This window comes from Pseudomonas sp. MS15a(2019), assembly GCF_013277805.1.
Classification (GTDB): domain Bacteria; phylum Pseudomonadota; class Gammaproteobacteria; order Pseudomonadales; family Pseudomonadaceae; genus Chryseomonas; species Chryseomonas benzopyrenica.
Genome location: NZ_VBTN01000003.1, coordinates 400818 through 456742, shown reverse-complemented (window position 1 = coordinate 456742; position 55925 = coordinate 400818). Strand labels below are relative to the sequence as shown.

50 protein-coding genes (2 of these 50 cut by a window edge) are annotated in these 55925 nt (G+C 68.2%); 18 read left to right on the top strand and 32 right to left on the bottom strand.

The window, feature by feature from the left end; genetic code table 11:
• On the top strand, positions 1-672 hold the 3' portion of the coding sequence (locus tag FEZ61_RS05675; protein ID WP_242455112.1) for a D-alanyl-D-alanine carboxypeptidase family protein. The gene continues 489 nt to the left of window position 1, outside the view; 672 of the gene's 1161 nt are visible here — the last part of the coding sequence; its start codon lies off the left edge, out of view; its stop codon occupies positions 670-672.
• Between the two features lie 15 nt (positions 673-687).
• Here FEZ61_RS05675 and FEZ61_RS05670 read toward each other — a convergent pair whose 3' ends face one another.
• On the bottom strand, positions 688-1653 hold the full coding sequence (locus FEZ61_RS05670; protein WP_173147662.1) for an alpha/beta hydrolase: 966 nt from the start codon (positions 1651-1653) through the stop codon (positions 688-690).
• Between the two features lie 279 nt (positions 1654-1932).
• Between FEZ61_RS05670 and FEZ61_RS05665 the strand changes: the two genes are divergently transcribed.
• Together FEZ61_RS05665 and FEZ61_RS05660 are read left to right on the top strand one after the other, a co-directional pair.
• Positions 1933-2925 (top strand): helix-turn-helix transcriptional regulator, encoded by a 993-nt coding sequence (locus tag FEZ61_RS05665; protein ID WP_173147660.1) that lies wholly within the window; start codon positions 1933-1935, stop codon positions 2923-2925.
• Between the two features lie 107 nt (positions 2926-3032).
• Entirely contained in the window at positions 3033-3947 is a 915-nt protein-coding gene (locus tag FEZ61_RS05660; RefSeq protein ID WP_173148101.1) for a transporter, read from the top strand.
• Here FEZ61_RS05660 and FEZ61_RS05655 read toward each other — a convergent pair.
• The gene (locus tag FEZ61_RS05655) at positions 3944-6838 is read right to left on the bottom strand and encodes a PAS domain S-box protein (protein WP_173147658.1); all 2895 of its coding nucleotides are present in this window, start codon (positions 6836-6838) and stop codon (positions 3944-3946) included. The genes FEZ61_RS05660 and FEZ61_RS05655 overlap by 4 nt on opposite strands.
• Positions 6839-7231: 393 nt before the next feature.
• On the opposite strand from FEZ61_RS05655, the gene FEZ61_RS05650 reads away from it, so the two are divergent.
• Complete coding sequence (locus FEZ61_RS05650) at positions 7232-8548, top strand: APC family permease (protein WP_093251623.1); 1317 nt, start codon at positions 7232-7234, stop codon at positions 8546-8548.
• On the opposite strand, the gene FEZ61_RS05645 is transcribed toward FEZ61_RS05650, so the two are convergent.
• A complete protein-coding gene (locus FEZ61_RS05645) occupies positions 8545-11631 on the bottom strand; it encodes an ATP-binding protein (RefSeq protein WP_093251620.1) in 3087 nt (1028 codons plus the stop codon). The two genes, FEZ61_RS05650 and FEZ61_RS05645, sit on opposite strands and share 4 nt — an antisense overlap.
• 225 nt (positions 11632-11856) lie before the next feature.
• On the opposite strand from FEZ61_RS05645, the gene FEZ61_RS05640 reads away from it, so the two are divergent.
• Both FEZ61_RS05640 and FEZ61_RS05635 read left to right on the top strand, forming a co-directional pair.
• Positions 11857-13476, top strand: a complete 1620-nt coding sequence (locus tag FEZ61_RS05640; RefSeq protein WP_093251617.1) for a methyl-accepting chemotaxis protein — start codon at positions 11857-11859, stop codon at positions 13474-13476.
• 148 nt (positions 13477-13624) lie between these two features.
• Entirely contained in the window at positions 13625-13933 is a 309-nt protein-coding gene (locus FEZ61_RS05635; protein ID WP_017641205.1) for a hypothetical protein, read from the top strand.
• Here FEZ61_RS05635 and FEZ61_RS05630 read toward each other — a convergent pair.
• Positions 13930-14847, bottom strand: coding sequence for a GGDEF domain-containing protein (locus tag FEZ61_RS05630; protein ID WP_017641204.1), 918 nt, complete (start codon positions 14845-14847; stop codon positions 13930-13932). The genes FEZ61_RS05635 and FEZ61_RS05630 overlap by 4 nt on opposite strands.
• A 270-nt stretch (positions 14848-15117) precedes the next feature.
• Between FEZ61_RS05630 and FEZ61_RS05625 the strand changes: the two genes are divergently transcribed.
• The 3 genes from FEZ61_RS05625 (at position 15118) to FEZ61_RS05615 (ending at position 18265) form a co-directional block, all read left to right on the top strand.
• Positions 15118-16590: an iron-containing redox enzyme family protein gene (locus FEZ61_RS05625; RefSeq protein WP_173147656.1), complete on the top strand. Its 1473-nt coding sequence runs from the start codon at positions 15118-15120 to the stop codon at positions 16588-16590.
• Positions 16591-16659: 69 nt separating this feature from the next.
• A complete protein-coding gene (locus tag FEZ61_RS05620) occupies positions 16660-17622 on the top strand; it encodes a class I SAM-dependent methyltransferase (protein ID WP_173148099.1) in 963 nt (320 codons plus the stop codon).
• A 64-nt stretch (positions 17623-17686) separates the two neighbouring features.
• A complete protein-coding gene (locus FEZ61_RS05615; protein ID WP_017641201.1) occupies positions 17687-18265 on the top strand; it encodes a glutathione S-transferase N-terminal domain-containing protein in 579 nt (192 codons plus the stop codon).
• A gap of 48 nt (positions 18266-18313) precedes the next feature.
• Here the strand turns inward: FEZ61_RS05615 and FEZ61_RS05610 are convergent, their stop codons facing one another.
• Genes FEZ61_RS05610 through FEZ61_RS05590 form a run of 5 tightly spaced genes read right to left on the bottom strand, consistent with a single transcriptional unit; the run spans position 18314 to position 23582 of the window.
• Entirely contained in the window at positions 18314-19378 is a 1065-nt protein-coding gene (locus FEZ61_RS05610; RefSeq protein WP_173147654.1) for a 2,3-butanediol dehydrogenase, read from the bottom strand.
• Between the two features lie 12 nt (positions 19379-19390).
• Positions 19391-20512 (bottom strand): acetoin dehydrogenase dihydrolipoyllysine-residue acetyltransferase subunit, encoded by a 1122-nt coding sequence (locus FEZ61_RS05605; protein ID WP_173147652.1) that lies wholly within the window; start codon positions 20510-20512, stop codon positions 19391-19393.
• Positions 20509-21528, bottom strand: a complete 1020-nt coding sequence (locus tag FEZ61_RS05600; RefSeq protein WP_017641198.1) for an alpha-ketoacid dehydrogenase subunit beta — start codon at positions 21526-21528, stop codon at positions 20509-20511. Before FEZ61_RS05600 ends, FEZ61_RS05605 begins: the two co-directional genes overlap by 4 nt.
• Before the next feature lie 25 nt (positions 21529-21553).
• A complete protein-coding gene (locus FEZ61_RS05595; RefSeq protein ID WP_017641197.1) occupies positions 21554-22531 on the bottom strand; it encodes a thiamine pyrophosphate-dependent dehydrogenase E1 component subunit alpha in 978 nt (325 codons plus the stop codon).
• Between the two features lies 1 nt (position 22532).
• Positions 22533-23582 (bottom strand): NAD(+)/NADH kinase, encoded by a 1050-nt coding sequence (locus FEZ61_RS05590; RefSeq protein WP_173147650.1) that lies wholly within the window; start codon positions 23580-23582, stop codon positions 22533-22535.
• Positions 23583-23947: 365 nt separating this feature from the next.
• Here FEZ61_RS05590 and FEZ61_RS05585 point away from each other — a divergent pair, with 365 nt between their 5' ends.
• Both FEZ61_RS05585 and FEZ61_RS05580 read left to right on the top strand, forming a co-directional pair.
• On the top strand, positions 23948-25831 hold the full coding sequence (locus tag FEZ61_RS05585; protein WP_173147648.1) for a sigma-54-dependent Fis family transcriptional regulator: 1884 nt from the start codon (positions 23948-23950) through the stop codon (positions 25829-25831).
• Positions 25832-26001: 170 nt separating this feature from the next.
• Positions 26002-26973 (top strand): SDR family NAD(P)-dependent oxidoreductase, encoded by a 972-nt coding sequence (locus FEZ61_RS05580; RefSeq protein ID WP_173147646.1) that lies wholly within the window; start codon positions 26002-26004, stop codon positions 26971-26973.
• 15 nt (positions 26974-26988) lie between these two features.
• Here FEZ61_RS05580 and FEZ61_RS05575 read toward each other — a convergent pair whose 3' ends face one another.
• Entirely contained in the window at positions 26989-27447 is a 459-nt protein-coding gene (locus tag FEZ61_RS05575; protein WP_173147644.1) for a substrate-binding domain-containing protein, read from the bottom strand.
• A gap of 198 nt (positions 27448-27645) precedes the next feature.
• Between FEZ61_RS05575 and FEZ61_RS05570 the strand changes: the two genes are divergently transcribed.
• Positions 27646-27927, top strand: coding sequence for a hypothetical protein (locus FEZ61_RS05570; protein WP_064309489.1), 282 nt, complete (start codon positions 27646-27648; stop codon positions 27925-27927).
• A 7-nt stretch (positions 27928-27934) separates the two neighbouring features.
• Here FEZ61_RS05570 and FEZ61_RS05565 read toward each other — a convergent pair whose 3' ends face one another.
• The 3 genes from FEZ61_RS05565 to FEZ61_RS05555 are packed head-to-tail and all read right to left on the bottom strand — an operon-like array spanning position 27935 to position 30915.
• On the bottom strand, positions 27935-28255 hold the full coding sequence (locus FEZ61_RS05565; RefSeq protein ID WP_173147642.1) for a hypothetical protein: 321 nt from the start codon (positions 28253-28255) through the stop codon (positions 27935-27937).
• Positions 28252-29604, bottom strand: coding sequence for an acyclic terpene utilization AtuA family protein (locus FEZ61_RS05560; protein ID WP_173147640.1), 1353 nt, complete (start codon positions 29602-29604; stop codon positions 28252-28254). The genes FEZ61_RS05565 and FEZ61_RS05560 overlap by 4 nt, the downstream gene beginning before the upstream one ends.
• Entirely contained in the window at positions 29605-30915 is a 1311-nt protein-coding gene (locus FEZ61_RS05555; protein WP_173147638.1) for a citrate:proton symporter, read from the bottom strand.
• 128 nt (positions 30916-31043) lie between these two features.
• Between FEZ61_RS05555 and FEZ61_RS05550 the strand changes: the two genes are divergently transcribed.
• Positions 31044-31925: a LysR family transcriptional regulator gene (locus tag FEZ61_RS05550; RefSeq protein WP_173147636.1), complete on the top strand. Its 882-nt coding sequence runs from the start codon at positions 31044-31046 to the stop codon at positions 31923-31925.
• Here the strand turns inward: FEZ61_RS05550 and FEZ61_RS05545 are convergent.
• Positions 31922-32833, bottom strand: coding sequence for a LysR substrate-binding domain-containing protein (locus FEZ61_RS05545; RefSeq protein ID WP_173147634.1), 912 nt, complete (start codon positions 32831-32833; stop codon positions 31922-31924). The two genes, FEZ61_RS05550 and FEZ61_RS05545, sit on opposite strands and share 4 nt — an antisense overlap.
• A gap of 194 nt (positions 32834-33027) precedes the next feature.
• Here FEZ61_RS05545 and FEZ61_RS05540 point away from each other — a divergent pair, with 194 nt between their 5' ends.
• From FEZ61_RS05540 to FEZ61_RS05520, 5 genes are all read left to right on the top strand, one after another.
• The gene (locus tag FEZ61_RS05540) at positions 33028-33777 is read left to right on the top strand and encodes an SDR family NAD(P)-dependent oxidoreductase (protein WP_093252784.1); all 750 of its coding nucleotides are present in this window, start codon (positions 33028-33030) and stop codon (positions 33775-33777) included.
• A 78-nt stretch (positions 33778-33855) separates the two neighbouring features.
• On the top strand, positions 33856-35154 hold the full coding sequence (locus FEZ61_RS05535) for an MFS transporter (RefSeq protein WP_173147632.1): 1299 nt from the start codon (positions 33856-33858) through the stop codon (positions 35152-35154).
• A 14-nt stretch (positions 35155-35168) separates the two neighbouring features.
• Entirely contained in the window at positions 35169-36017 is an 849-nt protein-coding gene (locus tag FEZ61_RS05530) for a transketolase (protein ID WP_173147630.1), read from the top strand.
• Positions 36017-37015: a transketolase family protein gene (locus tag FEZ61_RS05525; protein ID WP_160922579.1), complete on the top strand. Its 999-nt coding sequence runs from the start codon at positions 36017-36019 to the stop codon at positions 37013-37015. Before FEZ61_RS05530 ends, FEZ61_RS05525 begins: the two co-directional genes overlap by 1 nt.
• A gap of 134 nt (positions 37016-37149) precedes the next feature.
• The gene (locus FEZ61_RS05520; protein WP_173147628.1) at positions 37150-38058 is read left to right on the top strand and encodes a LysR family transcriptional regulator; all 909 of its coding nucleotides are present in this window, start codon (positions 37150-37152) and stop codon (positions 38056-38058) included.
• Here the strand turns inward: FEZ61_RS05520 and madM are convergent.
• The 18 genes from madM to FEZ61_RS05430 form a co-directional block, all read right to left on the bottom strand.
• Positions 38055-38819 carry a malonate transporter subunit MadM gene (gene madM / locus FEZ61_RS05515; protein ID WP_160922577.1) on the bottom strand — a complete coding sequence of 255 codons (765 nt, stop codon included), beginning with the start codon at positions 38817-38819 and terminating at the stop codon, positions 38055-38057. The genes FEZ61_RS05520 and madM overlap by 4 nt on opposite strands.
• Before the next feature lies 1 nt (position 38820).
• Positions 38821-39255, bottom strand: coding sequence for a malonate transporter subunit MadL (madL, locus tag FEZ61_RS05510; RefSeq protein ID WP_017641180.1), 435 nt, complete (start codon positions 39253-39255; stop codon positions 38821-38823).
• 116 nt (positions 39256-39371) lie between these two features.
• Positions 39372-40307: a malonate decarboxylase subunit epsilon gene (gene mdcH, locus FEZ61_RS05505; RefSeq protein WP_173147626.1), complete on the bottom strand. Its 936-nt coding sequence runs from the start codon at positions 40305-40307 to the stop codon at positions 39372-39374.
• A complete protein-coding gene (locus FEZ61_RS05500) occupies positions 40304-40993 on the bottom strand; it encodes a malonate decarboxylase holo-ACP synthase (RefSeq protein WP_173147624.1) in 690 nt (229 codons plus the stop codon). Before FEZ61_RS05500 ends, mdcH begins: the two co-directional genes overlap by 4 nt.
• 11 nt (positions 40994-41004) lie before the next feature.
• Complete coding sequence (mdcE, locus tag FEZ61_RS05495; protein WP_173147622.1) at positions 41005-41820, bottom strand: biotin-independent malonate decarboxylase subunit gamma; 816 nt, start codon at positions 41818-41820, stop codon at positions 41005-41007.
• Positions 41817-42683 carry a biotin-independent malonate decarboxylase subunit beta gene (locus FEZ61_RS05490; protein WP_173147620.1) on the bottom strand — a complete coding sequence of 289 codons (867 nt, stop codon included), beginning with the start codon at positions 42681-42683 and terminating at the stop codon, positions 41817-41819. Before FEZ61_RS05490 ends, mdcE begins: the two co-directional genes overlap by 4 nt.
• Positions 42676-42990, bottom strand: a complete 315-nt coding sequence (locus tag FEZ61_RS05485) for a malonate decarboxylase subunit delta (protein ID WP_160922573.1) — start codon at positions 42988-42990, stop codon at positions 42676-42678. The genes FEZ61_RS05490 and FEZ61_RS05485 overlap by 8 nt, the downstream gene beginning before the upstream one ends.
• Positions 42990-43847, bottom strand: a complete 858-nt coding sequence (locus FEZ61_RS05480) for a triphosphoribosyl-dephospho-CoA synthase (RefSeq protein ID WP_173147618.1) — start codon at positions 43845-43847, stop codon at positions 42990-42992. The genes FEZ61_RS05485 and FEZ61_RS05480 overlap by 1 nt, the downstream gene beginning before the upstream one ends.
• On the bottom strand, positions 43847-45523 hold the full coding sequence (gene mdcA / locus FEZ61_RS05475) for a malonate decarboxylase subunit alpha (protein ID WP_173147616.1): 1677 nt from the start codon (positions 45521-45523) through the stop codon (positions 43847-43849). The genes FEZ61_RS05480 and mdcA overlap by 1 nt, the downstream gene beginning before the upstream one ends.
• 129 nt (positions 45524-45652) lie before the next feature.
• Positions 45653-46363 (bottom strand): YfdX family protein, encoded by a 711-nt coding sequence (locus FEZ61_RS05470; protein ID WP_173147614.1) that lies wholly within the window; start codon positions 46361-46363, stop codon positions 45653-45655.
• A gap of 204 nt (positions 46364-46567) precedes the next feature.
• Positions 46568-47926 carry a glucarate dehydratase gene (gene gudD / locus FEZ61_RS05465; RefSeq protein WP_017640445.1) on the bottom strand — a complete coding sequence of 453 codons (1359 nt, stop codon included), beginning with the start codon at positions 47924-47926 and terminating at the stop codon, positions 46568-46570.
• Between the two features lie 18 nt (positions 47927-47944).
• On the bottom strand, positions 47945-49300 hold the full coding sequence (locus FEZ61_RS05460) for an MFS transporter (RefSeq protein ID WP_173147612.1): 1356 nt from the start codon (positions 49298-49300) through the stop codon (positions 47945-47947).
• A 148-nt stretch (positions 49301-49448) separates the two neighbouring features.
• On the bottom strand, positions 49449-50483 hold the full coding sequence (locus FEZ61_RS05455; protein WP_173147610.1) for a LacI family DNA-binding transcriptional regulator: 1035 nt from the start codon (positions 50481-50483) through the stop codon (positions 49449-49451).
• Between the two features lie 79 nt (positions 50484-50562).
• Entirely contained in the window at positions 50563-51477 is a 915-nt protein-coding gene (locus FEZ61_RS05450; protein WP_173147608.1) for a hydroxymethylglutaryl-CoA lyase, read from the bottom strand.
• Entirely contained in the window at positions 51474-53408 is a 1935-nt protein-coding gene (locus FEZ61_RS05445; protein ID WP_173147606.1) for an acetyl/propionyl/methylcrotonyl-CoA carboxylase subunit alpha, read from the bottom strand. The genes FEZ61_RS05450 and FEZ61_RS05445 overlap by 4 nt, the downstream gene beginning before the upstream one ends.
• Positions 53405-54205, bottom strand: coding sequence for an enoyl-CoA hydratase-related protein (locus FEZ61_RS05440; protein WP_064308606.1), 801 nt, complete (start codon positions 54203-54205; stop codon positions 53405-53407). The genes FEZ61_RS05445 and FEZ61_RS05440 overlap by 4 nt, the downstream gene beginning before the upstream one ends.
• Before the next feature lie 3 nt (positions 54206-54208).
• Entirely contained in the window at positions 54209-55816 is a 1608-nt protein-coding gene (locus tag FEZ61_RS05435; RefSeq protein WP_173147604.1) for a carboxyl transferase domain-containing protein, read from the bottom strand.
• Between the two features lie 10 nt (positions 55817-55826).
• Positions 55827-55925 carry the 3' end of an isovaleryl-CoA dehydrogenase gene (locus FEZ61_RS05430; RefSeq protein WP_017640452.1) on the bottom strand. The gene runs 1065 nt beyond the window's last position, so the window shows 99 of its 1164 coding nt (coding positions 1066-1164); the start codon falls outside the window, past its right edge — the gene reads right to left on this strand; its stop codon occupies positions 55827-55829.

Here is a 55925-nt window from a genome sequence, read left to right as displayed (position 1 = left end):
ACCGGGCTACCCGACCCCGAACACTTTTCCTCGCCCTACGACATGGCGCTGCTGGCGCGGGCCATCATCCAGGACGAGTCGGCCTACTATGAGCTCTACGCCAAGAAGTACTTCACCTGGAACGGTATCCGCCAGCCCAATCGCAATCTGCTGCTCTGGCGCGATCACAGCGTGGATGGTCTCAAGACCGGCCATACCGAGGCGGCCGGCTATTGCATGGTGACCTCGGCACTGCGCGATGGGCGCCGGCTGATCACCGCGGTGTTCGGCTCCAACTCCATCAACAACCGCGCGGCGGATACCCAGAAGCTGCTGACCTACGGCTATCGCTTCTTCGAGAACCAGACCCTGGACCAGGCCGGCGTCGCCCTGGGTACCCCGGCGATCTGGGAAGGCGAGCAGTCGACCCTGCCGGTGGGGGTGACCCAGGACGTGGTGCTGACCCGCCCCAAGGGTCAGCAGCCGCCCGAGCGTCGGCTGGTGCTGGACGAGCCGCTGGTGGCGCCCATCGCCCAGGGCGCGGTGGTCGGCCGCCTGGAGCTGGTGGAGGGCGACCGCGTCCTGCAGACCCGCCCGCTGGTGGCCCTGGAGGCGGCGGAGCAGGGCGGCTGGTGGTCGCGCTGGCCGGAGCGCCTCTACCGACTGGTGCTGCACTGGTTCGGCCGGATCTGACCCGCACGGGCGGCCTCAGGCCTCCTGCTGCAGATGTTCGCGCAGAAAGGCGTTCATCCTTTCCAGGGTCCAGCGCACGCCTGGCAGCACCCCGAGCATCTCGATGAAGCCATGGATCATGCCCGGCAGCTCATGGTACTCCACGGCGTTGCCGGCGCCGATCAGCGCCTGGGCATAGAGCCGGGCATCGTCGCGTAGGGCATCGCATTCGGCGCCGAAGATCAGCGCGGGCGGCAGATTGGCGTGGGAGGAGGCGTAAAGGGGTGACACCCGTGGATCGCGGGTATCCACATCCTGCAGGTACATGCCGGAGAAGTAGTCCATCATCGGCCGGGTCAGCGGTGGAACCTGGGCGTTCTCGATCCGCGAGGGGTGATGCCAGGCCTCGGGGGTGTTGTCGACCCCGGGATAGATCAGCACCTGGGCCCTGAGCCTGAGCGGACCCTCGCGCAGGTGCAGCGCGGCCATGGCGGCCAGACCGCCGCCAGCGCTGTCGCCGGCCACGGCGACGCGGTCGAGATCGAGGTGCAAGGCGCTGCCGGCCTCGGCCAGCCAGCGCAAGACGGCCAGGACATCATCGGGACTGGCTGGCGCCGGATGTTCCGGGGCAAGGGCATAGTGCACCGCCAGCACCGCGCAGTCGGTGCCCAGGGCGATCTGGCGGCAGAGCGAATCATGGCTGTCCAGGTCGCCGATCACCCAGCCACCGCCGTGCAGATAGACTACCAGTGGGCGCGGTCGAGCGTCTTCCGCATAGGGCCGATAGAGACGCAACGGGATGGGGCCGAGGGGACCTGGCGCGGTGAGCGCCTCCACCCGCGTCACCGGCTCCGGCGGCAGGCCGAGGGCGCGATTCAGCTGCACATAGGCGGCGCGCGCCTGCTCCGGGGTGAGGCTGTCCAGCGGTGGCTGCGGGTGGGCGGCCAGCTGCGCCAGCAGGCCGGCCACCTCCGGGGTGAGGCGCGCGAAGACGTCGTGCATGGGGCTTCTCCTAGGTTTCCGGGCGCCAGGATGGAGGCCGGGTCGCCGCCAGCCTCGCCGGAGGTCACGGGCGGGTCTATCGATCAGATGAACGATGGCGACCGGCGTTGGACCCCGGTTCGCGCGCGGCCGTTGCGCGGACGCGCGGGTAGCAGAGGGCGGCCTATCCTGCATCTGAACGATAGGCGCGCCGCAGCGGTACGGTAGACTCGGACCCAAGCCAGGCCCCGTCAGGGGGCCGGCATCCTACCCAACGACAATCAAAACAATGGGGGTAGCATGGATCAGTCAGCCGTCGTTTCCTGCAGCGTGCCCAGTGCGGTGGTCGCTCGCTTCAGCCAGGTCGTCCTGGCGCTGCAGGCCCGCCTGCGTGGCGGGGCCATCACCGAGTTCCATGCCCAGGCGCTGGAGCAGCTGCAGCGCCTGGTCGCCTTCGACAAGGCCTGGTGGGGCAACTCCGCCTGGCGCGACGGCGTCCCCGTGGCGCACAGCACCTTCCTGTTGGGGCTGCCCGGCAGCTATACCCAGGAATGGGATGCCCTCAAGGCCGAGGACCACGCCCTCGGCGACCTGCATCAGGAGCAGGGCCGCTGTCAGCTGTTCGATTGCCGGGACCAGACGGCCGCGCCGGCCCTGGCCGCCCTGGGGCAGCGGTATGGCCTGGCCCATGGGCTGCGCATCGTGCTCACCGACGACCAGACCCGCCTGGGCGTGCACCTCACGCTGTTCCGCGAGGATCCCGCCACGCCTTTCACCGCGCTGGAATGCCAACTGGTGGAATGGCTGATGCCACACCTGCTGCATGCCGAGCGCGAGAGCTGCCTGCGCACCCTGGCGACCCTGAGAGACAGCCAGGGCAGCTTCGACGAAACGGCCCTGGCGGTGTGTGATCGCTATGGCGTGCTGCTGTCCATGGAGCCCGGCTTCGCCGCCCTGCTGGCGGGGGAGTGGGAGGGCTGGCAGGGTAATCGCCTGCCGCCCGCCTGCGATCCTCAGGGCACCTACCAGGGCCGCACCCTGCAGCTCGATGCCCAGCCGCTGGGCGATCTGCTGCTGCTCAAGGCGCGTCGGCGCAGTTCGGCGGAACGCCTCAGCGCCCGAGAACTGGAAGTGGCCCAGTGCTTCGCCCTGGGCCAGACCTACAAGGAAGTCGCCCGCAACCTGGGCATGGCGCCGGCCACGGTCCGCCATCACCTGAGGCGCATCTACGAGAAGCTCGGCGTCAACCGCAAGGCGCAGATCGCCCAACAGGTCGCCGCCGCACCGGACTGACCGCCCCCTGATCCCTACGCCAAGACTGGGCGCCGCTCGTGCCCGGTGAGGCCTCGCTCGCCCGCTCGAATGTCCTGAGGAATCCTGCCATGCCGTCTCTGCCCGGAATGCTGACTCGCGCCGCCGTCCTGTCGCTCGCCGCGCTGGCCACCACCACCCACGCCACCGAAAAGGGCATGCCGACCACCGCGGCCGGGGTGCAGGACTTCGGCGCCGGCTTCATGCCGCCGTCGACGCCCTTCGGTACGGTCGGCCTGCGCTTCAGCGACTACCAGGCACGGGTGATCAAGGACAGCCATGGCAAGGACGATGGCAACGATTTCAACATCAACGTCCTGGCCATCGGCCTGGCCTATCTACGCATGACCGACCAGCAGCTGTTCGGTGCGCGCTACGGCTTCGGCGCGGTCTCGGTGTTCTTTCGCATGGACGCCGATCTCGGCATCAACGCCGGCGGCCAGCGCGTGTTCAGCGACAGCGCCGAGCTGTTCCGCCCGGCGGATCTGCAGCTGATTCCGCTGATCCTCGCCTGGGAGCCGGCGCCCGGCGTCGGCATCAACACCCAGCTGTCGATCCAGGCGCCGACCGGCGACTACGATAGGGATCGCCTGGTCAGCCCCGGGACCAACCACTGGACGGTCTCGCCGATCCTCAACGCCAGCTACATCAGCCCGAGCGGACTGGAGCTGTCGTCCAGCTTCCAGGTCGACCTCAATGCGCGCAACGCCGCCACCGACTATCGCAGCGGGGTGGAGTATCGCCACGAATTCGCCGTCGGCCAGCATTTCGGCCCCTGGACCGCGGGCCTGGGCGGCTACTACTACCGCCAGCTCAGCGACGACGACGCCCCCGGCCTGACCCGCGGCAACCGTGCCCGGACGCTGGCACTGGGGCCGGCGCTCAGCTTCTTCGAGCCCACCTCGGGGCTACCGGCCATCTGGCTGCACGCCTACAAGGAATTCGAGGCGCGCAACCGGGCAGAGGGCTATACCGTGGCGCTGAAGCTCGGCGCCAGCTTCTAGACCGCACCCATCATCTCGCGCACCCGCGCCGCCAGGACATCGACGGCGAAGGGCTTGGTGAGGATCTCCATGCCGGGATCCAGATGGCCATTGCCGATGGCAGCGTTCTCGGCATAGCCGGTGATGAACAGCGTCTTGAGTCCGGGGCGTGACTGGCGCCCCGCATCGGCCATCTGCCGCCCGTTCATGCCGCCGGGCAGGCCGACGTCGGTGATCAACAGGTCGAGGTGCACGTCCGATTGCAGGATCTTCAGACCCGTCAGACTGTCGGCCGCTTCGAGCACCGCGTAGCCGAGGTCTTCGAGAATATCCATGACCAGCATCCGCACCGTCGGCTCGTCGTCGACGATCAGCACCGTTTCGCCCTGGCTGGTACCGGCCACGTCCAGGCGGGTGGCCAGCCCTTCGGCGGCCGGTGCTTCGCCCAGGTAGCGCGGCAGGTAGATGCACAGGGTGGTGCCCTGGCCGACCTCGGAGTAGAGCCGCACCTGGCCGCCTGACTGGCGAGCGAAGCCATAGATCATCGACAGGCCCAGGCCGGTGCCCTGGCCGATGGGCTTGGTGGTGAAGAAGGGTTCGAACACCCGGGCGGCGACCTCGGGCGGTATGCCCACCCCGGTATCGGTCACGCACAGCGACAGGTACTGGCCTTCCGGCAGGTCCTGGGCGCGGGCGATTTCACGATCCATCCAGCGATTGGCGGTTTCGATGGTGATGCGACCGCCCTTGGGCATCGCGTCGCGGGCATTGATGCAGAGATTGAGCAGTGAATTTTCCAGCTGGCTGGGGTCCACCAGGGCGGGCCAGAGGCCGGCGGCGCCGACGGTTTCCACTTGGATGCCAGGGCCGACGGTGCGCTGGATGAGTTCGGTGAGGCCATCGATCAGCTGGTTGACGTCCACTGGCCGCGGCGCCAGGGTCTGGCGCCGGGAGAAGGCCAGCAGTCGGTGGGTGAGAGCGGCGGCGCGCTTGGCGGCGCCCTGGGCGGCCACCAGGTAGCGATCGAGTTCGCGCAGCCGCCCCTGGGCGATGCGCGTCTCCATCAACTCCAAGGCACCGGAGATGCCGGCCAGCAGGTTGTTGAAGTCGTGGGCGAGGCCGCCGGTCAACTGGCCGACCGCCTCCATCTTCTGCGACTGGCGCAGCTTTTCCTCGGCCTGCATCAACTCGGCCGAGCGTTCGGCGACCCGGATCTCCAGGGTCTCGTTGAGGGTCCGCAGGGCGGCCAGGGCCTTGTCCCGCTCGGCTTCGATGGCTCGCCGCTCCTCGACGTCGATGAGCACCCCGGGAAAGTGCAGCGGGGTGCCGTCGGCGGCGTGATCGACCCGGCCATTGGCCTCGATCCAGTAGTAGCGGCCATCGCCGCGCCGTACCCGGTACTGGTGGGCGAAGGGACCGCCCTGGGCGATCACGACGTCGATGGCGTGGGCGAGACCGTCCTTGTCGTCGGGATGGACGTTGGTCACCACCTGGGCCAGGCTCAGACCTTCGCGACCCAGGCGCGGATCGAGGCCGAAGACCGTGGCGAAGGCTTCGTCCACGGTGAATCGGTCGGTGGGCAGGTCCCAGTGCCAGGTGCCGATGATGGCGCCGGCGGACAGTGCCAGCTGCACCCGCTCGATGTTTTCCCGCGCCAGCGCCTCGCTGATGCGCAGCCGTTCCTCGGCGTTGCGCCGCTCGGTCACGTCGCTGAAGAGGATGGCGATCTGGCGTTCGTCGGGATCGCCCACCCGCACGGCGCGGACATCGAACCAGCGCTCGAAGGTGTTGGCGTAGTTCTCGAAGGTCGCCGGCTCGCCGGTCTTGGCCACGTGGCCGTAGGTATCGAACCAGAACCGTTCCAGGTTGGGGGCGAATTCGGTCACCCACTTGCCGCGCAGGTTGACCCCGGCCTGGCGTTCGAAGGCCGGGTTGGCCTCCAGGAAGCGGTAGTCGATGGGCTTGTCGTCGGCGTCGAACTTGACCTGGACGATGGCGAAGGCCGAGCCGATGGTCTCGATGATGGCGCGAAAGCGTTCCTCGCTCTTGCGCAGGGCGGTTTCGGCGGTCTGCAGTTGGCTCATGTCCAGCATGGCGCCGATCATCCGCGTCGGGCGGCCGTAGCTGTCGCGGATCACCCGGCCGCGGTCGAACACCAGGGCGTAGGAGCCGTCGGCCCGCAGGAAGCGGTACTCGTCGGTCCAGACCACGCCGTCGCCGTCGATCACCCCGTGGATGGAGGCATCGATCCGTGCGCGGTCGTCCGGGTGGATCTGGCCGAGCCACCAGCTGCCAGTGGGTTCCACGGTTTCCGGCAGGTGACCATAGGCCGTGGTCAGGGCTTCGTTCCATAGGACCTGGCCACTGTTGAAGTCCCAATCCCAGATGGCGTCGTTGGTGGCTTCGGCCACCAGGCGATAGCGCTCCTGGGTTTCCTTGAGCGCCAGGCCCGCCAGGTGTTCGACGGTGCGATCGCGCAGGATCTTGACGAAGCCCAGGGGCTCCCCGTCTTCGTCGGTGAGGGCCATCATCTCCCCCGAGGCCCAGAAGCGCTGGCCGTCCTGGCGCAGGTGCCAGCGCTCGTCCAGGGCGCTGCCGTCCTTCAGGGCCTTGGCCATCTCGTATTCGGCGCGATGGTTGGCGCGGTCTTCGGGGGTGAAGAAACGCGAGGCTTGCTCGCCGATCATCTCCTGAGCGCTCCAGCCCATGACCTGCTCGGCACCCGGATTCCAATCGGTGATGCGCCCCTGACGGTCGCTGACCACGATGGCGAATTGGGTAGTGCTTTCCAGCACCGCGCGACTACGAGCCTTGCTGGAGCGGGGCGCGGCAGGCTGCAGGGCGGCACGCAGGCGCAGAACTTCGGCTTCGAGCTCTGCGCGGGTCAGCGTGGCCAGGGGTACCTCACTCATCTTGCTGGAAATCCTCGGCGAAAGCGGTCACGGGAGGGTTGGACCGCGAAAAACGCCAGAGTGTGGCGGGCGCGCTTCGGGCAGAAAAGCCTCTGCCGCTGATCGGCAAGCCGACTGGATGAGAGGACGCTCCAGCGCGAGAAAAGCACTGCGCCTTAGAGCGAGACGGCGACCTGGTCCAGTCGCCTGGCCTAGAGCAGGGCAAGCGAGGCGGGCAGGGCAGCGAAACCGGCACGTCCGAGCGACGGCCAGGCCTGCAAGGCGCCCGCAGGTTCGCTGGATGAACGGTCCGCGCCTGGAACCCGGTCGTCGCCCGCGCTCTCTACGGTTGCACGAGACGGACCCGGCAAGGGTTCGCCGCTTTCCCTTCGATCGCTCAAGGAGCACCACCGCATGGCCCAGGAATCCTCAGCCGCACCGGGCGCACTCAAACGCGCCATCACCCTGCCCATGCTGTTGTTCTTCATCCTGGGCGACGTTCTGGGCGCGGGCGTCTATGCCCTGGCGGGCACCATCGCCGGCCGGGTCGGCGGCGCCATCTGGGCACCCTTACTGATTGCCCTGCTGTTCGCCCTGCTGACCGCGGCCTCCTATGCCGAGCTGGTCACCAAGTACCCCAAGGCCGGTGGGGCGGCGGTGTTCGCCGAACGGGCCTTCGGGCGGCCCTGGCTATCCTTCCTGGTAGGCTTCTCGATGCTGGCCGCCGGGGTCACCAGCGCCGCGGGATTGGCCGTGGCCTTTACCGGTGGCTATCTGCAGGCGCTGGTGCCCTGGCCCGCCAGCTGGGTCTGCCTGGGCTTTCTGCTGTTGATAGGCCTGCTCAATGCGCGCGGCATCAAGGAGTCGCTGTCGGTCAATCTGGTGATGACCCTGATCGAGCTGTCAGGTCTGGTGATCGTCGTCGCGGCGGCGGCCTGGTTCGTCGCCCAGGGGCAGGGCGAGCCGGCGCGGCTACTGGAAGTGGATGCGCCCTCGGCCACCGTGGCCATTCTCAGTGCTTCGCTATTGGCCTTCTACTCCTTCGTCGGCTTCGAGACCTCGGCCAACCTGGCGGAAGAGGTACGGGACGTCAGCCGGGTCTATCCGCGGGCGTTGTTTGGCGCTCTGGTCATCGCCGGTATCGTCTACATGCTGGTAGGCGCCGGCGCCGCCCTGGTGCTGCCGGTGGCGCAGCTCAAGGCCTCGGGTGCGCCGCTGATGGACGTCCTCGGCGCCTCGGGCCTGGGCGTGCCGACCCGAGTGTTCGCCGTCATCGCGCTCATCGCGGTGGCCAATGGCGCGCTCCTGACCATGATCATGGCCAGCCGTCTGGCCTACGGCATGGCTCGTCAAGGCCTGCTGCCCGCGGTGCTCGGCCGGGTGCTGCCACGGCGGCAGACTCCCGGCATCGCCATCCTCGCCACCACCGCGGTGGCCATCGCCCTGACCTTCACCAGCACCCTGGATGTGCTGGCCGAAACCGTGGTGCTGCTGCTCCTGGTGGTGTTCATCAGCACCAACCTGGCGGTGCTGGTGCTCAAGCGCGACCGGGTCGAGCATCCGCATTTCCGCGTTCACTGGATCTTCCCGGTGCTGGCCCTGGCCTCCTGCGCGCTGCTGATCGCCCAGCAGGGCGCGGCGACCTGGTGGCGCGCCGGGCTGATGCTGCTGGTGGGCGTGGCGCTCTATGGGCTGACGCGGCTGGCCGGCGCGCGCCGGGTAACGGCCTAGGCGCCCACCAGGGCATAGAGGGTCTGCATGTCGGCCGGCTTGGTCAGGTGATGATCGAAGCCGGCCGCCAGGGCCTCGGCCTTGTCCTGGGCCTGGCCCCAGCCGGTCATGGCGATCAGCTTGACGGCCTGACCGGCCGGCGTCTCGCGGATCGCCCGCGCCAGTTGATGACCGGTCAGGCCCGGCATGCCGATATCCGAGATGACGATCTCGGGGCCGTAGCTCTGGAACAGGGTCAGGGCCTGCTGGCCATCGTAGGCGACACGCACCTCGTGGCCGTCCAGCTCAAGGAGTTCGGCGATGGTGTCGGCGATGTCGGAGTTGTCGTCTGCGACCAGGATCCGGCGGGTGGCGGGCGCCGCCGAGGTGGCCGCCACGGCCTCCTGCTCTGTGGCCGGGGGCGCCACCGTCAGCGGCAGGTTCACGGTGAAGCGGCTGCCCTGGCCCAGGCCGGCGCTGGTGGCGGCGATGTCGCCGCCCTGCAGCCGTGCCAGCTCGCGGGAAAGGGCCAGGCCGATACCCAGGCCAGGCGAACGCTCCGCCAGGCGTGGATCGATCTGGCCGAACATCTGGAACAGATCGCTCAGGCGTTCTGGGGCGATACCGATGCCGTTGTCGGCAATCTCCACCCGTACCTCTTCGTCACCCGTGGAGACGGCGAGCACGATCCGACCGCCCTCCGGGGTGTAGCGGGCGGCATTGCCCAGCAGGTTGACGAAGATCTGCTCCAGGCGCAGCGGGTCGGCGTACAGCCAGAGCGGCGCCTCGGGCAGGTGCAGGTCGAAGCGCTGGCGCTTGTCCTGCATCGGCGCCAGGGTCGCATCGGCCGCTGCCTCGAGTACCGACTGCAGGGTGACGAAGGTGTTGTGCAGGGTGATGCGGCCGAAGGTGATGCGCGAGATATCCAGCAGGTCGTTGAGCAGGGCGCCCATGCGCTCCACCTGCCGCTCGATGGTCTGGCAACTGCGCTGTTGCTGTTCGGGCGACGCCTGCGGCGCGGCGATCAGTGCCGCCGCGTGGCGAATGGGCGCCAGGGGATTGCGCAGTTCATGGGCCAGCACGGCGAGGAATTCGTCCTTTTGCCGATCGTTGTCGCGCAGCTGCTGCTCCTGGCGCTTGCGTTCGCTGATGTCCAGAAACCACACCGCGACGTTGCCGTCGAAGGGCGTGGCGCCGATCTGCAGCCAGCAACTGGCGCCCTGGGCATCCGGGCCCTGCAATTCGACGGACCAGGCGACTTCCTCGGCCTGGTGGTCCGCGCAGAGCTGCAGGATGCGGGTGCTGGCCCAGGGCAGGCGGGCGTTGGCGTCACGGCTGTCGAGACCCAGGGTGGTGGTCCCAATGGGGTTGAGATAGTCCCAGGCGAAAGTGCCTTCGGCAGCGGGTACGGCGATGCCAAAGGACACCTGCGAGCTTTCCAGCGCCACCCGCAGGCGGCGTTGCGACCGCAGGGCAGCCTCCTGGATACGGGCACGATCGATCACCAGCACCGCCTTGGACGCGCACAGGTCGGCCAGGCGCTGCTCGCGCGGCGTGGGCTCGCGTGCCTCCGGCAGGTGCACGGTGAGGGCGCCCAGGGTGCCGTGCAGGGTGCTGCGCAGCGGCACGGCATGTACGGCTGCGAAACCCAGGCGGCAGCCGATGGCGGCCAGGGCGGAGAGTTCGGGTGCTTTTGCCAGGTCGGGCACCAGCACCCGTTCACCCTGCTCGATGGCGGCTGCACAGACACTCTCCGCGGGAGCCAGGGCGGTCAGGCGTGCCTGGTCCTCGGCCGAGAAACCGGCGGTGACATAGAGCCGTGGCGGCTGGCCGTCTTCCACCAAGGACACGCAGCCCAGGGGCGTTTGATGAAAGCGACAGAGGACGTCGAGAATCTCCTGCAGCTGCTGTGGCAGTGAAGGCAGTTGCAGCAGGCGATGATTGAGCCGTTGCAGGATTTCCAGGTCGGCGACCTGCAACTGCAGCTGCGCCTGGCTCAGTTGCAGGCCGCGCAGGTAGTCGTCGCGCTCCTCTTCGATCAGCCGCCGGGCTTCGGCGGCGGCCAGCAGCGCTTCGCCCACCTGGCGGATCTCCAGCACGTCGCTGTCGGGCAATACCGGCGGCAGGCGCCTGCCCAGGGCCTGAGCGGCCTCCTGCAGGGCCTGCACCGGACGGCTGATGCGCCGTGACAGCAGCAGGGCTACCGTCCAGGCAAAGGCTACCGACAGCACCAGGCCGCCGCCATAGAGGGCGAAGGAGCGATTGGCGGCCGCGGCCACCTCTTCGGTGGGGATCGCCGTGGTCACCGTCCAGCCGGAATCGGGCAGGCGCACGAAGGCCGTATAGACGTCGTGGCCTTCCCGGGTACGCGAAGTGCCGACGCCTTCTTCGCCCGGCTGCGCCAGGATCTCCGCCAGACCTGGCAGGGCCGGCTCGCCCAGGCTTTCCTCGTGCCGGCTGGTACGAGCGATGCGCCGGCCATGGCGATCGAATACCGAACCCACCCAGTCCTTGGGCAGGGCGCGGGTCAGGCGCGCCGCGCGGATGCTCTCCGGCGTCATCACCGCGGTCAGCACGAAATTCAGTCGACCCTCGCGCAGCACCGGGACCCGGATCGGAAAGGCCAGAAGGCCGGCGGGACCGCGGCCGAGTTGCCCGATCACTGGCCGGCGTTGGGCGAGTACCTCGGCAAAGCTGTCCGGTTCGGCGAGAGGACCGCCAACGGGCCGGTTGACGCTCGATATCCGCCGGACGACCTGGCCGTCCGGCGTGGCGAGCAGCACCGTTCGCCAACCTGGCACCAGCGGCAGGATGCGCCCGACCAGGGTTTCGAAATCGCTCAGGTCGCCCGTCCGCAACAGGGGCGACTCGGCCAGCGCCTGGAGAATGGTCACAGAGCGGCGCAATTCGCTTTCGATGGTGGTCGCGGCTTGGCGACTGGACTCCAGTGCCCGCTGTTCGGCTTCGTGCTGCTGGTGTTGCACAAGCAGCCAGAGTCCCAGGCCGGCTACCAGCGCCAGGGGCACGATTCCGGCGAAGGCGATGGCCAGCAGGCGATTGCGCAAGGGGACCAGACGCGCAGGGCGAAGCTTCGTCGGCGGCATGGGGATTTCGATTGAGGAAAAGTCTCATTCTAGCCTGACTGTGCATGGCATTTTGCCAGGGCGGCGGTTGCTCGTCAGGTTGACACATTCCCCTGGAGCCCGCGTCAGCTCTAGCCTGCAGCTCGTGGGGGGTACGCCGTTGATCGCCGATGGGTGGCTATTCAGCCAGTAACGGTAGCGCCGACCAGAAGGGGTGAATACGCCTTTCCTGCCTGGAGTTGCGCCATGCGTACCCTGAAATTGTCGGCCCGTTCGGCCGTGTGTTTTGCCGCCGTTACCCTGTTGCTGCTGGTACTGGCGGTTACTTCGGCCGTGGGCTTGAATTCCCTGTACCAGGCCGAACAGGATGTCGAGACCAACTGGATGGCCAGCATCGCGCAAACGGCGAAGATGGATAGCCTGGTACTCAGGTTGCGTCTGGAAACCCTGCGCATGGTGGCCTCGGAAGACGAGCAGATGAAGCAGACCGCCGCGGCGACCATCACCCAGGCACGCGGCCAGCTGCAGAAGGAAGTGGCGGCTTATCAGGCCCTGGTCGCTTCGCCCGAGGAGCAGCGGTTGGCCGATGCCGTGTCCGCCGGCGTCAAGGCCTACGACGCACGTCTCGACGAGATCGTTGCCATCGCCCGGACGCGTCCGGCCAGCGAAGGGACCGCCTACGTCAATGCCAATATCCGTCCGCTGACCAACGACCTGCAGGAGAAGATCGTCGCCCTGGGTGACTTCAACCAACGCGGCGCCAAGCAGGCGGGCGAGCTGGCCAACCAGACCTATAGCCGTAACCTCTGGCTGCTCGGGATCATCTCCGCCGTGGCCGTGGTGCTTACCGTGGTGCTGGCCGTGCTCTACACCCGCAGCATCCTGCAGCCGCTGCGCCAGGTGCTGGCCATCAACAAGCGCATTGCCGAAGGCGATCTGCGGGTCGCGGCCCAGGCAACCGGTCGAGACGAGATGGCCGACCTGATGCGCGCCACGGTGCAGATGCAGCAGACCCTGCGCGACACCGTCAGCCACATTGGCGAGGCCTCGACCCAACTGGCGTCCGCCGCCGAAGAGATGAATGCCGTGACCGACGAGGCCAGCCGTGGCCTGCAGCGCCAGAATGGCGAGGTGGAGCAGGCTGCCGCGGCGGTCAACGAGATGACCGCCGCCGTCGAGGAGGTGGCACGCAACGCCGCCTCGGCCTCTACCTCGGCGCAGCAATCCGAGCGTTCCACCGGCCTGGGCGCGGCCCGCGTCACCGAGACCGTCAACGCCATCCATTCGCTGACCAGCACCGTGTCCCACACCAGCGAGCAGATCGTCGCTCTGGCCGGTCAGGCGCAAGGCATCGCCACCGTGGTCGATGTGATCCGCGGCATCGCCGAGCAGACCAACCTGCTGGCGCTGAACGCCGCTATCGAAGCCGCCCGAGCCGGTGAACAGGGCCGCGGCTTCGCCGTGGTCGCCGACGAGGTGCGCGCCCTGGCCCATAGAACCCAGGAATCCACCCGCGAGATCGAGCAGATGATCGGCGGCATCCAGAGCGGTTCGGAAGGCGCCGTGCAGGCCATGCAACGCAGCCGCGACGAGGCCACCGCCACCCTGAAGATCGCCAACGAAGCCGGCGCCGCCCTGGAGGAGATCGCCCGCTCCATCACCGAGATCAACGAGCGCAACTTCCTTATCGCCACGGCTTCGGAAGAGCAGGCCCAGGTCGCCCGGTCGGTGGACCAGAATCTGGTCAGCATCCGCGATCTGTCGATGCAGACCTCGGCCGGTGCCCACCAGACCGCAGCGGCCGCCCATGAGGTCTCGCGCCTGGCGGTGGATATGAATCGCCTGGTTGGCCGCTTCTCGGTCTGATCGCAGACTTAGCCGCTTGCTTGAAAGGCCTCGCTGGTGTCTACCGCTGGCGGGGCTTTTTCGTGTCCAGGCGGTTGTCCTTGGGACGTGCGGGAACCCGACCGGGGTCCGGGACGGTCTGTCCTACTATCACGAGCGGAGAGATGCCATGTACCTCGTCCAGTTGCTGCTACCCCTCAACGACAATGACGGCCAGCGCCTGCCAGGGGCGCTGTTTCAGGAGGTGCGCCAGGTGTTGGTCGAGCGCTTCGGCGGCCTGACTGCCTTCAGCCGCGCCCCGGTCGAAGGTCTGTGCCAGGACGAGGCCGACCGGGTCGAGGACGATGAGTTGCTGGTCTACGAAGTGATGACCGAGACCCTGGATCGGGCCTGGTGGGACGGCTATCGCCGCCAGCTGGAAACGGCCTTCCGCCAGCGCGAAATCCTGATTCGCGCCCAGCCCACGGAACGACTCTAGGCCTCGGCCAGTACGACCCGCGCACGTCCAGCCCGCTTGGCCTGGTAGAGGGCGGCGTCCGCCCGACGGATCAGCTCATGGACGTTGAGCGTGCCATCGGCGCAGTGGGCGATGCCGATGGATGAGGTGGTACTCAGGGTGACGCCCTGGATGTGCCAGGGTTCCTGCAGGGCGCGGCACAGGCGCTCGGCCATGGCCAGGGCGGCAGTGGGCGTGGTATCGCACAGGTAGACGATGAATTCGTCACCGCCGATACGGCCGAGCAGATCCTCCCGCCGCAGGCAGGCGCTGACCCGGGCGACGAAGGCCACCAGGAGCAGATCGCCGAACTCGTGGCCGAATTCGTCGTTGATGGCCTTGAAGCGGTCGAGATCCAGGTAGAAGAGGGCACAGGGGCCGCTGGCGTCGCTGGCTCTGTGGCGTGCGATCTGGTCGAGAATGCTGCGCCGATTGGCGACCCCGGTCAGGGCATCCAGATAGGCCAGGGACTTGTAGCGACTCTCGCTTTCCTGCAAGGCGGTCTCCGCCAATTTGCGCTCGGTGACATTGCGGCTGACGATGGTCAGCAGCCGGCGTTCGCCTCGTGCGTCGAAGTGCGGGGTCTTGACCACTTCCCAGGTATTGATACGTCCATCCGGACCCATGAAGGACTTTTCGACCAGCGTAGGCGCGGCGTTCTGCCAAGCGAGTTCGTCGGTCTGGATGTTGTAGACGAACGCCTCGGCAAAGGCGGGAAAGCGTTCGATCAATTCGGCATCGGTGACGCCGACGTAGTCGAAGCCGACCATGGCATAGGCTTCGAGCACGATACGGTTGACGAACAGCCAACGCCCCTGGCCGTCCTTGGCGACGATGAACTCCTGGATCGAGTCGAGGAGGGCGCGAAGATCGACAGCGGAATCGACAGGGGACATGGGCAGGGCCTGGAAGTCGAACGAATTATCGGGTTATCGGCCTGGCGCGGCGGGAACTGAGGTCTGTCGTCCGGTCACCTGTCGCCGTGTTGTCGGGGAGAGGAGACAGGTAAGGCGATAGGGGCGTTCGCCGACGAATGGCAGACCGGGCAGGCGCAGGCGTTTGACGGCTTCAAGCGAGACGGCTAGCCCGTATGCCCGAGCCGCTCGGAACCAAGCTGTGGCCTGCAGGCCGAATAGGGTATTCATCAGCTGCCAGATGTGCCCTCTATGCAGACCACTACAAGAGCCGTGACCGGCCAGCACCCTGGGGCGACTCCCGTCGCCTTGGAACCCGCCAAGACGCTCTATCGCGAACTGCTGGTGGAGAATCCCAGCGGTGGTGCGCGGGAGCGGGCGCGGCACTATCTCGATGACCAGCTGCAGGCCGTGAGTGCCCTGCAGGCCGACCTCCCAGCGGATCCCCAGGGGCTGGAGGCCTGGGTGCTGGAGAACAACGCCCGGGTCGGCGCCCAGTACCAGGACTATCTGGCCGCTCGCAAAGCCGGCGCACCGCGGCGCTATTTCGGCAGCAAGGCCCATGCGCTGTACTTCCTGCGTGGCGTGGCGCCCACCAAGCTGGTGGATGGTGCCTGGCTCTATGGCACGCTCGCCCACTGGGACGACTTGCGCTATCGCGCGGCTATCCAGATCTACCTGGAGGAACTGGGTGACGGTCAGCCCGACAAGAATCATGTGGTGCTCTATCGCAAGCTGCTGGCCAGCCATGGCTGTGAAGATTTCTCGCAGTTGAGCGACGATCACTATGTCCAGGGCGCCATCCAGTTGGCTCTGGCCTATAACGCCGATCACTACCTGCCCGAGGTGCTGGGTTTCAACCTTGGTTACGAGCAGCTGCCGCTGCACCTGCTGATCACCTCCTACGAGCTCAACGAACTGGGTATCGATCCCTATTACTTCACCTTGCATGTGACCGTCGACAATGCCGGCACCGGTCATGCGCGCAAGGCGCTGCAAGCCGTGCATGACGCCATGCCCGCCGAAGGCCGCGCTGCTTTCTACCAGCGCGTGGTGCAGGGCTACCTGCTCAATGAACTGGGCGCCAGCACCACCTCGGTGATCGGCGGCTTCGAGCTGGAGCAGGCGGTGATCGAGGTACTGGCGGAAAAGAGCACCGTTGGCCGCTATGTGCATTCGGACTATTGCCGCATCGGTGGCCGTAGCGTCAGCGACTGGTTGACCGATCCCGCGCAGATTCCCGAATTCCTCCAGGTGATGCAGGAGCAGGGCTGGATCAAGCGTCATGAAGACCCGACCAACAGTCGCTTCTGGCGCCTGATCCAGGGTGAGCGCGCCGAGATGTTCGGCGTCTTCACCGCCTACGAGCAGCAGCTGATTCACGACTGGATCGCCGGTGACTTCGTGCACAGCGGCGCCCGGCACCAGGCGGCCACCGAGCGGGTGTCCGTCTTGCCGCGCCGCGAGGTGAGCTTTCGCGCTCGCCAGCGTCAGCAGGAGCGTCTGTGTCCAGCGCTGGAAGCCGAGCAGGGCACGGCGGCCAATGCGAGCAAGGCCCAGGCGAGCGACTTCGATAGTGATGAAGTCGCCCTGGAGCAGCGTCTGGCTAGCCAGCCCAGCCGCGCGGCCGCCATGGCATTACTGGTGGAGCAGCTGTCACCGGCGCGCCACCACAGCCGTGCCGGTCTGCTGGCGACACGACTGTTCGCCTCCCTGTTGGGCTGATCCCTATTCAAGGACCCGCAAGGGTCCTTTTCATTTCGACTGTCATTGAAGGAACCACCCGTGACGGCCATGGAACATCCTGAACGCATCGCGACCAGCCCTGACGCGGTCGCTGCCCTGAAACTGCTGATCGAGACGCTGCGTGCAGCGGACTATCACTTCATCACGCCCACCCCGGCCTCTCACGCGCGGGTCAATGTCCGGCCAGGCAACGCCTGGGCGCGGGATCTGCAGGGCATCTTCGGCTGGAGCCGGCCGTTTTCCCCCGAGCTGCTGCCCGGCTCTCTAATCGACACCCTGGCGGCAGCCGAGCTGCTGACCGCGGTGCCGGGCGGCTGGCGCAGTCGGGTGCGGGTATCGAGCCTGGGTGACCAGCTGTTCGTGCATTCCGCCTATCCCACCGAGGACGCCGATGCGGTGTTCTTCGGACCCGACACCTATCGCTATGCCAATGCCCTGGAAGCCCAGTTGCGCTTCGAGACCGCCGACATCCGCCGCGCCGTGGACATCGGCAGCGGGGCCGGTCCCGGCGCCATCCTGGTCGCCCTGGCGCGGCCCGATGCCGAGGTGCTGGCGGTGGACATCAACGAGCGCGCCCTGGCGCTGACCCGGGTCAATGCCGAGCTGGCCGGTGCCGACAATGTCAGCGCGTGCTACAGCAACCTGCTGAACGATGTGGCGGGCGACTTCGATTTCATCCTGTCCAATCCCCCTTATCTGGTCGATCCCGGCGAGCGCGCCTATCGCCATGGTGGCGGTCCCCTCGGGGCTGGCCTGTCGCTGGCCATCCTGGACACGGCGCTGCAGCGCCTGGCGCCGGGCGGCACCCTGCTGCTCTATACCGGCGTTGCCATGGTCGAGGGCCGTGATCCCTTCCTCGAAGAAGTCCGCACCCGCCTGGACGGCCAGGACGTGGCCTGGCGCTATCGCGAGCTGGATCCGGATGTCTTCGGTGAAGAGCTGGAGACAGGGGTCTATGCCCATACCGATCGCATCGCCGCGGTCGTGCTGACGGTGACGCGGCCGCACTGAGGGTGCACGGCAGCGGCTACACTGGCGGGTGCCTCTATCGCCCGCCCGTGTCCCGGAGTCCGCCATGCAACTGCTGCTGAACCAGACCTCACCCTACGCCCGCGCCGCGCGCGTCACCGCCCTCGAAGCTGGCTTCGGCGAGCGTCTTGAGCTGGTGTGGAGCGATCCCTGGAACGACGATCCGACCTTGCTGGCCGCCCATCCCGGCAACAAGGTCCCGGTACTGATCACCGACGAGGGCATCGCCCTCAGCGAGACCCTGCTGATCTGCCTCCATCTGCATCTGTTGGCCGGCGGCAGTCCGCTTTCCGCCAAGCGCCTGCAACTGGCCGGTCTGGGCCAGGGCCTGATCGACGCGGCCTTTGGCACGGTGATCGCCCGTAAGCATGGCGGTGCGGCCCAGGATGAGTCGGTGCTGGGCGCCCGCCGGCTGGCGGCCATCGACCGGCTGCTGGTGCGCTTGGACGAGGCTTCCACACTGGATGCAGAGGACCTCGATTTCAGCCACTACCTGGTGGCGGTCGGCCTCGACTACCTGAGCTTTCGGCTGCCGGAAATCGGCTGGTCCGCGCACTCGCAGCTGGTGGCCTTTCACCAGCGGCTCCTGGCGCGTCCCAGCTTTGCCGCGACGGCTTTCCAGTAAGGCAAAAAAGCCCCACGCGGCGGCCCCCGCCGACCGCGTGGTAAAGCCCTAGAGCTCGATCAGGATCTTCAGCTGGGTCCCGGCCTTGTCCAGCAAGGCTTCGAAGCCCTGTTCCACTACGTCGTCCAGCGCGATGTGGCGGGTCACGACCTTCTCGGCCGGTAGCTGGCCGCTGGCGATCAGGGCTGCCACCTGGGGCCACATCAGCGTGGAGTAGCACCAGGAGCCGCGCAGGTCGATGTCCTTGTAGGTCAGGGTGAAGCCATCCAGCGCCGGTGGCTTGCCCTGCATCCCCACCTGGACCACCACGCCCTGGCGCCGCACGGCTTCCAGGCACAGTCCCAGTGGCGCCTCGGCACCCACGCATTCGAAGGCCACATCCACCCCCACGCCCCCGGCGGTGCGGGCACGCACCTCGCGCAGCACATCGGTGCTGCCGGGATTCAGGGTGATGAGCCCCTCCACCAGGCGGTGGGCCATCTCCAGGCGGTTGTCGTTGAGGTCCACCAGGAAGATCCGGGTGGCCCCGGCCGCGCGGGCGGCCATGACCTGCAGCTGGCCGATGGGCCCGGCGCCGGCCACCAGCACGCTGTCGCCGGGCTTCACGCCGCCCCGGTGGGTGGCATAGACGGTCACCGCCGTGGGCTCGATCAGCGCCGCATGCTCGGTGCTGAGGTCGTCCGGCATGGGGATGGCGTTGTAGTCCTCCACCAGGGAGTACTCGGCCATGCCGCCCCAGGGATGGGACAGGCCGATGATGGCCAACTGTTCGCTGAGCTGGTACTGGCCGCGGCGGCCGTAGTAATCGTCGCGTGGCGACACCATCGGCTGGATGGAGACCCGGTCACCGGGCTTCACCGACGTCACCTGGCTGCCCACGGCCTCCACCACGCCGGAATACTCGTGGCCAAGGATCTGCGGCACCTTACCGCCAGTGTAGCTGTGCGGCGCGGTGGGAATGAAGATGGGACCGCCAAGGTACTCGTGCAGATCGGTACCGCAGATCCCGCAGAACTGGTTTTTCACCAGGACCTGGGTAGGGCCCGGCTCGCCGGGAGCCGGGACGTCTTCCACCCGGATGTCGCGGGCGGCATGGAAACGGGCTGCTTTCATCGTGAGGCTCCTCTAGCGTTCGCAGCGGGGCAGAAAGGCCTGGATCAGGGCATTGACCCGGTCCGCGGCCTCCATCTGCACCATATGGCCCTGGCCCTCCAGGATCTCGACCTGAACGGTTTCCGGCAGGCCTTGGGCATGCTGGACCGGAATGATGGCGTCAACCTTGCCCCAGATCACCAGGGCGGGCAGATCCCCTTCGAGTACCTGGCGCAGCACCTGGGCCTGCTGGCCATTGGGGAAGAGCGTGCCGGCCAGTCGATTCAGGGCCTGGTCCACCCCTTCCAGGCGCTTGTACTTGAGCAGGTCCTCCAGCAGTGGCCGGGTGACCAGGCCGGGATCACTGAACAGCAGGCTGACCGGTCCCTTGAGCTGGTTGCGACTGGTGGCGGCGACGAAGCCTTCCAGGTAGGCGCCATTGATGTCCTGGCCCAGCCCGGCGCTGCCGATCAGGACCAGGCCGGCAACCCGTTGTGGCGCGGTCTGCGCCAGCTGCAAGGCCACGGCGCCGCCCATGGAGTGGCCGACGAGCACGGCGCGGGGGATGTCCAGATGGTCGAGCAGGGCCAGCACCGCAGCGCCTAGCTCGGCAAGGTCCCCGGTGGCCAGGCCCTTGCCGGACTGACCATGGCCCGGCAGGTCCAGGGCGATCACCCGGCGCCCGGCGGCCAGCGCCTCGTGGTTGAACAGCCAGTTGTCCAGATCGCCGGAAAAGCCGTGGATCAGCACCAGCGGCAGGCCGCCTTCACCGCGCTCCAGATAGCGCAGCGGCCGGCCGTCGAGTTCGATGCGCTGGGCCTGGGGACCGGCATCGGCGGCGTCTTCGCCACCGGGCACGAACTCCTCCTGGAAGCGCGCGATCACCGCCTCGATCTCTTCGTCGCTGGCCTCGCCTTCCACCACGATGGCCAGCAGGGCGCCTACCGCAAGGGTCTCGTCCTCGCGGGCCAGGCAGCGGCGCAGGATGCCGGAGAAGGGCGCCTCGACGCTGCTGCTGATCTTGTCGGTCTCGACGTCGAGCACCTCGTCGCCCTTGGTGATGCTGTCGCCTTCGGTCTTGAGCCAGGCGTTGACCCGGCCTTCGCTCATGGACAGGCCCCACTTGGGCATGGTCAGGGTATGGATCTGGCTCATGCGGCCTGCCTCCCTTGGGTGATCTTCAGCACGGCGCGCTCGATCTTGGCCGCGTCGGGGATGTAGAGGTCTTCCAGGGCATCGGAAAAGGGCACCGGGGTATGCGGCGCGGTCACCAGCTGCACCGGGGCGCGCAGGTCGTCGAAGGCGTGCTCGGCAAGCAGGGCGGCGATGTCGGTGGCCACCGAGCAGCGCGGATTGGCCTCGTCGATGACCACCGCGCGGCCGGTCTTCTCGACGCTTTCCAGGATGCTGTCGCGATCCAGCGGGCTGGTGGTGCGCAGGTCCAGCACCTCGCAGGACACGCCCTGGCGCGCCAGGTTGGCGGCGGCCTCCATGGCCAGGTGCACCATGCGGCCATAGGTGATGAGGCTGACGTCGTCGCCCTCACGCAAGAAGCTGGCCTCGCCGAAGGGGATGGCGTAGGACTCCTCGGGCACCTCGCCCTGCATCCCGTAGAGCAGCTTGTGCTCGCAGAAGATCACCGGGTCGTTGTCGCGGATGGCCTGGATCAGCAGGCCCTTGGCATCGTAGGGGGTGGCCGGGCAGACCACCTTTAGCCCGGGGATATGGGTCCACCAGGAGGTCAGCATCTGCGAATGCTGGGCAGCGGCGCGGAGACCCGCGCCGACCATGGTGCGCAGCACCAGCGGGGTGACCGCCTTGCCGCCGAACATGTAGCGGAATTTGGCCGCCTGGTTGAGGATCTGGTCCAGGCAGCAGCCGGCGAAGTCGACGAACATCAGTTCGCACACCGGGCGGGTGCCGCGGGCGGCGGCGCCCACCGCGGCGCCGACGTAGCCGAGCTCCGACAGCGGGGTGTCCAGCACCCGCCCGGGAAACTTGTGGTAGAGGCCCTTGGTGACCCCGAGCACGCCGCCCCAGGCGTCCTGCTCGCCGGGCGCTCCGGCGCCCCCGGCGTTGTCTTCGCCCATGAGGAAGACGGTGGGATCGCGGCGCATCTCCTGTTCCAGGGCTTCGTTGATGGCTTGCTGGTAGCTGATCTTTCTGGCCATGGTGGCGCTCCTTGTTGTTTTCCGATCAGGCGTAGGTGACGTAGACGTCGGTGAGCAGGTCTTCCGGGCCGGGCTTGGGATCGGCCTTGGCCTTGCGCACGGCGTCTTCGATGAGCTGTTCCACCTCCTGGTCGATGCTGTCGAGCAGGGCGGGCTGGAGTTGGCCGGAGCGCGTCACCCGCTCGCGGAACTGCATCAGGCAGTCGCGCTGCTCCCGGGCCTGCTTGACCTCGTTGGGGTCGCGATAGGTCTGGGCATCACCTTCGAAGTGGCCGAAGTAGCGGGTGAACTTCACCTCGATCAGCGAGGGGCCTTCGCCGGCCCGGGCGCGGGCCACGGCGGCCGCGGCGGCTTCATGGACGGCGAAGAAGTCGAAGCCGTCCACCGTCACCCCGGGCATGCCGAAGCCGGCGGCGCGATCGGCGATGTGGTCGCAGGCCACCGACCAGTTGGCGGCGGTGGCCTCGGCGTAGCCGTTGTTCTCGGCGACGAAGATGCACGGCAGATTCCACACCGAAGCCAGGTTCATCGCCTCGAACACCGCACCCTCGTTGGAGCCGCCGTCGCCGAAGAAGGCCACGGCAACGGCGTCGCTGCCCTTGAGCTTGGCCGCCAGGGCGGCGCCGGCGGCCAGGGGCGCGCCAGCCCCGACGATGCCGTTGGCACCGAGCATGCCCTTTTCCAGGTCGGCGATGTGCATGGAGCCGCCCTTGCCCTGGCAGACCCCGGTCTTCTTGCCGTAGATCTCGGCCATCATGCCGTAGACGTCCACGCCCTTGGCGATGCAGTGGCCGTGGCCACGGTGAGTGGAGGCGATGCTGTCCTCGTGGCCCAGGTGGGCCATGACGCCGGCGGCCGAGGCCTCCTCGCCGGCATAGAGGTGGACGAAGCCGGGAATCTCGCCGGTGGCGAATTCCACGTGCAGCCGCTCTTCGAAGGCGCGGATGGTGCGCATCACCCGGTAGGCATGGCTCAGGTTTTCGACGCTGGGGTTCTCGCTCATCTTATTGTTCTCCAGGATTGCCGAGGGGCGACGCGGGCAGGCGGCGGACCAGCAGGCGCTGCTGCGCCGCCAGTTCCAATACCCGCTCCACGTCGATGCTCAGGGGGCCGTCGAGGTCCAGCGTCACCTGCGGACGCTCCTCGGGGCCGAATTCGATTTCCCGCTCGCCGTCCAGCGCCAGGGTGCCGGTAGCGAGGGACAGCGCCCGGGGTTCGCCGGGCAGGAGCAGGCCACTGGCGGCGATCCCGGCCTGGGCCAGCACGCCGGGGGCGAGGGGAACGGTCAGTTGCGCCGGAGCCTCGGGCTCCAGCCGCACCCAGCCGCCATGGGGGGCGCTGCGCGCGACCGGATGCCAGAGGCCGCAGAGGGCCGACAGGCCGATGGCCCAGGGCTCGGCGAAGGTGGTGAAGACCTCCGCGAGATCCTCCACCTGGGTCACCGCGCGGGCACCGATATAGGCCTGGCGACAGACCGCCACGTCCACCAGCGCCCAGTCGCGAATGCCGCGCTCGGGCACTTCCACTCGCAACCGCTTGTTGCGCCGCAGCGCGAGTGCCGGGTCGACCCGGCCAGCTGCGACCAGGCCACCGGCCAGCCCCGCGCTGGTGGCCTCACGCAATTCCGGAAAGGCGTTGTTGGTGCCGGTGGAGAGGGTCAGCAGCGGCAGGTCGCCCACCTCGGCGGCCACCGCCTTGTGGGTGCCGTCGCCGCCGAGCACGGCGATCATCGTCGCGCCCTGGGCCAGCAACAGCCGCGCGGCGCGCCGGGTGTCGTCCACGGTCTGGGTCAGCGGCAGGTTGAGAAACGTAAGCTCCGGCCAGCGCTGCTCGCGGGCCTGGCGACTGCCGCTGGCCTTGAGCACGGCGGCGGCGATGCCGGTCATGTCCGGCGGCAAGAGCACCCGCTCCACGCCGGTGGCGCCAAAGGCCGCCAGCAGGCGCATAACCACCCCGGCCTTGTCGGTGCTGGAGGTCAGGGCGGCATTGCCGGTCAGCCGTCTCAAGTCACGGCCCGAGGCCGGGTTGGGCAGGATGCCGACGGTTATGGGCATGGCTGGCCTCCGACGCCTGGGCCAGCGGTCAGGGCAGCCGTGTGGCGATGCCAGGGTGCGCTCATGGGTCTGGCCCTCTTGTCGTTGTGATGGGAGCGTCGCAGAGCCCTGAGCAAGGCCGGTGCCAAGCCGTGATGAATCCGCTGCAGTGCAGGCAGGGCGCGGGTTTGGAAGGAGGGGGCCGGTCGTGGGAGGGGCGACTCCACGCGCCGGGGCGTCTCACGCCTGCGACGGGATGGCGAGACGCTGAGACGATTCGTCTCACGGTGTCGCGGACTTGAAGGCAGCGCCCTGGGAGCGCTAAATGAAGGCCAGAACAATGACCGGCCTTCCATGCCATGACCGGAATTCAGGGAGAGACGCCCATGTTGTCTACCCAGGCCCGCTATCACGCCCGCGCCATCGACCAGGCCCTGCGCGCGCCCTTGCGCGCGGCCAGTCCGCCCGGGCGCATCCTCGATTCCTGGCGCCGTTCCTTTGAGCAGTATCAGCTCGACCCGGGCAGCCTGCGCGGCCCGCGCATCCTCTCGCGCTACGAATTGCGCCAGCACCAGCAGGCGGCGGAAGACTTCCTGCGCGTCGCCGATGGCGAGCTGGGCGCCCTGCATGCGCGGGTCGAGGCAGCCGACTATTGCGTGCTGCTGGCCGATGCCCAGGGCCATACCCTGGACTACCGGGTCAGCGACCGGCTCGATGAAGAATGCCGCCGCGCCGGACTCTACCTGGGCACCTGCTGGTCCGAGCAGGAGGAGGGCACCTGCGGCGTGGCAGCGGTGCTGACCGACCGCGCGCCAGTGACGGTGCACAAGGCCGATCACTTCCGTGTGGCCTTCACCGGCCTGACCTGTACCGCCGCGCCGGTGTTCGCCCCGGGTGGCGAGCTGCTTGGGGTGCTGGACGTCTCGGCGCCACGCTCGCCGGACGATCGCCGCAGCCAGTTGCTGATCCAGCAATTCACCCGCGACAGCGCCCAGCGCATCGAGAATGCCTATTTCATGCACAGCGCCCGGGGTGACTGGGTGCTCTGCGGCCATGCCCAGGCCAGCTACCTGGACACCCAGCCGGAATTCCTGCTGGCCTGGGACGCGAGTGGCCGCCTGACCGGCCTGAACCGGCCGGCCCGGCAACTCTGCCTCACTCAGCTGGGCTACCTGCCGCAACGTCTCGACGAGTTGTTCGGTCGCGATGCCTCGGCGCGGTTGCAGGAGGACGACGGCGAGCCCCTGCGCCTGGGTGAGGCGCATTTTCACGCCCGGGTGCGCGCCCCGCGTCAGCGCCTGGGCGTGGTGATTCCGCTGATCCGCGGGCCCATCGAGGCCGAACCCGAGCAGGAGCCCCGAGTCAGCCAGGCACTGCAGACTGGCCAGCGCCTCTATCGCCACGGCCTGCCGATCCTGGTCACGGGTGAGACGGGCACCGGCAAGGAAGTCTTCGCCCGCGCCTTGCATGAAAGTGGCGATCGTGCAGAGCGGCCCTTCGTCGCCCTCAACTGCGCGGCGCTGCCGGAGAGCTTGATCGAAAGCGAGCTGTTCGGCCATGCGGCCGGTGCCTTTACCGGGGCCCAGCGCCAGGGTCGCGACGGCCTGATCGTGGCGGCCGATGGCGGCACCCTGTTTCTCGACGAGATCGGCGACATGCCCCTGGCCCTGCAGACTCGCCTGCTACGGGTGCTGGCGGAAGGCGAGGTGCTGCCGGTAGGCAGCGCCCAGCCGCGGCGGGTCGATGTGCGGCTGGTCTGCGCCACCCACCGCGATCTTCAGGTACAGGTGGCCGCTGGGCTGTTCCGCGAAGATCTGCTCTATCGCCTTAACGGCGCCGTCTTCCAGTTGCCACCGCTGCGTGAGCGGGCCGACCGTCTGGCCCTGGCGCGGCGCCTGCTGGCGGAGGAGCGCGGTAGCGGCGCCGTCCCGGAGTTGGCGCCCCAAGTGCAAGAGGCCATCCTCGCCCACGACTGGCCGGGCAACGTGCGCGAGCTGCGCAACGCGCTGCGTTATGCCTGCGCCCTGTGCGATGGCGGCCTGATCACCCTTGATCACCTGCCGGCCAGTCTGGGGCCGGGCATGCCGCTGTCCACGGAGCCACGGCCCCAGGTCGATAGCCCTGAACGGCGATTGATCCTCGCCGCGCTGGTGCGGCACCGTTGGAAGGCCGTTCCTGCTGCCCGAGCGCTGGGTATGTCCCGGGCCACCCTCTATCGACGGCTCAAGCTGCACGGCATTGCCATGCCGCACCGCCAGCCCGAAGACTGACGTCTTCCGCCGAACGGTCGTGGCCGCTGGCAGCTGCCCTGGCACGGCGATCTCAGCGATCGAGCGAGGCGGTCACCATCGGCGCGCCAGGCTCCGGTCGTCCCAAGCGGGACGTCAGTGCGGCCGCCCACGGGTCACACCTCAGACACAGACTGCGAGGAAGACCCCCGATGCGTACCCTGCCACTGTTGCTCGCCCTACCTGCCGCCCTGGCCCTGCTGAACCGCACCTCGTCCCGGCGTACGTCGCGGCCCGATCGCCAGCAACTGAATGGCCGGACCATCGTCGTCACCGGTGCCTCCAGTGGCGTCGGCCGCGGTGTGGCCCTGGCGCTGGCCCGGCACGGAGCCAATCTGGTGCTGGCGGCGCGGCGGACCGAAGCCCTGGAAGCCCTGGCGGTGGAGGTGCAGGCGCTGGGCGTCGCGGCCTTGGTGGTGCCGACCGACGTCGCCGACGTGGCGCAGATGACGGCGCTGGCCGAACAGGCCGAGCAGCGCTTCGGTCGCATCGACGGCTGGATCAACAATGCCGGCGTGGTAGCGGTGGGCCGCTTTGAAGAGATTCCGCTGGAGGATCACCTGCGCCTGCTGGATACCAATGTGAAGGGGGTGGTGATCGGTAGCCATCTGGCCCTGCAGCGCTTCCGCCGCCAGGGCTATGGTCGGCTGGTCAACGTAGCCTCGGTGGACGGCGAGATTCCCCATGCCTATCAGGCCTCCTATTCGGCATCCAAGGCTGCGGTGCTCAGCCTTGGCCGGGTCCTGCAGCAGGAACTGCGTCGCGGGCGGCAGCCCAACATCCAGTTATCGACGGTGCTGCCCTGGGCGCTGGATACCCCGATCTGGGGACATGCGGCCACCTATACCGGCCATCGTCCCGATCTGCCGACCAAGGACACACCGGACAAGGCGGTACAGGCCATCGTCAGGGCGCTGCTGCAACCGCAAAAGGAGATCACCGTGGGCTACAAGGCGAAGATGGCCTACTGGGGCCATCGCCTGGCGCCGGAGCTCAACGAACGCTTCACGGCCGCCGCGGTGCAGCGCGCCGAAATCGACTGGAATCTGATCAAGGCCGACACCTCGGGCAACCTGCAGCAGCCCGATCAGGCCGGACGGACGATCCGGGGGTCGAATTTCTGAGGGGGGGTGTCTGAGCTAGTGCCAGGATGCGTTCAGAGCCCCGGCCTTTGTCTCGGGACCCACGATGGTCAGCTCACCCTGGGGCGTAAGGGCGGTCTGCAGCGCCCTGGCCAGGGCAGGCTGGGTGCAGAGCAGGGCGGTCGGGGCAATGCCGATCAGTGTGGCGGCAAGCTCCGGCCAGCAGGCGGGAGCCACCGGATCGAGCTCCAGACGGGGCAGTAGCGCCAGCCCCTCCGCCAGCATGACCTGGCAATGCGCCTGCAATTCGGCGTCGGCCTCGGCGGCTGGTCGTTGCTGGGCGGTCACCAGCAGGATCCGACGATGCCCGAGCGTCAGTAGATGCTGGGTGGCGAGGGCGATGCGCTGGCCGTGCGCTTCGGCGGCGCGACCGCGGGTCGACGTGGCAACCAGCGCCACGCGTGCTGAGGGAGTGACTCGAGGAGTACGCGGGTGGGGGGCGGGGCGGGTATCCATGGATAGGCCTCTGCCAGGAGGTGGCGGTCAAGAGGCCCAGGGTGCCGGATGCGGATGGCAGCTTCATGACAAACCGCAGCCGCTTTCTTACCGCGGTATCCGCCAGTGACCTTGGCATCGTGAGTCGACGTAGACGCCTTGCGTTCTCTATCGAGGCGGCTAGCCTGAAGTGGGTGACGTTCCTTCGGGAGCCTGTAGATGAACAGGTTGCATGAACGCTTGGCCAAACTTGATCCGCCCGTGCGCCACGAGCTGGAGCGGCGCAACGATGGCCTGCTGATCACCCTCATCGAGCCTGATCACAATGTGCGGGTCTCGCGGCTGCTCAAGGCGGACGACATGCGCGAGGTCGAGCAGGTGAATCTGATCCTGCTGCACGCCATCAACGAACTCAGGCGCAAGGGCGCCCAGGTGCCCCTCGACAAGGACACCGTCCTGCTGACGCGCTTGCCCGGTGCTGGCGTCGGCACCCCCGGTTGAGTCGCACCTAGTCCTCCAGCTCCAGCTCCAGATCCAGCAACGCCGCGCCCAGGCCCTTGCCATGGGCATCCAGGGCCAGCGAGCGGGTGACGCCACCGCGCAAGGCGCCTGGCAGCACGAAGTTCAGCGCGCCCAGGGCGGGTAGCTCGTAGCGGCGAACGGGCGCGGCATCGGTCGGGCGACTGTCGGCGAACCAGGCCGCGACCCGTTCCGCGGTGAGCACCTCGCACAGGCGGTCGAAATCTTCCCGACGATAGGCGATCACCGCCATGTTCGAGGTGTCCCCCTTGTCGCCGGTACGGACGTGGGCAATCTCGCGTACTTTCATGGCAGCGTCTCCAGCTCCAGGGTGGGGGTGACGGCGGTTCGGGGCCAGAGCAGCGAAGCCACGGCGATGACCTCGCGCACCGCCTTGGTCGCACCGCCGCCGCCCGCTGGGCCATTGGTATAGAGGGTTTCCACCTCGTTGCCGATCTGCATTGCCGCCGCGCGGGTGGCACAGCGGCCAACGACCCGCAGCCGTACCTCCCAAGGTTCGCCGGAGGCCCGGGCAGCGAGCGTCTCTCCATGGAGAGCGTCGCAGCCGATCAGCTCACAACGTAGCTCTTCGACCGGTACGTCGCAGAGTTGCAATCGCTCGCGCACCACGGCACCGGCCAACCGGGCGCGGGCGACGGCGCCGGGACCCGCGTAGGAGAGCTGGCCTTCACCATGCCAGCCGTCGCGATAGCCTACCGACACCTTGAGCCGGTCCGGTCGCGCGGTGCCGCGAGCGCCGCTCACGACGACCCGATCCGGACCCGCTTGCTGCAGGGCGACGCCGGAAAAGTCGGCGGTCACGTCCGGCGTCAGATAGGCCGCTGGGTCATGCACCTCGTAAAGCAACTGCTCGGTGCAGGTCGCCGGGGTCACGCAACCGCCGGAGCCAGTGACCTTGGTAAGGGTGGCGTGGCCATCCGCGTCTACCTCGGCCAGGGGAAAGCCCAGGCGAGCGAGGTCGGGCACGTCCTTGTAGCCGGGATCGGCAAAGTAGCCGCCGGTGACCTGGCCGGCGCATTCCAGCAGATGGCCGACCAGGGTGCCGCGTCCGCGCCGCTCCCAGTCATCCGCCGCCCAGCCGAACTCATGCACCAGCGGCGCCAAAAACAAGGAAGGGTCTGCCACCCGGCCGGTGACGATGACATCGGCGTCGGCTTCCAGGGCCTGGACGATGCCGTCCACTCCCAGGTAGGCGTTGGCCGAGATCACCCGGTCGCCCAGTTCGGCCAGGGTCTGGCCATTGTCCAGCAGGGCGTCGGTCGGCAGCTGGGCCAGCACATCGTCGCCGGCCACCGCGGCGATCTTCAGCCCTGTGACGCCCAGCTCCCGGGCCAGGGCCGCGACCTTGCGCGCCGCCGCGGTCGGGTTGGCGGCGCCCATGTTGGTGATCACCCGCAGGCGCGGACGATCCACCTGGCGCAGCAGTGGCAGGATGCGCCGCATCCGCGCCTCCAGCAGTGGATCGAAGCCGGCCTCGGGATCGGCCAGTCGCGCCTGTTGCGCCAGGGCGATGGTGCGTTCGGCCAGGCATTCGAACACCAGGTAGTCGAGGCGGCCATGCTCGGCCAGCTCTACGGCGGGTTCGATGCGATCACCGGAATAGCCGGCGCCGCAGCCGATGCGAAGGAGACGGGTCATCTAGAAGACTCCCAGGAGCAGGGCGGTCAGGGTCATCAGGACCGAGGCCGCGAACAGGAAGGGGATGGTGAAGCGCTGGTGATCGGCGAGGTCCAGCTTGCACAGGCCCACCAGCAGGAAGGTCGCCGGGGTCAGGGGGCTGACCGGGAAGCCGGTGGTGTGCACCCCGAGCAGCGAGGCCTGCGCCACCTGCACCGGGTCGACACCCAGGTTGCGGCCGACCTCGGCGATCACCGGCATCACGCCGAAGTAGAAGGAATCCGGATCGAACAACAGGCTCAGCGGCATGGACAGGAAGCCCACCACCGCCGGGATCAATTGGCCATGCCCGGCCGGGATGCCGGCCACCGCCACCTGGGCCATGGCCTTGAGCATGCCGCTGCCCTGCATGATGCCGGTGAAGACGCCGGCGGCGAAAAGGATGCTGGCCATGGTCAGGGCGGTCTTGGCGTGGGCGTCGATGCGCGCCTTCTGGGCGTCTACCGAGGGGTAGTTCAGGCACAGCGCGGCCACGGTGCCGAGCATGAACATCACCACCGGATCGACCCAGCCGGCGATCATCACGCCCATCACCACCAGGGTCAGCAGCAGATTGATCCAGAAACGCTCCGGGCGGCGCAGGGCACGCTCGGCCTCGCTGAGCACCCGCTCCGGCGCGGCGCCCGCGCTACCGCCGGCCAGCCAGGGCGCCTGGCCGGCCAGGGTCAGGCGCTTCTCCTCGCGCCGCCCGAGCCACCAGGCACTGGCGAAGACAAAGGCCAGGCCCACCAGCTGTACCGGGATCAGCGGCTGGAACAGATCGGCCACCGGCACGTGCAGGGCGGCGGAAGAGCGCAGCACCGGCCCGGTCCAGGGCAGGAAGTTGACCCCGGCGGCCATGGCCGCCACGCAGGCGAGGATGCGCCGGTCCAGCCCCAGGCGGGTATAGAGCGGCAGCATGGCGGGAATGGTCACCAGAAAGGTCACCGCGCCGGAGCCGTCCAGATGCACCAGCAGGGCGAGCAGGGCGCTGCCGCAGACGATGCGCGTCGGCCGGGTGCCGACGGTGCGCAGGATGCGGTCGATGATGGGATCGAGCATCCCGGCGTCGGTCATGATGCCGAAGAACAGGATGGCGAAGACGAACATGCCGATCACCGGGGCGACGCCCTTGATCCCGGCGATGATGAAGGCGCTGGTCCCCAGGCCGAAGCCACCGATCAGGGCGGCGGCGATGGGAATGACGATCAGGGCGACCAGGGGCGAGACGCGTTTGCTCATGACCGCGACGAGCAACGCGAGAATGGTGACGACACCGAGCGGGGCGAGCATGGTGGACTCCTTGGACCGTGGCACGGCAGGCGGGCGCACGGGAGGTTTTGTTGTTGTAGGTCCAGTATTCGAAGACGTCCGATGTCCTGTAAATTGGAATCTTCCGAAGCAGCGTTCAGAAAAACAGAATGAAGAATCTGCTCCAGCACGTGCAGGCCTTTCTCGCCGTGGCCCGTCATGGTTCCTTCGCCCGCGCGGCGGAGGAGTTGCACCTATCACCGCCCGCGCTCACCGTGCAGATCCAGCAACTCGAAGCCTTGCTGGAGGTGCAACTGCTCGAACGCACCCCGCGAAGGGTCCAGCTCACCACCGCCGGCGAAGAACTGCGTGGGCCCCTGGAGCGCATCCTGGTAGACCTGGGCGATGTCCAGACCCATGCCCGGGACCTGGCGGGCCTGCGCCGGGGACGGATCACCCTGGCGGCCTTGCCATCCTTCTTCATGGGCCCCTTTCCCGAATTGCTGAAGACCTTCCAGGCCCGTCATCCGGCCATCGAGGTCCGCCTGCAGGATGTGGTCGCCGGTAGAGTCGAGGCGCTGGTCCGGGAAGGGCAGGTGGATCTGGGCATCGGCGTCCGGCCACGGGCCGTGGGCCTGGAGTTCCAGCCGCTGTACGTCGATCACCTGCAGCTGTTCGTCCCCCGCGACCATCCCTGGGCGGGCCGCGCCGAAATCACCCTGGCCGAACTCGACGCCGTACCCTTGCTGCTCACCGGTCGCGACAGCAGCGTGCGCGAGTGCCTGGACTTCGCCTTCGCCGCCGCCGGCCTGCGCCTGGTGGCGGCGCTGGAAGCCAACTACATGAGCACCCTGCTGGCTCTGGTGGCGGCAGGCCAGGGCCTGGCCCTGCTGCCGGAATCGGCGGGCGGCGAGGCGCCGGTGGTGGCCCTGCCGGTCCGCGGCGAAAGCCTGGCCCGGCCGCTGGGCATCCTGACCCCCAGCGGCCGCAGCCTCACCCCGGCGGCCCAGGCCTTCGTCGCCTTGCTTCGGGAGCGGCTGCAGGCAGGCTAATACTCGAAGGGCTGCCCCAGCTCCTGCTGCAGCCAGTCGAGAAAGCGCCGCACCCGGGCGTAGCGCGAGTGCGCCCGGGGAAACACCAGGTGGTGCGCGGCCACCGGCAGGTCGTCGCCCTGGGGCAGGACCCGCACCAGATCGCCGCGGGCCAGATAGTCCGCCGCCAGCACCGTGCTCTCCAGGGCGAAGCCCAGGCCATGGCGGGCGGCTTCCAGGGTCATGTAGGAGCGATCGAAACTCAGGGTGTAGGGGCGTTCCGGCAGCGCCAGGCCCTGCTGGGCGAACCAGTTGGGCCACTTCATGAGGGTGGCCTCGGACAGGATCAGTTCGCTATGCAGCAGATCCGCCGGCGACTGGACCGGGCGTTTTTCCAGCAACTGCGGCGCGGCCAGTACCGCCAGGCGTTCGCGCTGCAGGGTGCGGATCTCCAGGTTCGGCCAGCTGGGCAGGCCGTGGCGGATGTCGATGTCGACCTTGTCGCGGCTGAAGTGCAGGGATTCGTAGGAGCAGGAGAGATTGATCTGCAGGTCGGGATGACTCTGGCGGAATAGCTCCAGCCGTGGCATCAGCCAGAGCAGGCCGAAGCTCGGAGCCGAATGCAGGCGCAGGCATTCCAGGCCGGCATCGCTGGCCGCGCGGTCCGTGGCCATGGCCAATCGGTGCAGCACCTCGCTGACCTCTTCCAGGTATTGCTCCCCGGCCGGGGTCAGGGTCATGCCGCGCGCGCCGCGGACGAAGAGGGCGCGACCTACCAGGGCTTCCAGCTTGGCCAGCTGATGGCTGACCGCCGAGGGCGTCAGCGCCAGTTGCTCGGCGGCGCGGGCGACGTTGGCGAAGCGGGCGGTCTGCTCGAAGGCTTGAAGGGCTTTCAGGGGTGGCAGGGAAAGTGTCTTGCCGGAATCCATGGGGCGCGCCTCCTGTGGCCAGTTCGAGGCTGATTGTCGACAGGCCTGGCCGGTCTGCCAAGCCACAGGCATGAATTTTTTTCAGCACGGTCTGACGCAGGCTGCGTTGCTGGGACCCTGGGGCAGGGGCACTCTGGCCCTCAGCGACAGCCCTCCACAACAACAAGAAGGATAGCGTCATGCCACTGAATGCCCTGCTGCTGCAAGACAAGATCGCCCTCGTCACCGGCGCCGCCTCCGCCCGTGGCATCGGTCGCGCCACGGCCCAGGCCTTCGCTGCCCAAGGCGCGCGGGTGATCATCCTCGATCTGGATGCCAGCGCCGCGCGGGATGCCGCCGCCAGCCTCGGCGAAGGTCACCTGGGCCTGGCGGCCAACGTGGCCGACGAAGCCCAGGTCAGGGCTGCGGTCGACCAGGCGCTCGCCCAGTACGGTCGCCTCGACGTGCTGGTCAACAATGCCGGCATCACCCAGCCGGTGAAGACCCTGGAGATCGGCCGCGCCGACTACGACCGCATCCTCGACGTCAATCTGCGCGGCACCCTGCTGATGTCCCAGGCGGTGATTCCGGCCATGCGCGAGCAGGGTGGTGGCAGCATCGTCTGCCTGTCCTCGGTGTCCGCCCAGCGCGGCGGCGGCATCTTCGGCGGCCCCCACTACAGCGCCGCCAAGGCCGGGGTGCTGGGCCTGACCAAAGCCATGGCGCGGGAATTCGGACCGGACGGCATCCGCGTGAATGCCCTGACCCCCGGCCTGATCCAGACCGACATCACCGGCGGGCTGATGCACGACGAACGCCGCCAGTCGATCATCGACGGCATCCCGCTGGGGCGTCTCGGCGAGCCCAAAGACGTGGCCAATGCCGCGCTCTTCCTGGCCAGCGATCTCTCCGGCTACCTGACCGGCGTCACCCTGGACGTCAACGGCGGCATGCTGATCCACTGATCGCCCCTTCGTGTTCAACGCTCTGCATCGAAAAGGGTGCCCGCGGCTGCGGCGCCCATAACAACAAGAGATCAGACCATGACTACGCTCACCCTGGCAGCGGCCACCTCGGCGCGCGCCAATGCCTATCGCAAGACCGCCTGGCGGCTGATGCCCTTCCTGATGCTGTGCTACTTCTGCGCCTATCTGGACCGGGTCAACGTCGGCTTCGCCAAGCTGCAGATGATGAACGACCTGGCGCTGAGCGAAGCCGTCTACGGCCTCGGCGCCGGCATGTTTTTCATTGGCTATTTCCTCTGCGAGGTGCCCAGCAACATCATCCTGCACAAGGTCGGCGCCCGCCGCTGGATCGCCCGCATCATGATCACCTGGGGCATCCTTTCCGGGATGTTCGCCTTTGTCGAGACGGCCTGGCAGTTCTATGTCCTGCGCTTCCTGCTCGGCGTGGCCGAGGCCGGCCTGGCGCCGGGCCTGCTGCTCTATCTCACCTACTGGTTTCCCTCCTACCGCCGTGCCCGCATGACGGTGCTCTGGTTCGTCGCCATTCCCCTGTCGGGCATGATCGGCGGACCGCTGTCGGGCTGGATCATGAATCAGTTCGCCGGGGTCCACGGCTGGGCCGGCTGGCAGTGGATGTTCGTCATCGAAGCCATTCCCACGGTAGTGGTGGGGCTGATGGTGCTCGGCTATCTCAAGGACGGCGTGCACCAGGCGACCTGGCTGGACGATGAGGAAAAGGCGCTGATCCAGAAGGAACTGGCCGAGGACAACCAGCACAAGACCGAGCACGCCAGCGTGCGCGACTTCATCCGTGATCGCCGGCTGTGGCTCCTGGCCGCCATCTACTTCTGCGTGGTCATGGGCCAGTACGCCATCACCTTCTGGCTGCCGACTCTGGTGCGCAACTCCGGGGTCGCCGATCCGCTGCACATCGGCCTGCTCACCAGCCTGCCCTATATGTGCGCCATCGTTGCCATGCTGCTGGCCGGGCGCAGCGGGGACAAGCATCGCGAGCGCCGCTGGCACCTGGTGATTCCCATGCTATTGGGCGCCTGCGGCCTCAGCCTCGCCGCGGTCTTCGGCCACAACGTCACCCTGTCGATCCTCAGCCTGTGCCTGGCCGCGGCCGGCATCCTCTCCGCGTCCTCGCTGTTCTGGATGTTGCCCACCACGCTGCTGGGCGGGGTCACCGCCGCCGCTGGCATCGCCGCGGTGAACAGCTTCGCCAACCTGGCCGGCTTCTGCTCGCCCTACCTGATCGGCTGGATCACCACCAGCACCGGTTCCAGCGCCATCGGCATGTTCCTCATCACCGGGGTGCTGGTGATAGGCGCCACGCTGGTCCTGCGCATTCCCGCCGCCCTGGTCAATCGCTAATCGAGGTACAGATCATGACCGCTTCTTCGCCACAACGCGCACCGCTCTCGCTGGCCGAGCGCGCCCACAACATCCGCCGCCACGCCCTGCGCATGGGCCAGATCCAAGGCCAGGGTTACGTCGGCCAGGCCCTAGGCGTCGCCGATGTCCTGGCCGTCGCCTACTTCCATGCCCTGAGCTACCAGCCGCAGGAGCCCGAATGGGAAGGGCGCGATCGCTTCTACCTGTCCATCGGCCACTATGCCATCGCCCTCTATGCCGCCTTGATCGAGGCCGGGATCGTGCCGCAGGAGGACCTGGAGACCTATGGCTGCGACGACAGCCGTCTGCCCATGTCGGGCATGGCCGCCTACACCCCGGGCATGGAGATCACCGGCGGTTCCCTCGGCCAGGGCCTGGGCATCGCCGTGGGCGCCTGCCTCGGCCTCAAGCGCAAGCAATCGAAATCCTTCGTCTACAACCTGCTGTCCGATGGCGAACTCAACGAAGGCGCCACCTGGGAAGCGGCCATGTCGGCCTCTCACTGGCAGCTGGACAATCTCATCGCCTTGGTGGACGTGAACAATCAGCAGGCCGACGGCCACTGCCGCGAAATCCTCGCCTTCGAGCCCCTGGCCGAACGCTGGCAGGCCTTCGGCTGGTTCGTCCAGCGCGTCGACGGCAACGACCGCGAGGCGCTGGTCGCCGCCTTCGACCGCGCCCGTCAGCACCCTGGCCGGCAGCCCCGGATCATTCTCTGCGATACCCGCATGGGCAAGGGCGTGCCCTTCCTGGAAACCCGCGACAAGACTCACTTCATCCGCGTCGAGGCGCACGAATGGGCCCTGGCCCTCGATGCCTTGGATGCCGGGAGGGACTTCTGATGACTACCAGCACCGCCACCAAGCCACGCCTGACCACCTCGGCGATGATCGCCAGCATCGCCGCCGAGGGCCAACCGACCCGGCCGGCCCCGTTCGGTCACGCCCTGGCGGCCCTGGCCGAACAGCGCCCGGACATCGTCGGCCTCACCGCCGACCTGGCCAAGTACACCGACCTGCACATCTTCGCCAAGGCCCACCCCGAGCGCTTCTACCAGATGGGCATGGCCGAGCAGCTGCTGATGAGCGCCGCCGCCGGCCTGGCTCGCGAAGGCTGCGTGCCGTTCGCCACCACCTATGCAGTATTCGCCTCGCGCCGCGCCTACGACTTCATCTGCATGGCCATCGCCGAGGAGAACCTCAACGTCAAGATCGTCTGCGGGCTGCCGGGGCTGACCACCGGCTACGGCCCCAGCCACCAGGCCACCGACGACCTGGCGATCTTTCGCGCCATGCCCAACCTCATGGTGATCGACCCCTGCGATGCCCTGGAGATCGAGCAGGCGGTGCCTGCCATCGCCGCCCACCAGGGTCCCGTCTACATGCGTCTCTTGCGTGGCAACGTGCCCCTGGTGCTGGATCGCTACGACTACCGGTTCCAGCTCGGCAAGGCCCAGGTGGTGCGCCCCGGTCGTGACGTGCTGGTGGTGTCCACCGGGCTGATGACGATGCGCGCCCTGGAGGCAGCCGAGGCTCTGGCAGCGGATGGCGTGGACGTCTCGGTGCTGCACGTGCCGACCATCAAGCCCCTGGACGAGGCGACGATCCTGGCGGAAGCGCGCAAGCCGGGACGGCTGGTGGTGGCGGCGGAGAACCACTCGGTGATCGGCGGACTGGGCGAGGCGGTAGCGACCACCCTGCTGCGCAACGGCGTGACGCCCACCTTCCGCCAGATCGCGCTGCCCGATGCCTTCCTCGACGCCGGGGCGCTACCGACCTTGCACGACCGCTACGGCATCTCCACCACGGCGGTCTGCCAGCAGATCAAGGGTTGGTTGTAGGGTCGGAAGAGGGCGCCTGGTTACCCTAGGGGTTTCACCGATGGAGCCAGGCGCCGCCAGGGCGATTCGAAGACTCGACGCCGCCCGCCCATCCGGGCATGGTGAGCAGCTGTCTTCCTCGCCCGCTGGCCGTCATGTCCGATACCGATGAACTCACCCTGCGCAAGCTGGAGATCTTTCTGGCCTTCATGCGCAGTCGCAACCTGGCGCGGGCCGCCGCCGAGCTGGGCACCAGCCATGTCAGCGTGCATCGCGCCATCCACTCCCTGGAAAACGCCCTGCGCTGCCCACTGTTCAAGCATGAGGGGCGTACCCTGACGCCGCTGGATGGCGCCTTCGTGCTGGAGGCTCGGGCTGAGCGACTGATGCAGGACCTGGCCGAGACGGTCCGGCTCACGCGCCAGGCGGCGGGCTTTTCGGCCGATCGCTTTCGCCTGGGGGCGCTCTATTCGCTGACGGTCAAGACCGTGCCCCAGCTGATCATGGGCCTCAAGCTGAGGCGCAGCGAACTCAACATCGACCTGGTGCTGGGTTCCAATGCCGACCTCGCCGAGCAACTGCACGATTTCAAGCTGGACGCCATGCTCGTGGCCCTGGACGACGCCGTGGTGGATGCCGACTGCGAGAGCGTCGAGCTGTTCAGCGACGACATCTTCCTCGCCGCGCCCAGTGATTCGCCCTTCGCCGACCAGGCCGAGGTGGACCTGCGCGACCTCTCGGGGGTGCCCTTCGTGACCCTGACCCAGGGTTTCGCCACCTTTCGCGATGGTCGCCAGGTGTTCGCCCAGGCCGGCTTCGAGCCGGAGGTGATCATGCAGGTCAACGACATCTTCTCGCTGATGAGCATGGTTAGCTCCGGGGTGGGCTATGCGCTGCTGCCGGGGCGGGTCGAGGCGGTCTACCAGAACCGCCTCAAGCTGGTGCCCCTGGCGTCGCGCTATCGCCTCCAGCAGCGCATTGGCGCGGTGTTCCTGCGCAGCCGCGAGCGCGATCCCAATCTGCTGGCCTTCGTCGCCGAATGCCGGATGTACGCGCGCAACTAAGCCACCAGTGCCCGCACGCAGAAGAACAGCAGCGACGGCCCCAGCAGGCAGCCTAGGCCGGTGTGGAAGGTAGCGGTCAGGGCGCCATAGGGCACCAGCCGGCGATCAGTGGCGGCGAGCCCCGCGGTGACGCCGCTGACGGTGCCGGCCAGGCCGCCGAAGACCATTGCCGAGCGCGGATTGTCCAGCGCCAGCAGCCGCGCCGAGGCGGGCGTCGCGACCATGACGATGATGGCCTTGATCAGGCCGGTGGCGATGGACAGTGCCATGACGTCGGAGCTGGCGCCCAGGGCGGCGCCGGTCACCGGGCCGACGATGTAGGTCACCGCACCGGCGCCGATGGTGGTCATGCTCACCGCGTCGCGATAGCCGAAGGCCCAGGCCACGGCGGCGCCAACGATGAAGGGGAGCACCGTACCCAGCAGCAGGGCCACGGCGCCGATCATCCCCGCCTTGCGTGCCTCGGTGGCCTGCACCTCGAAGGCGGTGGCGACGATGGCGAAGTCACGCAGCATGGCGCCGCCCATCAGGCCGATGCCGGAGAACAGGGCCAGGTCGGCCAGGCCTTTCTGGCCACCGGTGACGGTACCCCCGACCCACGCCAGCACCAGGCCGATGACGATGGCGATGGCCGAGCCGTGCACCCGGCCGAAGGTCAGGCGGCGCGAAAGGACCACCGAGACCCACATGATCAGGCCGATCAGCGCGAAGGCGGCGACCAGGCCGTTGTGTTGCAGCGCTTTGGTGACGATGTCGTTCATCCTAGCGACCTCCGGCCGGCGCGGCGTGGGCTACGGCCGGCGCTGGCGCCACGGGTTCGTCAGGCAACGGCGGTAGCGGTTCGCCGCGATGGCTGCGACTGATCAGGGCGATGGTCACCCCGCAGATACCCACGGCGCCGACGGCCGCCAGCACTGCCACGGGTCCGCCATGCAGGGCGGTGACCACATTCTGCTGGGCGGCCATGGCCACCACCACCGGGATGTACAGCGCGCCCCAGAAGCCGACGCCGAATTCGCATTCCTTGCTCATGCCGCCATGCCGCTCCATGTAGAGCCGGGCGCAGATCAGCAGGAGCATGGCGATGCCCACCCCGCCGACATTGGACTTGACCCCGAGCAGGACGCCCAGGAAGTCACCGATGATGACGCCTGCAAGCATGCAGACGGCCAGGAGCGCTACACCGTAGATGATCATTGTTGTTGTCCTCGGTTGTGCTTGGGGTGGGGTGAAGCCTGGCCGCTGCGCCCGCTTTTACCCCCTCTCCCTCGGGGAGAGGGCTGGGGTGAGGGCAGCCGCCGTATGGGGATTGCTCAGTCCAGTCGTGCCGCCTCCTCGCGCCTGAGCGCGTCTAGGGTGTCAGGATGGGTGTCCTGCCAGGCCAGCACCCCGGCCGCGGGCAAGACGCGTTTGGCCAGTTGGCTGAGGACGCTGCCGGGCGCCAGTTCGATGGCCAGCCGCACGCCGCGCTCGCGAGCGGCTTCCAGGGCGGCGTGCCATTCGATGGGCCGCGCCATGTTGAAGGCCAGGTCGTCGCGTAACTGCTCGGCACGCACCAGCCGTCGTGCCGAGGTACCGCTCAGATAGGCCAGCCGGGGCGCGCGTAGCTCGACCTCGGCAAAGGCCTGGTCAAGAGTCTGGGCGGCTTCGGCGAGCAGCGGGCAGTGGGACGGCACGCTCATGACCAGGCGCTTGGCCGCTGCGGCGCCCTGGGCGCGCGCGGCTTCGGTCAGCACGGCCAGGCCGACATCGCTGCCCGCGACCACGTATTGCTGCTCGGCATTGGCATTGGCCAGGTACAGCGGCGCGTCAGGCCGATGGTGATTGGCGACCAGGCCCTCCACCGTGCCGCGGTCCAGCCCAAGTATGGCCAGCATGCCGTAGCCCTTGGGATAGGCCGTCTGCATCAGCTCGCCACGAAGGGCCACCAGGCGCAGAGCGTCGGCGAAGTCCAGGGCCTCGGCCACCACCGCCGCGGCATAGGCACCGATGGACAGCCCGGCCACCAGCTGTGGCTCTGGTCCGCGGCTCAGCAGCAGGCGCGCCGTGGCGACGCCGGCGATCAGCAGGCACAGCTGCACGGCGCGGGTATGTTCCAGGGCCTGGGCGGAGTCCAGGTTCAAAGGATCGAGGTCCAGTACCGCGGCGGCCTCCGCCAGGGTGCGCCGGACCTCGGGGTCCTCGGGCAGGGCGTGCAGCATGCCGGGACGCTGGGCGCCCTGGCCGGGAAACTGGAAGAGGGTACTCATGCGGCGCGCGCCTCCGGCCAGGGATCGCTCACCAACTGGGGACCGGCCGCGGTCTTGAGCAGCACGCGTGGGGCGTCTCCGGCCCAATCGGCCAGGGCGACGCCGCCGAGGGGGGTCTCCAGCAGGATGTCCAGGCGACACAGCGCTTGCCCTTGCAGGGACGCCAGCAGGGCCCGCGCCTGGTCGCGCGGCAGCGGGGCTGCGCAGCGGATCAGCAGATCCAGATCGCTCGCGGCGTGCAGCGCCGGCCAGCCAGAGGCCAGCTCGTAACCTGCGGCGCCGGTGGGGCCCCAGGGTAAGCCCAGGTCGTCCAGCCGGGTTTGCAGGCGGGCAAGGGTGTCGAAGACCGGTAGATCGCGGCAGCCGGTTGTGATCCGCAGGTTTTCAGGTGCGCGCTGTTGCACTACGGCGGCTGGTACAAGCCAGGCCGCCAAGCGCTCGGCGCGGGTAGCGCCGCGCAGGCCGACCGGGATACGGCCGGCCTCGGGTGCGGTTCGGCGGACCACTACGGGCAGGCCAGCCTGGGCGATCTGGTGGGCCCAGGTGGGGGCGTCCGCGGGAAGGGTATCCGGGGTCAGGCCCCATAGGAGGTCGTGGGGCCTGTGTTGGGCTTCGCGTCGCTCAACCCAACCTACGCAGGTGTTCCGTAGGTTGGGTTGAGCGCCAGCGAAGCCCAACGGGCCCATCCGCCCGCTCGTCACGCCTTCCATCCCGCCCGCAGGCGATCGCGTACTGCGCGAGAGGCCGCGCGGTTGGCGCCGTCCAACCGTAGTTTGAGATCGGTGGTACCGCTGGCGAGCACATCGGCCTGGGCCTCGGCCAGGGCCTGGCGTACCTGCTCCAGATCGGCGGTCGAGGGCTGATCGGGCTGGCCGACCTCCAGCTGGCGCCAGAGCAGGCCCAGGGAGGCATAGCTGTCCAGATCGTAAGCCATGGGCGGGATATCGGCGGCCAGGCGTTCCAGCTCCTCGACGCTGCGCAGGGTCACCCGCGCGGCCGAGGCCTTGCCCATGGCGTGCACCTGCACCTGGGGATCACGCAGGGCCAGCAGGCGATTGGCCTGGTAGCCATGGGCGAGAAAACCCCCGGACATGGCCTTGCCTACCAGCAGGCCCAGCACCGGGTGTCCGGCCAGGCGCGCCTCGGCATAGGCACCCGCGGCGCCGGCCAGGGCTTGGTGGATGCCATAGGCCTCCTCGCGGCGACCGTAGGCCTGGCTGGGCACGTCCACCAGGGCGATCAGGGTGCGTTTCACCTGGGCGCCAGCATCCTCGGCGATGGCCTGCTGAATGGCTCGGGCCAGGCCCCAACTCTCCAGCAGACCGACCTCGCCCTGGCGGGCGCGGGGAAAGGGATTCTCGGCATCTGCTACCACCGCCAGCCAGCGCGCGGGGCGTCCGGCCAGTTCCAGGTCGGCGACGCGCAGGGAGGCGGGCAGGCCGGTGACGGCCTCGCCCTGGCCGGCCAGGGCCTGGAACCAGGTCAGGCCGCGTTGCGAAGGCTGGGTGCTCATGGCTGGTCTCCGGCATAGAGGTGGCGGACCGCGGCGGCGTCCGCCTGGGGACGGGTATCGAGATCGACGAGGCGCGTCAGGTAGTGGTCGGCCCGCTGGCTGCGCAGAGGGGCGGCAACGCCCTGGGTGAAGCCCTGGCGGATGGCGGCGGTCACGGCGGTGCTGTCGTCGGCGACGAAGACATCGGCCACGCCCGTGGCGACCCGCTGTTCGCCGCCGGTCAGGCTCCAGATGAAGGGGCGGTCGCGGGAATCGTATTCCTCGATGCCGGCTTCCTGCTCGATCACCTGGGGACCGTTGAGTCCCAGGCGTGCCTCGCGGGTGACTATCAGTTGGCTGCACAGGCCGGCGGCGATGGACATGCCACCAAAGCAGCCGACGCTGCCAGCGATGACGCCGATGACCGGCTGATGCGAGCGCAAGGCAACGATGGCCGCCTGGATCTCGGCGATGGCGGCCAGCCCCAGATTGGCCTCCTGCAGGCGCACGCCGCCGGTTTCCAGCAGCAGCACGGCGCGGGTCGGGATGCCCGCGAGGTTGTCTTCCAACGCCAGCTCCAGGGCACCGGCGATCTTGGCGCCGCCCACCTCGCCCATGCTGCCACCCTGGAAGGCGCCCTCGATGGCGCAGACCACCGCGGGCTGGCCGTCGATCAGCCCCTTGGCCACCACCACGCCGTCATCGGCCTGGCAGACGATGCCCTGCTTGGGCAGCCACGGCGACATCAGCCGTTCGAAGGGACCGACCAGCTCGCGAAAGCTACCGGCATCGAGCACCACACGGGCCCGCTCGCGGGCGCCGAGTTCGACGAAGCTGCGGCTGTGCAGCAGCTCCTGGACATCGGGAAGGGTGGCTTCAGCCATGGGTGCTGTCCTCCAGGTCGAGGGTTTCCAGGCCCTGCTCCAGGCGCAGGCGCACCACGCCCGGGGTGGCGCCGAAGTCGTGGATGTCCAGGGTCAGGGCCGGCAGGTCCTCGCGCGTGGCGAACAGCCGGTCGAAGAGGGCGCGCCAGCGCGGTTCGCTGCCGTTGACCGAGGTGGTCACCTTGAGGGTGAAGTCGGCCATGGCGGGTTCGAGCAGGACCTCCAGGTCCCCCGAACCGACACAGCCGACCAGGGCGCGACCCTGGCGGCGCTGGCTGGCCGGATAGCTGCAGGTGAAGTGTTCCATCAGAGGTCTCCAGGGAGCCGTGGCTCCAGGCGATCGACGAGAAGGGTGGCGGCCAGCAGATCGGCGGCGCCACCGGGGGAGGCATTGGCGGCCAGCAACTGGCGGTCCAGGGTCAGCAGCTGGCGGCGACCGGCGAGACTGGCGCTGCCCCCGGCCTGCAGCACGGCGCGGGCACCCTGCTGCATGGTGGTGAGGGCCGCGGGGCCCGCGCGGTGCAACACGCAGGTATCGTCCAGCGCGGTCATGATGGCCAGGAGTGCATCCAGGCGAGCGTTCTGCTCGCCCGCACCGGCCTGGCGGCTGGCGCGCAACTGCGGCAGACCGCGCTGGTGGATGGCGGGAAAGCCCGCGGCGGCCTCGGCCCGGGCGCCGCCGACGCCATAGCGCTGGGCGACGCGCTGGCCGTGGCTGGGCGCCGCCTGGGGCGCCGCCGGATCGGGCAGGCTGGCCAGGCGCCCAGCCGCCAGGCACAGCGCCTGGGCCGATGTCGGACGCTCATGCACCGCCGCCGTCACCAGCAGCCCCAGCGCCCAGATGGCGCCGCGATGGGTATTGACCCCGCCGGTGACCTGCAGCATGGCGGCTTCGCCGTCACGTCCCAGTTGGCCGATCAGGCGGCGCAGTTCGGCGGCAGGCAGCCCTCGCTCCGCGGCTTCGGCCATGGCCTGGAAACTGGGCTGCAGGGCCTGGGCCGAGGTTAGCATCAGGCCAAGGGTGAGGTCACTGTGGGCGCCCTGGCCGCGGCGATCCACCAGGGCCGGCTTGGGCGAGAGTTCGGCTTCGTCCACCAGGGCGGATACGGCCAACTCGGCCAGGCGCTCGGCGGGCGATGAGGTACGGCGGGCGAGGGCGCGCATCACCAGCTCCTGAACTTGGCCGGGGGTTGATAGAGACCGCCGGACCATTCCACCAGCTCGCCGATGCTCTTGGCCGCGAGCAGCTCGCGGCTGGCGTCGGTGCGGCGGATGCCGAGGTCCTCGGGCAGGGCCACCAGGCCTTCCTGGCGCAGGCGCCGGGCCTCGGCCGGGTCGCTGCGCAGGCCAATGGCGGTGACCCCGGCCACGGCGGCGATCATCGCGCGGCGCTCTTCCAGGGAGCGGGCGCGGTAGAGATAGGCGATGCCTTCTTCGGTGAGCAGGTGGGTGACGTCGTCGCCATAGACCATGATGGGCGCCAGCGGCATGCCGCTCTTGCGCGCCACCTCCACCGCATCCAGGGTATCGACGAAGGTGGGTTTGCCGCCTTCCTGGAAGGTCTCGACCATCTGCACCACCAGCTTCCTGCCGCGTTCGAGCAGAGCCGGTGCGCCGTCGCCGGTCTGCTGCCGCATGTCCAGCCAGGCCGGGGTGGGGTGACGCCGACCGTGCGGATCATGGCCCATGTTGGGCGCGCCACCGAAGCCGGCCAGGCGACCCCGCGTCACGGTGGAGGAATGGCCGTCGCCATCCACCTGCAGGGTGGCGCCGATGAAGAGGTCCACGGCGTACTGGCCGGCCAGCTGGCAGAGCAGCCGGTTGGAGCGGAGCGAGCCATCGCGACCGGTGAAGAAGACGTCCGGGCGCTGGGCGATATAGCCCTCCATGCCCAGTTCGGTGCCAAAGCAGTGCACGCTTTCCACCCAGCCGCTCTCGATGGCCGGGATCAGCGTGGGGTGGGGATTGAGGGTCCAGTGCCGGCAGATCTTGCCCTTGAGGCCCAGGCGCTCGCCGTAGGTGGGCAGGATCAGTTCGATGGCCGCGGTGTTGAAGCCGATGCCATGGTTGAGCGACTGCACCTGGTGGCGTTCGTAGATGCCGCGGATCGCCATCATCGCCATCAGCACGTGGACCGGCTTGATGTGGCGCGGATCGCGGGTGAACAGCGGCTCGATATAGAAGGGCCGGTCGGCCACCACCACGAAATCCACCCAGTCCGCCGGGATGTCGACTCGCGGCAGTTCGGACACGTCGTCCACCAACTGGTTGACCTGGACGATGACGATGCCGTCGCTGAAGGCCGCCGGCTCGATCAGCGCCGGGCTATCCTCGGTGCTAGGGCCGGTATAGATGTTGCCGGCGCGATCGGCCATGAAGCCGGCGCTGAGCACCACCTTGGGAATCAGGTCCACCAGCAGCCGGGCATAGAGTTCGATGTAGGTGTGGATGGCGCCGACTTCCAGTAGGCCGTCCTCCAGCAGCTGGCTGATCCTCAGGCTCTGGGTGCCGGCAAAGGAGAAGTCCAGCTTGCGGGCGATGCCGCGCTCAAACAGGTCCAGGTGCTCGGCGCGACCGACGCTGGGCATGATCATGTGCAGGTCGTGCAGCCGGGCCGGATCGACCTGGGCGAGGCTGCGGGAGAGGAAATCGGCCTGCTTCTGGTTGTTGCCTTCCAGCACCACCCGGTCGCCGGGGGCCAGCAGCTGTTCCAGGGCCGCGACGATGGAGGCGGTGGGCAGCACCTTGCCATCGGCCAGCGCAGCCACCCGGTCCAGGCGCTGCTGCTTGTCGCTGCGGCGCCTGGCGATCCGAGCCGGTGGGGAGGATGTCGTTGTCATTGGGGTCTCCACGAATCACCTGTCGTGGAGCCACCCTAGCCTTCGACTGCCGGGCGTTCAATCAACCTGAGGGCGGAAACGTTACGCTGAAGTTAACGATTCCGTTGAGCTCAGGTGCTTGCGACCGGCTCAGGTCTTGTCGACCGGGGTGAAGATCGAGGTGGTTTTGGAGAACCAGCTGGTGGGGGTCACGTCGACGTTGGCGTTGTCGAATCTCAGGCTGTTCTGCACCTGCTTGAGCGTCAGGTTGGCCTGCCAGTATTGCTCATGACTGAGCTCCTGGTTGGCCCTGTGCACCAGGTCCAGGGTTTCCTGGGCCGGCAGCACGGCGGTGGAGTAGTCGACGTCGACGCCGGCCACCTTGAGGATCGCGCCAGCGCCCTGGGTGTCGCCCTGCTGGATCTTCTCGTTGGCCTGGGCCACGGCCTGGTTCTTGGCCGGGGTGGCGACATAGTCGTCACGCAGCGCCATGCCGCTCCAGATCGGCAGCCAGGACGTGGCCTTGGCGTCCTGCGCGGAGACCTGCATGAGTTTGCCGTCCTGACCCCGCAGGTCCCTGGCCGACTTGAGGTAGGCGGTCTTGTCGGTTTGGGCGGTCTGCAGCGCGCTTTCGGCGGCGGCCAGTTGCTGCTTGGCCTGATCGACATGGGCCTCGAAGAGGTCCTGGCGGGCGGCGACCACGTCCATGAAGGCCTGCTGGCCCTGCTGGGAGATCGCCGGCAGAGTGGCGACCTGCTGGGTGGCGATGTCGGGTCGGGTGTCGGCCAGGGCGGCGGTGGAAAACACCGAGGCGAGGGTCAGGACGAGAAGGCTCTTGGCGATACGACGATTGAGGTTCATGTGCTTCTCCCGGATACGAAAGTGACTGGAACCGCGGGGGTATCGGGCAGGGTTGCGAGATACCTTGGGATCAGTGTCGATCCGGTGAGCTTAACGGACGCTTAGCAGGCTATCGGTAGGTGTAAAACGATGTTTCGGACGCTGGAACGGAAACAGCGCCCGCCCCGGAGAGTCCGGAGCGGGCGCTGTTGGCGGGCCGAGGGCCTAGCGCACCAGGCAGGGCTTCTTGTTATCGAAGGTCCAGTTGGGCGAGAGGAATTGCATGGCCATGGCGTCGTCCCGCGCGCCCAGGCCCTTGGTCTTGTACAGCTCGTGGGCGCGGGCGAGGGCGTCCAGGTCCAGCTCCACGCCCAGGCCACCCTGCTGCGGCACCTCGACCAGGCCGCCCTTGATCTCCAGCGGCTGGCGGGTGAGGCGTTGACCGTCCTGCCAGATCCAGTGGGTGTCGATGGCGGTGATCTTGCCCGGCGCCGCGGCGGCGACGTGGGTGAACATGGCCAGGGAGATGTCGAAGTGGTTGTTGGAGTGCGAACCCCAAGTCAGGCCCCAGTCGTTGCACATCTGCGCCACCCGCACCGAGCCCTGCATGGTCCAGAAGTGCGGATCGGCCAGGGGGATGTCCACCGATTGCAGCTGGATGGCGTGACCCATCTGGCGCCAGTCGGTGGCGATCATGTTGGTGGCGGTGGGCAGGCCGGTGGCGCGACGGAATTCGGCCATCACCTCGCGTCCGGAATAGCCGTTCTCGGCGCCACAGGGATCCTCGGCATAGGCCAGTACGTGGTGCTGGTCGCGGCACAGGCGGATGGCTTCCTTGAGCGACCAGGCGCCGTTGGGGTCCAGGGTCACGCGTGCCTCGGGGAAGCGCTCGGCCAGGGCGGTGACCGCCTCGATCTCGGCGTCGCCGCTGAGCACGCCGCCCTTGAGCTTGAAGTCCTTGAAGCCGTAGCGGTCATAGGCGGCCTCGGCCAGTCGCACCACCGTCTCGGGGGTCAGGGCCTCTTCGTTGCGCACGCGGAACCAGGCGTCGTCGCTCTCGGCTTCGCTGCGGTAGTCCAGGGTGGTCTTGTTGCGGTCGCCGACATAGAACAGGTAACCGAGCATCTCCACGGCATCGCGCTGCTGACCTTCGCCGAGCAGGGCGGCCACCGGCACCTCCAGGTGCTGACCGAGCAGGTCGAGCAGGGCGGCTTCGATGGCGGTCACCGCGTGGATGGTCACCCGCAGGTCGAAGGTTTGCAGGCCACGGCCGCTGGCATCGCGGCCGGCGAAGGCCTGGCGGACCTGGCCGAGGATGCGCTGGTACTGGCCCAGCGGCTGGCCGATCAGGAACTGGCGGGCGTCTTCCAGCGTCTGGCGGATGGTCTCGCCGCCGGGCACCTCGCCGACGCCGGTGCGACCGGCGTTGTCCTTGAGGATCAGCACGTTGCGGGTGAAGTAGGGGCCGTGGGCGCCGCTGAGGTTGAGCAGCATGCTGTCCTGGCCGGCGACGGGGACGACCTCCAGCGAGGTGACCACCGGGGTGCCGGTGTGCAGGGCCGGGGTGGCATTGAATTGAGTCATGGTCGGGCTCCTTGTCGATCAGCGAGAGGTTTCAGCGGCGAGCGGGGCTTCGGCGGGCAGCGTGGGTACGCCACGCAACTCGACGCGCTTGATCTCGCCTACCACGAACAGATAACTGATGGCGGCCACCAGGGCATTGGCGCCGACGAACACCAGGGCCATCTTGAAGGAGCCGGTGGCGGCGATGATGTAGCCGATGATGATCGGGGTGGTGATGGAGGACAGGTTGCCGATGGTGTTGAACAGGCCACCGGAAAGGCCGGCGATCTGCTTGGGTGAGGTGTCGGACACCACCGCCCAGCCCAGGGCGCCGATACCCTTGCCGAAGAAGGCCATGGCCATGAAGCCCACCACCATCCAGTCGGCGTCGACGTAATTGCAGAGGATCATGCTCATCGACAGCAGCATGCCGGCGACGATGGGGGTCTTGCGTGCCACGCTCAGGCTGTTGCCGCGACGCAGCAGATAGTCGGAGATCACCCCGCCCAGCACGCCGCCGATGAAGCCGCAGATGGCCGGCAGGGAGGCGATGATGCCGGCCTTGAGGATGGTCATGCCGCGTTCCTGCACCAGGTACACGGGGAACCAGGTCAGGAAGAAGTAGGTGAGGGCGTTGATGCAGAATTGGCCCAGGTAGATGCCGGCCATCATGCGATTGGTCAGCAGCTGGCCGATGTAGCTCCACTTCGGGCCTTCGCTCTTCTTGCCGGGGGTGTCCAGGTCGACCAGGCCGCCGTTGCTGGCGATGTACTCGACTTCGGCGGCATTGACCCGGGGATGTTCACGGGGGCTGTAGATCACCGCCATCCAGACCGCCGAGAAGGCGATGCCCAGGACGCCCATCACCACGAAGACGTGCTGCCAGCCGAAGTGATAGACGATCCAGCCCATCAGCGGTGCGAACAGCACGGTGGCGAAGTATTGCGCCGAGTTGAAGATCGCCGAGGCGGTACCGCGCTCCTTGGTGGGGAACCAGGCGGCGACGATGCGGGCGTTGCCGGGGAAGGAGGGCGCCTCGGCCAGACCGACCATGAATCTCAGGGCGAACAGCAGGAATACCGCGGTGCCGATGCCGAATTCACCGATGTAGCCTTGCAGCAGGGTGAACACCGACCAGGTGAAGATGCTCGCCGCGTAGACCTTCTTCGAACCGAAGCGATCCAGCAACCAGCCGCCGGGGATCTGACCGAGCACATAGGCCCAACCAAAGGCGGAAAAGATGTAGCCGAGGGAGACGGCACTGATACCGAGGTCTTTTTGCAGGGCGGAGCCGGCGATGGAAATGGTAGCGCGGTCGGCATAGTTGATCGTGGTCACGACGAACAGCATGAACAGGATCAGATAGCGGACGCGCGTCTGCTTGGTTTCTTGCATGGAGAGCTCCCACTGGTTTGTTTTTGTGTGCGGGCGGAGATCGAGCAGCGGTCTTATGTTGTAAGTCGTCTGACAACGATAGCGTTATCATTAAACAGATAACGCTATCATTCAACCGGTAAATCTGTGGTCGGCTGCAAAAAATCCGTTAGGAGCTCTGGCGCTCGATGAGAACGAAACCGGTGTCGAGGTTGACCGCGGTCCGCTCGCCGGCGAGCCGGTCGAGCAGCGACTGGGCGACGCTGCGGCCCATGACATCGGCGTTGACGCTGACGGTGGACAGCGCCGGGGTCGCGAAGCGGCCATTGGTGGTGTCGCCGAAACCCATTACCGCCAGCTGCTCGGGAATGCGCAGGCCGCGGCTGTTGGCCTCGGCCACCACGCCCAGGGCCAGGGTATCGGAGCTGCACAGCACCAGTTCCGGTGGCACCGGGCGTTCCAGCAGGCGCGCCAGGCCGATCCGCCCGACCTCCCAGGTGGCGGGCAGCGGCAGCACTTCCATGGGCACTTCGCCGATACCCAGCTCGGCCAGCCGCGCCTGCAGCGCCAGATTGCGGCGCATGGCGCGGGGATCGTCCACCGAGATCACCCCGAAACGGCGATAGCCGCGGGCGACGAAGTGATCCGCCAGGGCCATGCCGACCTGCTCATGGGAAAAGCCCACCTGCATGTCCAGGGCTTCGGCGCTCAGGTCCCAGGCTTCCACCACCGGGATGTTCAGGGCCGCCAGCCGCTCGCGACTGGCCGGGGTGTGCAGGGTGCCGGTAAGGACGATGCCATCGGGCCGGCGGCCGAGGATGGCTTCCAGCAGTTCCTCTTCCTTTTCCGGTGAATAGCCGGTGGGCCCGATCAGCGCCTGGTAGCCCGCCTCGGTGAGCCGCTCCATGATCGCCTGCACCACGGTGGCATAGATGGAATTGGCGATGGTGGGCAGCAGGATGGCCACCAGGCGACTCTTGCTGGAGGCGAGGCTGCCCGCCAGCAGATTGGGCACATAGCCCAGCTCCTTGACCACCGCCAGGACGTGCTCGCGAGTGGCGGCGCTCACCAGACTCGGCCGATGCAGCGCCCGGGACACGGTGATGGGCGACACCCCGGCGGCGAGGGCGACCTCGCGCACGGTGAGGGGCAGCTCGGTGGTGCCATCGAGCTGGGCGAGTTCGCGTCGGGACTTCCTGGCCAAAACGGGTCCTTGGAGAAGAGAAGTCGCCATTATGAGAGCAAGCCCCGGCGGTTGCCATGGGCGCCCGCCAGAGCCTTTGCTAGTCGACCGCTCGCGCTGCCCGGGCGCGACCGACCCGGGACTCGTTGCGCCGCCCCAGCTGGGCGGACACCTGGCGGCCCGCCTCGATGAGCTGGGGCAGGTCGAGACCGCTGGCGATGCCCAGGCCGTCGAGCAGATAGACCAGGTCCTCGCTGGCGACATTGCCGCTGGCGCCGCTTGCATAGGGGCAGCCACCCAGCCCGGCGACGGAGCTGTCGAACACCGCGACCCCTTCGAGCAGGCTGGCGTAGACGTTGGCCAGGGCCTGGCCATAGGTGTCGTGGAAATGCCCGGCCAGCTGGCTGAGCGGCACCTCCCGCCCCAGCCGCTGCCAGAGCGCCCGGGTTCGGCCGGGGGTACCGACGCCGATGGTATCGCCGAGGGAAACCTCGGCGCAGCCCAGCTCCAGCAGCTCGCGGGTCACGCTGGCCACCTGGTCGGGTGCGATCTCGCCGTCGTAGGGACAGCCCAGCACGCAGGACACATAGCCGCGCACCCGGATGCCCGCCGCCTGCGCGCCCTCGACCACCGGCAAGAAACGCGCGAGGCTCTCGGCGATGGAACAGTTGATGTTGCGCTGGGAGAAGCCCTCCGAGGCGGCGGCGAAGACGGCGATCTCCTCCACGCCCGCCGCCAGGGCGGCCTCGAAGCCTTTCATATTGGGCACCAGTACCGAACGGACCACGCCCGCCGGCTGCCCGAGTCCCGCCAGCACCTCGGCGGTCCCGGCCATCTGCGGCACCCACTTGGGCGAAACGAAGCTGCCCACTTCCAGATGTTGCACACCGCTGGCGACCAGGGCCTCGCACAGCTGGATGCGCTCGGCAATGCCAAGCGCCTGGGGTTCGTTCTGCAGGCCGTCGCGTGGCCCGACCTCGACCACCCGCACCCGGGACGGCAGGGCCTCGCTCATGGTGCCGTCTCCTCCAGTTCCACCAGAGGCGTGCCCTCGGCCACCAGTTCGCCAGGGCTGCAGAACAGCGCGGCCACGACGCCGGCGCGGGGCGCGCGGATGCTGTGCTCCATCTTCATCGCCTCCAGCACCACCAGCGGCGCGCCGGCTTCCACGGTGTCGCCCACGGCTACCGAGACGGCGACCACACTGGCGTTCATTGGCGCCGTGAGCCCGCCGGCCTCCGCCTGGCGCGCGACCTCGGCGAGGGGGTCGGCCCAGGTGACGGCTTCGAAATGGTCTTGCCACTCGAGGAACAGCGTCTGCCCACGGCGATAGAGGCGGGCGCTCTGGCGAATGCCTTCGGCCTGCCAGTGGAGGCGATCACCATTCCGCTCGACCGCCGCCGAACCGGGCAGGGCGACGGCGCGCACCTCACCGCGGCAGGCCAGGCGCAGCGCTATCTGGGGCGGTCCACCCAGGCGCCAGCCCTGACGGGAAGCCCAGGGTGACGTCGGGTCGGCAGCGGCCGCCAGCGTCGCCAGCCAGGCCTGGGCCGCCAAGGTCCAGAAGACGTCGGTCAGCTCTCCGGGTGCGGGCAGCAAGGCGTCCCGGTGACGCTCGATGAAGCCGGTATCCAGCTCGGCCGCGGCAAAGGCCGGGTGAGCGAGCAGACGCTGCAGAAAGGGCAGGTTGGTGGCGAAGCCACCCACCGCGGTCTCCATCAGCATGGCCAGCAGCCGCTGGCGCGCCTGTTCGCGGCTGTCCCCCCAGGCGATCAGCTTGGCCAGCATGGGATCATAGAAGGGCGAGACCTCGTCGCCTTCCTCCACGCCGCTGTCCACGCGCCGCCCCGGACCAGGCGTGGGCTCGCGATAGAGCTGCAGGGTGCCCGAGGCCGGCAGGAAGCCCTGATCGGTGTCCTCGGCATAGAGCCGTACCTCGATGGCGTGGCCGTGCAGCGGTACCTGGGCCTGGGTGAGGGGCAGCGCCTCACCGGCGGCGACGCGCAATTGCCAGGCCACCAGATCCAGGCCGGTGATGGCCTCGGTGACCGGGTGTTCCACCTGCAGCCGGGTGTTCATTTCCATGAAGAAGAAGTCGCCGCGGGCATCGAGCAAAAATTCCACGGTACCGGCGCCGACATAGCCGATGGCCTGGGCCGCCTGCACCGCCGCTTCGCCCATGGCCCGCCGTAGCTCGGGTGTGAGGCCGGGGGCCGGGGCTTCCTCGATCACCTTCTGGTGACGACGCTGGATGGAGCAGTCGCGCTCGTTGAGATAGAGGCAGTGGCCGTGGCGGTCGGCGAAGACCTGGATCTCCACGTGGCGCGGTTGCAGCACGTACTTCTCCACCAGCATCCGCGCATCGCCAAAGGCCGAGAGCGCTTCGCGCTGGGCCGAGGCGAGACCTTCGGCCAGGTCGGCTTCGCGCTTGACGATCTTCATGCCCTTGCCGCCACCGCCGGCGGTGGCCTTGAGCAGGACCGGATAGCCGATGCGCGCCGCGGCGTCGCGAAAGGTGGCGAGGGACTGGTCCTCACCGTGATAGCCCGGCACCAGGGGCACCCCGGCGTCGGTCATCAGCGCCTTGGCGGCGGACTTGCTGCCCATGGCGCGAATCGCCGCGGCGGGCGGCCCGACGAAGACCAGTCCCGCCGCGGCCACTGCCTCGGCGAAGGCGGCGTTCTCGGACAGAAAGCCATAGCCCGGATGGATCGCCTGGGCGCCGGTGGCGAGGGCGGCGGCGATGATCCGCTCGCCGGCCAGGTAGCTGTCGGCCGGCTTGGCGCCCCCGAGGTCTACCGCCAGGTCGGCCTGGCGCACATGGCGTGCCCTGGCGTCGATGGCGCTGTGCACGGCGACGGTGCCCAGGCCCAGGGCCTTGGCGGTACGCATCACCCGGCAGGCGATCTCGCCGCGGTTGGCGACGAGCAGACGGTCGAAGGTCATGGCGTGGTCTCCTGCCAGGCGGGGCGGCGCTTTTCCAGGAAGGCGGCAAGGCCTTCCTGGGCTTCAGAGGTGACGCGGACGGCGGCGATCAGGCCCTCGGTGAACGGGCGCACCGTGGCACTGGGTGCGCCTGCGCCGGCGCCGTCCAGCAGCCGCTTGCAGGCCCGCAACGCCTGAGGGCCGTTGTCCAGCAGGCGGGCGATCCAGGCGTCCACGAGGGGCTCCAGGTCGGCGGCGGGCGCGGTCTCGGCGACCAGGCCCAGCTCGGCCGCGCGCGCGCCGGAGAAGCGTTCGGCACCCAGCATGTAGCGCCGGGCCGCCCGTTCGCCCAGGGCGCGGATGACGAAGGGGCCGATGACGGCGGGCACCAGGCCGATGCGCACCTCCGACAGGCAGAAGGTGGCGTCACTGGCGGCCAGTGCCAGGTCGCAGCAGCTGACCAGCCCTACCGCGCCGCCAAAGGCTGCGCCCTGCACCACGGCGAGGGTGGGCATTGGCAAGGCCTGCAGGCGATACATCACCTCGGCCAGGCGCTCGGTGTCGGCCTGATTGGCGGCCGCGTCCAGGGTAGCGGACGCCTGCATCCAGGCGAGATCCGCGCCGGCGCAGAAGTGCCGGCCGCGCCCGCGCACGAGCAGAAAGCGCAGCTCCGCATCGGCGGCGATCTCGGCGAGCGCCGTGCCCAGCTCCGCGATCATCCGTGCATCCAGGGCGTTGTGGCGGTCCGGACGGTCGAGCCAGAGGGTGGCGAAGCCGCGCGGGTCGCGGGTCAGATCCAGGGTGTGGAAATCAGTCATGGCCTACATCCGGAAGACGCCGAAGGTCGTCGGCTCGAGGGGGGCGTTGAGACTGGCCGACAGCGCCAGGGCGAGGACCTCGCGGGTCTGGGCCGGGTCGATCACTCCGTCGTCCCATAGGCGCGCGCTGGAATAGTGGGCATGGGCCTGACGCTCGTACTGCTCGACGATGGGTGCCTTGATGCGCGCCGTCTCTTCGTCGTCGAAGGCTTCTCCGGCACGTTCGGCCTGCTCACGCTTGACCTGCACCAGCACCCCGGCCGCCTGCTCGGCACCCATCACGCCGATGCGTGCGTTGGGCCACATCCACAGGAAGCGAGGATCGTAGGCGCGACCGCACATGCCGTAGTTGCCGGCGCCAAAGCTGCCGCCGATGATCACGGTGAACTTGGGCACCCGGGCGCAGGCCACTGCGGTGACGAGCTTGGCGCCGTGCTTGGCGATGCCGCCTTCCTCGTATTTCTTCCCGACCATGAAGCCGGTGATGTTCTGCAGGAAGAGCAGGGGGATGCGCCTCTGGCAGGCCAGCTCGATGAAGTGCGCGCCTTTCTGCGCCGATTCGGCGAAGAGAATGCCGTTGTTGCCGAGGATGGCCACCGGATGACCCTGCAGATGGGCGAAGCCACAGACCAGGGTGGTGCCGAACTGCGCTTTGAATTCATCGAAGACGCTGCCGTCCACTAGCCGGGCGATCACCTCGCGCACCTCCAGCGGCTGCTTGGGATCGGCCGGGACCAGGCCGTAAAGGTCCTCGGCCGGATACAGCGGGGCGACTGGCGCCTTGAGCTGCAACTCACCCAGCTTGCGCCAGTTGAGGTTGGCGATGCAGCGCCGCGCCAGGGCCAGGGCATGGGTGTCGTTCTCGGCATAGTGGTCGGCCACGCCGGAAATGCGGCAATGGACATCAGCGCCGCCCAGTTCCTCGGCGGTGACCACCTCGCCGGTGGCGGCCTTCACCAGCGGCGGGCCAGCGAGAAAGATGGTGGCCTGCTGGCGGACCATGATGGTCTCGTCGCTCATCGCTGGCACATAGGCCCCGCCGGCCGTGCAGGAGCCCATCACCACGGCGATCTGGGGGATGCCCTGGGCGCTCATGGTCGCCTGGTTGAAGAAGATCCGCCCGAAGTGCTCGCGGTCGGGGAAGACGTCCTCCTGGCGCGGCAGGTTGGCGCCACCGGAATCCACCAGATAGAGGCAGGGCAGGCGATTCTGCAGGGCGATGGCCTGGGCGCGCAGGTGCTTCTTCACCGTCAGCGGATAATAGGAGCCGCCTTTCACGGTGGCGTCGTTGGCGATGATCATGCACTCGACGCCCTCGATGCGGCCGATACCGGCCACCACCCCGGCCGCCGGTACCTCTTCCTCATAGACGTCGAGGGCCGCCAGGGCGCCGATTTCCAGAAAGGGCGAGCCGGGGTCCAGCAGTTGGTCGATGCGCTCGCGGGGCAGCAGCTTGCCGCGGGCGGTATGGCGCGCCTGGGCCTTGGCGCCGCCGCCTTCACGGATGCGTGCCAGGAGCTGGTCGAGCCGGGCCAGTTGCTCGGCCATGGCGGCGGCATTGCGCTGGTAGTCCGGGGTGCGGCGGTTCAGGGTGGAGGTCAGCACGGTCATGGAGGGCTCCTCACCGGGTTTCGTTGAACAGCTCGCGCCCGATCAGCATGCGGCGGATCTCGCTGGTGCCGGCGCCGATCTCGTAGAGCTTGGCGTCGCGCAGCAGGCG

Excerpts from the sequence above, each read along its gene's own strand:
- FEZ61_RS05670 (WP_173147662.1), bottom strand. The coding sequence starts at position 1,653 with ATGCACGACGTCTTCGCGCGCCTCACCCCGGAGGTGGCCGGCCTGCTG.
- FEZ61_RS05665 (WP_173147660.1), top strand. The coding sequence starts at position 1,933 with ATGGATCAGTCAGCCGTCGTTTCCTGCAGCGTGCCCAGTGCGGTGGTC.
- FEZ61_RS05660 (WP_173148101.1), top strand. The coding sequence starts at position 3,033 with ATGCTGACTCGCGCCGCCGTCCTGTCGCTCGCCGCGCTGGCCACCACC.
- FEZ61_RS05655 (WP_173147658.1), bottom strand. The coding sequence starts at position 6,838 with ATGAGTGAGGTACCCCTGGCCACGCTGACCCGCGCAGAGCTCGAAGCC.
- FEZ61_RS05650 (WP_093251623.1), top strand. The coding sequence starts at position 7,232 with ATGGCCCAGGAATCCTCAGCCGCACCGGGCGCACTCAAACGCGCCATC.
- FEZ61_RS05645 (WP_093251620.1), bottom strand. The coding sequence starts at position 11,631 with ATGCCGCCGACGAAGCTTCGCCCTGCGCGTCTGGTCCCCTTGCGCAAT.
- FEZ61_RS05640 (WP_093251617.1), top strand. The coding sequence starts at position 11,857 with ATGCGTACCCTGAAATTGTCGGCCCGTTCGGCCGTGTGTTTTGCCGCC.
- FEZ61_RS05635 (WP_017641205.1), top strand. The coding sequence starts at position 13,625 with ATGTACCTCGTCCAGTTGCTGCTACCCCTCAACGACAATGACGGCCAG.
- FEZ61_RS05630 (WP_017641204.1), bottom strand. The coding sequence starts at position 14,847 with ATGTCCCCTGTCGATTCCGCTGTCGATCTTCGCGCCCTCCTCGACTCG.
- FEZ61_RS05625 (WP_173147656.1), top strand. The coding sequence starts at position 15,118 with ATGCAGACCACTACAAGAGCCGTGACCGGCCAGCACCCTGGGGCGACT.
- FEZ61_RS05620 (WP_173148099.1), top strand. The coding sequence starts at position 16,660 with ATGGAACATCCTGAACGCATCGCGACCAGCCCTGACGCGGTCGCTGCC.
- FEZ61_RS05615 (WP_017641201.1), top strand. The coding sequence starts at position 17,687 with ATGCAACTGCTGCTGAACCAGACCTCACCCTACGCCCGCGCCGCGCGC.
- FEZ61_RS05610 (WP_173147654.1), bottom strand. The coding sequence starts at position 19,378 with ATGAAAGCAGCCCGTTTCCATGCCGCCCGCGACATCCGGGTGGAAGAC.
- FEZ61_RS05605 (WP_173147652.1), bottom strand. The coding sequence starts at position 20,512 with ATGAGCCAGATCCATACCCTGACCATGCCCAAGTGGGGCCTGTCCATG.
- FEZ61_RS05600 (WP_017641198.1), bottom strand. The coding sequence starts at position 21,528 with ATGGCCAGAAAGATCAGCTACCAGCAAGCCATCAACGAAGCCCTGGAA.
- FEZ61_RS05595 (WP_017641197.1), bottom strand. The coding sequence starts at position 22,531 with ATGAGCGAGAACCCCAGCGTCGAAAACCTGAGCCATGCCTACCGGGTG.
- FEZ61_RS05590 (WP_173147650.1), bottom strand. The coding sequence starts at position 23,582 with ATGCCCATAACCGTCGGCATCCTGCCCAACCCGGCCTCGGGCCGTGAC.
- FEZ61_RS05585 (WP_173147648.1), top strand. The coding sequence starts at position 23,948 with ATGTTGTCTACCCAGGCCCGCTATCACGCCCGCGCCATCGACCAGGCC.
- FEZ61_RS05580 (WP_173147646.1), top strand. The coding sequence starts at position 26,002 with ATGCGTACCCTGCCACTGTTGCTCGCCCTACCTGCCGCCCTGGCCCTG.
- FEZ61_RS05575 (WP_173147644.1), bottom strand. The coding sequence starts at position 27,447 with ATGGATACCCGCCCCGCCCCCCACCCGCGTACTCCTCGAGTCACTCCC.
- FEZ61_RS05570 (WP_064309489.1), top strand. The coding sequence starts at position 27,646 with ATGAACAGGTTGCATGAACGCTTGGCCAAACTTGATCCGCCCGTGCGC.
- FEZ61_RS05565 (WP_173147642.1), bottom strand. The coding sequence starts at position 28,255 with ATGAAAGTACGCGAGATTGCCCACGTCCGTACCGGCGACAAGGGGGAC.
- FEZ61_RS05560 (WP_173147640.1), bottom strand. The coding sequence starts at position 29,604 with ATGACCCGTCTCCTTCGCATCGGCTGCGGCGCCGGCTATTCCGGTGAT.
- FEZ61_RS05555 (WP_173147638.1), bottom strand. The coding sequence starts at position 30,915 with ATGCTCGCCCCGCTCGGTGTCGTCACCATTCTCGCGTTGCTCGTCGCG.
- FEZ61_RS05550 (WP_173147636.1), top strand. The coding sequence starts at position 31,044 with ATGAAGAATCTGCTCCAGCACGTGCAGGCCTTTCTCGCCGTGGCCCGT.
- FEZ61_RS05545 (WP_173147634.1), bottom strand. The coding sequence starts at position 32,833 with ATGGATTCCGGCAAGACACTTTCCCTGCCACCCCTGAAAGCCCTTCAA.
- FEZ61_RS05535 (WP_173147632.1), top strand. The coding sequence starts at position 33,856 with ATGACTACGCTCACCCTGGCAGCGGCCACCTCGGCGCGCGCCAATGCC.
- FEZ61_RS05530 (WP_173147630.1), top strand. The coding sequence starts at position 35,169 with ATGACCGCTTCTTCGCCACAACGCGCACCGCTCTCGCTGGCCGAGCGC.
- FEZ61_RS05525 (WP_160922579.1), top strand. The coding sequence starts at position 36,017 with ATGACTACCAGCACCGCCACCAAGCCACGCCTGACCACCTCGGCGATG.
- FEZ61_RS05520 (WP_173147628.1), top strand. The coding sequence starts at position 37,150 with ATGTCCGATACCGATGAACTCACCCTGCGCAAGCTGGAGATCTTTCTG.
- madM (WP_160922577.1), bottom strand. The coding sequence starts at position 38,819 with ATGAACGACATCGTCACCAAAGCGCTGCAACACAACGGCCTGGTCGCC.
- madL (WP_017641180.1), bottom strand. The coding sequence starts at position 39,255 with ATGATCATCTACGGTGTAGCGCTCCTGGCCGTCTGCATGCTTGCAGGC.
- mdcH (WP_173147626.1), bottom strand. The coding sequence starts at position 40,307 with ATGAGTACCCTCTTCCAGTTTCCCGGCCAGGGCGCCCAGCGTCCCGGC.
- FEZ61_RS05500 (WP_173147624.1), bottom strand. The coding sequence starts at position 40,993 with ATGGGCCCGTTGGGCTTCGCTGGCGCTCAACCCAACCTACGGAACACC.
- mdcE (WP_173147622.1), bottom strand. The coding sequence starts at position 41,820 with ATGAGCACCCAGCCTTCGCAACGCGGCCTGACCTGGTTCCAGGCCCTG.
- FEZ61_RS05490 (WP_173147620.1), bottom strand. The coding sequence starts at position 42,683 with ATGGCTGAAGCCACCCTTCCCGATGTCCAGGAGCTGCTGCACAGCCGC.
- FEZ61_RS05485 (WP_160922573.1), bottom strand. The coding sequence starts at position 42,990 with ATGGAACACTTCACCTGCAGCTATCCGGCCAGCCAGCGCCGCCAGGGT.
- FEZ61_RS05480 (WP_173147618.1), bottom strand. The coding sequence starts at position 43,847 with ATGCGCGCCCTCGCCCGCCGTACCTCATCGCCCGCCGAGCGCCTGGCC.
- mdcA (WP_173147616.1), bottom strand. The coding sequence starts at position 45,523 with ATGACAACGACATCCTCCCCACCGGCTCGGATCGCCAGGCGCCGCAGC.
- FEZ61_RS05470 (WP_173147614.1), bottom strand. The coding sequence starts at position 46,363 with ATGAACCTCAATCGTCGTATCGCCAAGAGCCTTCTCGTCCTGACCCTC.
- gudD (WP_017640445.1), bottom strand. The coding sequence starts at position 47,926 with ATGACTCAATTCAATGCCACCCCGGCCCTGCACACCGGCACCCCGGTG.
- FEZ61_RS05460 (WP_173147612.1), bottom strand. The coding sequence starts at position 49,300 with ATGCAAGAAACCAAGCAGACGCGCGTCCGCTATCTGATCCTGTTCATG.
- FEZ61_RS05450 (WP_173147608.1), bottom strand. The coding sequence starts at position 51,477 with ATGAGCGAGGCCCTGCCGTCCCGGGTGCGGGTGGTCGAGGTCGGGCCA.
- FEZ61_RS05445 (WP_173147606.1), bottom strand. The coding sequence starts at position 53,408 with ATGACCTTCGACCGTCTGCTCGTCGCCAACCGCGGCGAGATCGCCTGC.
- FEZ61_RS05440 (WP_064308606.1), bottom strand. The coding sequence starts at position 54,205 with ATGACTGATTTCCACACCCTGGATCTGACCCGCGACCCGCGCGGCTTC.
- FEZ61_RS05435 (WP_173147604.1), bottom strand. The coding sequence starts at position 55,816 with ATGACCGTGCTGACCTCCACCCTGAACCGCCGCACCCCGGACTACCAG.